The sequence below is a fragment of the Acinetobacter sp. CFCC 11171 genome, from assembly GCF_003268405.1.
In the GTDB taxonomy this organism is placed as follows: domain Bacteria; phylum Pseudomonadota; class Gammaproteobacteria; order Pseudomonadales; family Moraxellaceae; genus Acinetobacter; species Acinetobacter amyesii.
Genome location: NZ_LQXP01000023.1, coordinates 1 through 57,671, shown reverse-complemented (window position 1 = coordinate 57,671; position 57,671 = coordinate 1). Strand labels below are relative to the sequence as shown.

At 38.5% G+C, this 57,671-nt stretch carries 51 protein-coding genes and 3 pseudogenes (1 of these 54 running past the window's edge); 37 read left to right on the top strand and 17 right to left on the bottom strand.

What is annotated here, in order from left to right:
• From AVJ20_RS11815 to AVJ20_RS11805, 3 genes are all read right to left on the bottom strand, one after another.
• Positions 1 to 190, bottom strand: the 5' portion of a protein-coding gene (locus AVJ20_RS11815) for a YfhL family 4Fe-4S dicluster ferredoxin (RefSeq protein ID WP_078194533.1). 65 nt of this gene lie to the left of the window's left edge; 190 of the gene's 255 nt are visible here — the first part of the coding sequence; the start codon lies at positions 188 to 190; its stop codon lies off the left edge, out of view.
• Positions 191 to 199: 9 nt separating this feature from the next.
• On the bottom strand, positions 200 to 1,594 hold the full coding sequence (gene yegQ, locus AVJ20_RS11810; RefSeq protein ID WP_111885358.1) for a tRNA 5-hydroxyuridine modification protein YegQ: 1,395 nt from the start codon (positions 1,592 to 1,594) through the stop codon (positions 200 to 202).
• Positions 1,595 to 1,674: 80 nt separating this feature from the next.
• A complete protein-coding gene (locus AVJ20_RS11805) occupies positions 1,675 to 2,091 on the bottom strand; it encodes a Cd(II)/Pb(II)-responsive transcriptional regulator (protein WP_111885357.1) in 417 nt (138 codons plus the stop codon).
• Positions 2,092 to 2,167: 76 nt separating this feature from the next.
• Between AVJ20_RS11805 and AVJ20_RS11800 the strand changes: the two genes are divergently transcribed.
• From AVJ20_RS11800 to AVJ20_RS11770, 7 genes are all read left to right on the top strand, one after another.
• Complete coding sequence (locus AVJ20_RS11800; RefSeq protein ID WP_111885356.1) at positions 2,168 to 2,803, top strand: cation transporter; 636 nt, start codon at positions 2,168 to 2,170, stop codon at positions 2,801 to 2,803.
• A gap of 301 nt (positions 2,804 to 3,104) precedes the next feature.
• A complete protein-coding gene (locus AVJ20_RS11795) occupies positions 3,105 to 3,668 on the top strand; it encodes a TetR/AcrR family transcriptional regulator (protein ID WP_111885355.1) in 564 nt (187 codons plus the stop codon).
• Positions 3,669 to 4,357: 689 nt separating this feature from the next.
• The gene (locus tag AVJ20_RS11790; protein WP_111885354.1) at positions 4,358 to 6,979 is read left to right on the top strand and encodes a type VI secretion system Vgr family protein; all 2,622 of its coding nucleotides are present in this window, start codon (positions 4,358 to 4,360) and stop codon (positions 6,977 to 6,979) included.
• A 1-nt stretch (position 6,980) separates the two neighbouring features.
• On the top strand, positions 6,981 to 7,487 hold the full coding sequence (locus tag AVJ20_RS11785; RefSeq protein ID WP_111885353.1) for a DUF4123 domain-containing protein: 507 nt from the start codon (positions 6,981 to 6,983) through the stop codon (positions 7,485 to 7,487).
• 1 nt (position 7,488) lies between these two features.
• The gene (locus AVJ20_RS11780) at positions 7,489 to 7,914 is read left to right on the top strand and encodes a hypothetical protein (protein WP_111885352.1); all 426 of its coding nucleotides are present in this window, start codon (positions 7,489 to 7,491) and stop codon (positions 7,912 to 7,914) included.
• Complete coding sequence (locus tag AVJ20_RS11775; protein WP_111885351.1) at positions 7,905 to 8,627, top strand: hypothetical protein; 723 nt, start codon at positions 7,905 to 7,907, stop codon at positions 8,625 to 8,627. The genes AVJ20_RS11780 and AVJ20_RS11775 overlap by 10 nt, the downstream gene beginning before the upstream one ends.
• 3 nt (positions 8,628 to 8,630) lie before the next feature.
• Entirely contained in the window at positions 8,631 to 9,137 is a 507-nt protein-coding gene (locus tag AVJ20_RS11770) for a hypothetical protein (protein ID WP_111885350.1), read from the top strand.
• Positions 9,138 to 9,268: 131 nt separating this feature from the next.
• Here the strand turns inward: AVJ20_RS11770 and AVJ20_RS11765 are convergent.
• Positions 9,269 to 10,435: pseudogene (locus AVJ20_RS11765) on the bottom strand (IS3 family transposase).
• Positions 10,436 to 10,590: 155 nt separating this feature from the next.
• Between AVJ20_RS11765 and AVJ20_RS11760 the strand changes: the two are divergent.
• The 9 genes and pseudogenes from AVJ20_RS11760 to AVJ20_RS11725 all read left to right on the top strand — a co-directional run bounded on the left by AVJ20_RS11760 (position 10,591) and on the right by AVJ20_RS11725 (position 18,755).
• Entirely contained in the window at positions 10,591 to 11,571 is a 981-nt protein-coding gene (locus tag AVJ20_RS11760; protein WP_111885349.1) for a PoNe immunity protein domain-containing protein, read from the top strand.
• A gap of 36 nt (positions 11,572 to 11,607) precedes the next feature.
• Positions 11,608 to 12,588, top strand: coding sequence for a PoNe immunity protein domain-containing protein (locus AVJ20_RS11755; RefSeq protein WP_111885348.1), 981 nt, complete (start codon positions 11,608 to 11,610; stop codon positions 12,586 to 12,588).
• 67 nt (positions 12,589 to 12,655) lie between these two features.
• The gene (locus AVJ20_RS11750) at positions 12,656 to 13,924 is read left to right on the top strand and encodes a type VI immunity family protein (RefSeq protein WP_111885347.1); all 1,269 of its coding nucleotides are present in this window, start codon (positions 12,656 to 12,658) and stop codon (positions 13,922 to 13,924) included.
• A gap of 158 nt (positions 13,925 to 14,082) precedes the next feature.
• Entirely contained in the window at positions 14,083 to 14,925 is an 843-nt protein-coding gene (locus tag AVJ20_RS11745; protein WP_111885346.1) for a PoNe immunity protein domain-containing protein, read from the top strand.
• Between the two features lie 107 nt (positions 14,926 to 15,032).
• Positions 15,033 to 16,016 carry a PoNe immunity protein domain-containing protein gene (locus AVJ20_RS11740; RefSeq protein ID WP_111885345.1) on the top strand — a complete coding sequence of 328 codons (984 nt, stop codon included), beginning with the start codon at positions 15,033 to 15,035 and terminating at the stop codon, positions 16,014 to 16,016.
• A gap of 39 nt (positions 16,017 to 16,055) precedes the next feature.
• Positions 16,056 to 17,042 (top strand): PoNe immunity protein domain-containing protein, encoded by a 987-nt coding sequence (locus AVJ20_RS11735; RefSeq protein WP_111885344.1) that lies wholly within the window; start codon positions 16,056 to 16,058, stop codon positions 17,040 to 17,042.
• Between the two features lie 39 nt (positions 17,043 to 17,081).
• Complete coding sequence (locus AVJ20_RS11730; protein ID WP_111885343.1) at positions 17,082 to 17,843, top strand: hypothetical protein; 762 nt, start codon at positions 17,082 to 17,084, stop codon at positions 17,841 to 17,843.
• Positions 17,844 to 17,901: 58 nt separating this feature from the next.
• Positions 17,902 to 18,131 (top strand): annotated as a pseudogene (locus AVJ20_RS18725) (hypothetical protein); the annotation flags it as partial.
• 183 nt (positions 18,132 to 18,314) lie between these two features.
• Positions 18,315 to 18,755, top strand: coding sequence for a hypothetical protein (locus AVJ20_RS11725; protein ID WP_111885342.1), 441 nt, complete (start codon positions 18,315 to 18,317; stop codon positions 18,753 to 18,755).
• Between the two features lie 72 nt (positions 18,756 to 18,827).
• Here AVJ20_RS11725 and AVJ20_RS11720 read toward each other — a convergent pair whose 3' ends face one another.
• A complete protein-coding gene (locus AVJ20_RS11720; RefSeq protein ID WP_111885341.1) occupies positions 18,828 to 19,607 on the bottom strand; it encodes a ferredoxin--NADP reductase in 780 nt (259 codons plus the stop codon).
• A 106-nt stretch (positions 19,608 to 19,713) separates the two neighbouring features.
• Between AVJ20_RS11720 and tsaA the strand changes: the two genes are divergently transcribed.
• Positions 19,714 to 20,424 (top strand): tRNA (N6-threonylcarbamoyladenosine(37)-N6)-methyltransferase TrmO, encoded by a 711-nt coding sequence (gene tsaA, locus AVJ20_RS11715; protein WP_111885340.1) that lies wholly within the window; start codon positions 19,714 to 19,716, stop codon positions 20,422 to 20,424.
• Between the two features lie 40 nt (positions 20,425 to 20,464).
• Here the strand turns inward: tsaA and AVJ20_RS11710 are convergent, their stop codons facing one another.
• A complete protein-coding gene (locus AVJ20_RS11710; protein ID WP_162689764.1) occupies positions 20,465 to 21,436 on the bottom strand; it encodes a hypothetical protein in 972 nt (323 codons plus the stop codon).
• A 186-nt stretch (positions 21,437 to 21,622) separates the two neighbouring features.
• Here AVJ20_RS11710 and AVJ20_RS11705 point away from each other — a divergent pair, with 186 nt between their 5' ends.
• The 4 genes from AVJ20_RS11705 (at position 21,623) to AVJ20_RS11690 (ending at position 25,971) form a co-directional block, all read left to right on the top strand.
• The gene (locus AVJ20_RS11705; protein WP_111885338.1) at positions 21,623 to 23,380 is read left to right on the top strand and encodes a GspE/PulE family protein; all 1,758 of its coding nucleotides are present in this window, start codon (positions 21,623 to 21,625) and stop codon (positions 23,378 to 23,380) included.
• Positions 23,381 to 23,484: 104 nt separating this feature from the next.
• Complete coding sequence (locus AVJ20_RS11700) at positions 23,485 to 23,847, top strand: NirD/YgiW/YdeI family stress tolerance protein (protein ID WP_111885337.1); 363 nt, start codon at positions 23,485 to 23,487, stop codon at positions 23,845 to 23,847.
• Between the two features lie 131 nt (positions 23,848 to 23,978).
• The gene (locus tag AVJ20_RS11695; protein ID WP_111885336.1) at positions 23,979 to 24,647 is read left to right on the top strand and encodes a response regulator transcription factor; all 669 of its coding nucleotides are present in this window, start codon (positions 23,979 to 23,981) and stop codon (positions 24,645 to 24,647) included.
• A gap of 4 nt (positions 24,648 to 24,651) precedes the next feature.
• Positions 24,652 to 25,971: a sensor histidine kinase gene (locus AVJ20_RS11690; RefSeq protein WP_111885335.1), complete on the top strand. Its 1,320-nt coding sequence runs from the start codon at positions 24,652 to 24,654 to the stop codon at positions 25,969 to 25,971.
• Positions 25,972 to 26,167: 196 nt separating this feature from the next.
• On the opposite strand, the gene hemP is transcribed toward AVJ20_RS11690, so the two are convergent.
• On the bottom strand, positions 26,168 to 26,338 hold the full coding sequence (gene hemP, locus AVJ20_RS11685; RefSeq protein WP_078189103.1) for a hemin uptake protein HemP: 171 nt from the start codon (positions 26,336 to 26,338) through the stop codon (positions 26,168 to 26,170).
• Positions 26,339 to 26,485: 147 nt separating this feature from the next.
• Between hemP and AVJ20_RS11680 the strand changes: the two genes are divergently transcribed.
• Entirely contained in the window at positions 26,486 to 27,385 is a 900-nt protein-coding gene (locus AVJ20_RS11680; RefSeq protein ID WP_111885334.1) for an NUDIX domain-containing protein, read from the top strand.
• A gap of 546 nt (positions 27,386 to 27,931) precedes the next feature.
• On the opposite strand, the gene AVJ20_RS11675 is transcribed toward AVJ20_RS11680, so the two are convergent.
• Both AVJ20_RS11675 and mrcB read right to left on the bottom strand, forming a co-directional pair.
• Positions 27,932 to 28,450 (bottom strand): tetratricopeptide repeat protein, encoded by a 519-nt coding sequence (locus AVJ20_RS11675; protein WP_111885359.1) that lies wholly within the window; start codon positions 28,448 to 28,450, stop codon positions 27,932 to 27,934.
• Between the two features lie 76 nt (positions 28,451 to 28,526).
• Entirely contained in the window at positions 28,527 to 30,920 is a 2,394-nt protein-coding gene (gene mrcB / locus AVJ20_RS11670; RefSeq protein ID WP_111885333.1) for a penicillin-binding protein 1B, read from the bottom strand.
• A 152-nt stretch (positions 30,921 to 31,072) separates the two neighbouring features.
• Here mrcB and AVJ20_RS11665 point away from each other — a divergent pair.
• Both AVJ20_RS11665 and AVJ20_RS11660 read left to right on the top strand, forming a co-directional pair.
• Positions 31,073 to 32,010 (top strand): annotated as a pseudogene (locus AVJ20_RS11665) (NAD(+) kinase).
• 2 nt (positions 32,011 to 32,012) lie between these two features.
• Positions 32,013 to 32,279 carry a YeaC family protein gene (locus AVJ20_RS11660; protein WP_078189099.1) on the top strand — a complete coding sequence of 89 codons (267 nt, stop codon included), beginning with the start codon at positions 32,013 to 32,015 and terminating at the stop codon, positions 32,277 to 32,279.
• Between the two features lie 92 nt (positions 32,280 to 32,371).
• Here the strand turns inward: AVJ20_RS11660 and AVJ20_RS11655 are convergent, their stop codons facing one another.
• The gene (locus AVJ20_RS11655) at positions 32,372 to 33,370 is read right to left on the bottom strand and encodes a glycosyl transferase family protein (protein WP_111885332.1); all 999 of its coding nucleotides are present in this window, start codon (positions 33,368 to 33,370) and stop codon (positions 32,372 to 32,374) included.
• A gap of 408 nt (positions 33,371 to 33,778) precedes the next feature.
• On the opposite strand from AVJ20_RS11655, the gene AVJ20_RS11650 reads away from it, so the two are divergent.
• Complete coding sequence (locus AVJ20_RS11650) at positions 33,779 to 35,125, top strand: dicarboxylate/amino acid:cation symporter (RefSeq protein ID WP_078194416.1); 1,347 nt, start codon at positions 33,779 to 33,781, stop codon at positions 35,123 to 35,125.
• A 171-nt stretch (positions 35,126 to 35,296) separates the two neighbouring features.
• Positions 35,297 to 36,439, top strand: coding sequence for an acyl-CoA dehydrogenase family protein (locus tag AVJ20_RS11645; RefSeq protein ID WP_111885331.1), 1,143 nt, complete (start codon positions 35,297 to 35,299; stop codon positions 36,437 to 36,439).
• Between the two features lie 146 nt (positions 36,440 to 36,585).
• Here the strand turns inward: AVJ20_RS11645 and AVJ20_RS11640 are convergent, their stop codons facing one another.
• The gene (locus tag AVJ20_RS11640) at positions 36,586 to 37,116 is read right to left on the bottom strand and encodes a DJ-1/PfpI family protein (RefSeq protein WP_111885330.1); all 531 of its coding nucleotides are present in this window, start codon (positions 37,114 to 37,116) and stop codon (positions 36,586 to 36,588) included.
• A 573-nt stretch (positions 37,117 to 37,689) separates the two neighbouring features.
• On the opposite strand from AVJ20_RS11640, the gene pheA reads away from it, so the two are divergent.
• From pheA to AVJ20_RS11620, 4 genes are all read left to right on the top strand, one after another.
• Positions 37,690 to 38,799: a prephenate dehydratase gene (gene pheA, locus AVJ20_RS11635; protein ID WP_111885329.1), complete on the top strand. Its 1,110-nt coding sequence runs from the start codon at positions 37,690 to 37,692 to the stop codon at positions 38,797 to 38,799.
• A 69-nt stretch (positions 38,800 to 38,868) separates the two neighbouring features.
• Positions 38,869 to 39,960, top strand: a complete 1,092-nt coding sequence (gene hisC, locus AVJ20_RS11630; protein ID WP_078189092.1) for a histidinol-phosphate transaminase — start codon at positions 38,869 to 38,871, stop codon at positions 39,958 to 39,960.
• 3 nt (positions 39,961 to 39,963) lie between these two features.
• The gene (locus AVJ20_RS11625; RefSeq protein WP_111885328.1) at positions 39,964 to 42,213 is read left to right on the top strand and encodes a bifunctional prephenate dehydrogenase/3-phosphoshikimate 1-carboxyvinyltransferase; all 2,250 of its coding nucleotides are present in this window, start codon (positions 39,964 to 39,966) and stop codon (positions 42,211 to 42,213) included.
• Positions 42,214 to 42,325: 112 nt separating this feature from the next.
• Positions 42,326 to 42,697, top strand: a complete 372-nt coding sequence (locus AVJ20_RS11620) for a hypothetical protein (RefSeq protein WP_111885327.1) — start codon at positions 42,326 to 42,328, stop codon at positions 42,695 to 42,697.
• Between the two features lie 84 nt (positions 42,698 to 42,781).
• On the opposite strand, the gene AVJ20_RS11615 is transcribed toward AVJ20_RS11620, so the two are convergent.
• Together AVJ20_RS11615 and AVJ20_RS11610 are read right to left on the bottom strand one after the other, a co-directional pair.
• Positions 42,782 to 43,306, bottom strand: a complete 525-nt coding sequence (locus AVJ20_RS11615; RefSeq protein WP_111885326.1) for a hypothetical protein — start codon at positions 43,304 to 43,306, stop codon at positions 42,782 to 42,784.
• A gap of 280 nt (positions 43,307 to 43,586) precedes the next feature.
• Positions 43,587 to 44,213: an alpha/beta hydrolase gene (locus tag AVJ20_RS11610; protein ID WP_111885325.1), complete on the bottom strand. Its 627-nt coding sequence runs from the start codon at positions 44,211 to 44,213 to the stop codon at positions 43,587 to 43,589.
• 125 nt (positions 44,214 to 44,338) lie between these two features.
• Here AVJ20_RS11610 and yaaA point away from each other — a divergent pair, with 125 nt between their 5' ends.
• The 4 genes from yaaA to AVJ20_RS11590 all read left to right on the top strand — a co-directional run bounded on the left by yaaA (position 44,339) and on the right by AVJ20_RS11590 (position 48,898).
• A complete protein-coding gene (yaaA, locus tag AVJ20_RS11605; protein WP_111885324.1) occupies positions 44,339 to 45,121 on the top strand; it encodes a peroxide stress protein YaaA in 783 nt (260 codons plus the stop codon).
• A gap of 955 nt (positions 45,122 to 46,076) precedes the next feature.
• Entirely contained in the window at positions 46,077 to 47,399 is a 1,323-nt protein-coding gene (locus AVJ20_RS11600) for an NCS2 family permease (RefSeq protein ID WP_111885323.1), read from the top strand.
• Between the two features lie 66 nt (positions 47,400 to 47,465).
• Entirely contained in the window at positions 47,466 to 48,467 is a 1,002-nt protein-coding gene (locus AVJ20_RS11595; protein ID WP_111885322.1) for an adenosine deaminase, read from the top strand.
• A 56-nt stretch (positions 48,468 to 48,523) separates the two neighbouring features.
• The gene (locus AVJ20_RS11590; RefSeq protein WP_111885321.1) at positions 48,524 to 48,898 is read left to right on the top strand and encodes a hypothetical protein; all 375 of its coding nucleotides are present in this window, start codon (positions 48,524 to 48,526) and stop codon (positions 48,896 to 48,898) included.
• 52 nt (positions 48,899 to 48,950) lie between these two features.
• Here the strand turns inward: AVJ20_RS11590 and AVJ20_RS11585 are convergent, their stop codons facing one another.
• Positions 48,951 to 49,508 carry a cytochrome b gene (locus AVJ20_RS11585; protein WP_078189083.1) on the bottom strand — a complete coding sequence of 186 codons (558 nt, stop codon included), beginning with the start codon at positions 49,506 to 49,508 and terminating at the stop codon, positions 48,951 to 48,953.
• A 212-nt stretch (positions 49,509 to 49,720) separates the two neighbouring features.
• Between AVJ20_RS11585 and AVJ20_RS11580 the strand changes: the two genes are divergently transcribed.
• Together AVJ20_RS11580 and rnhB are read left to right on the top strand one after the other, a co-directional pair.
• Positions 49,721 to 50,110 (top strand): hypothetical protein, encoded by a 390-nt coding sequence (locus tag AVJ20_RS11580; protein ID WP_078189082.1) that lies wholly within the window; start codon positions 49,721 to 49,723, stop codon positions 50,108 to 50,110.
• Between the two features lie 93 nt (positions 50,111 to 50,203).
• Positions 50,204 to 50,773, top strand: coding sequence for a ribonuclease HII (rnhB, locus tag AVJ20_RS11575; RefSeq protein WP_111885320.1), 570 nt, complete (start codon positions 50,204 to 50,206; stop codon positions 50,771 to 50,773).
• Between the two features lie 92 nt (positions 50,774 to 50,865).
• Here the strand turns inward: rnhB and csrA are convergent, their stop codons facing one another.
• The 3 genes from csrA to alaS form a co-directional block, all read right to left on the bottom strand.
• The gene (gene csrA / locus AVJ20_RS11570; RefSeq protein WP_078189080.1) at positions 50,866 to 51,120 is read right to left on the bottom strand and encodes a carbon storage regulator CsrA; all 255 of its coding nucleotides are present in this window, start codon (positions 51,118 to 51,120) and stop codon (positions 50,866 to 50,868) included.
• A gap of 248 nt (positions 51,121 to 51,368) precedes the next feature.
• Positions 51,369 to 52,649 carry an aspartate kinase gene (locus AVJ20_RS11565; RefSeq protein ID WP_078194395.1) on the bottom strand — a complete coding sequence of 427 codons (1,281 nt, stop codon included), beginning with the start codon at positions 52,647 to 52,649 and terminating at the stop codon, positions 51,369 to 51,371.
• 346 nt (positions 52,650 to 52,995) lie between these two features.
• Positions 52,996 to 55,689, bottom strand: a complete 2,694-nt coding sequence (gene alaS, locus AVJ20_RS11560) for an alanine--tRNA ligase (protein WP_171319267.1) — start codon at positions 55,687 to 55,689, stop codon at positions 52,996 to 52,998.
• Between the two features lie 933 nt (positions 55,690 to 56,622).
• Here alaS and AVJ20_RS11555 point away from each other — a divergent pair.
• Entirely contained in the window at positions 56,623 to 57,651 is a 1,029-nt protein-coding gene (locus tag AVJ20_RS11555) for a type I glyceraldehyde-3-phosphate dehydrogenase (protein WP_111885318.1), read from the top strand.
• Positions 57,652 to 57,671: the final 20 nt, after the last annotated feature.

Genomic DNA, 57,671 nt, shown 5'->3' with positions numbered 1-57,671 from the left:
CCGGATGCGGAATAATGCACTCAATCGGACAAACTGAAACGCAAGTTTGGTGCTCATAGAAACCGACACATTCAGTACAACGTGCGACATCAATTTCATAAATCTTTGAGCCTTCATAAATGGCATCATTGGGACATTCAGGTAGACACATGTCACAATTGATGCATTTATCTGTAATCAACAAAGCCATAAAGCGAACTCAAGCCTGATACGCTAAAGACGAAGCCGAAATATCTACGGTCGAATTGGGTAAATTACGAATCAGTAAGGCGTAGCGCATATCGACATCGGCAGGCACAGGAATATCCACGATATGACCTGAACCTTTGGCGTCGTTAATTAGATTACCTTTTTTATCTTTCATTTCCGTTAAAACGAAGGTGATGTTGCCTGAAGTGGTCATCAGTTCTAAAGAATCACCCACAACAAAACGGTTTTTCACTTCGATTTTAAGAGAGTCGCCATTGCGTTCTAAGACTTCACCTACAAACTGTTGATGATCAAAACGTGAAGAGCCGGTTTCATAGTTTTGATATTCACTATGTACATGGCGGCGTAAAAAACCTTCGGTATAACCACGATTCGCAAGGCCTTCAAGCTGAGACATGAGAGCAGGGTCAAACGGTTTGCCAGCAAGGGCATCATCGATGGCTTTACGATAAATTTGAGCGGTACGCGCACAGTAAAAGTAAGACTTGGTACGGCCTTCAATTTTTAAAGAATGAATGCCCATTTTGGTTAAACGGTCAACATGCTGTACAGCACGCAAGTCTTTCGAGTTCATGAAATAAGTGCCATGCTCATCTTCTTCGGCAGCAAACATGTCTTCTTCATTGCGTTGTAATAAAACCGGCTCGCCGAATTGGTGTTGTTCTAGGGCGTGTTGCTCATCGGCATTTTTATTATTGCAGCATGATGATTTTTCAATTTGTGTGACTGGAATAACATCACCAGTTTCATCTTCAACTGCATCGTGAATTTTATAATCCCAACGGCATGCATTGGTACATGCACCTTGGTTTGCATCACGTTTATTCATATAGCCAGAAAGTAAGCAACGACCGGAGTAAGCCATACATAATGCACCATGTACGAAAACTTCAATTTCCATATCAGGTACATTGTGTTTAATTTCTTCAATTTCTTCGATTGATAATTCACGTGACAAAATGACACGTGTCAGTCCCATATTTTTCCAAAATTTAACTGTTGCCCAGTTCACCGCATTGGCTTGTACAGACAAATGAATGGACACTTCTGGAAAATGTTCACGCACCATCATGATCAGACCAGGGTCAGACATGATTAGCGCATCAGGATTCATGGCAACCACAGGTTCAAGGTCACGGATGAAATTTTTCAGTTTTGAGTTATGCGGTTGGATGTTTACCACCACATAAAACTTTTTACCTAAGGCATGAGCTTCTTCAATGCCAATTTTTAAATTGTCATGGTCGAAAGCATTATTGCGCACACGTAAGCTATATCGCGGCTGACCTGCATACACGGCATCTGCGCCATAAGCAAAAGCGTAGCGCATATTTTTTAATGAGCCAGCAGGTGAGAGGAGTTCGGTTACGTGTTGAATCGTCATGTCAATAAAGGCATAAAAAATTTATGGCTTTATTGTAGTGATCTAAAAAAAGGATTCAACCAAGTATTTTAGTTGGGTTTTCAAGATATTCCGTTTTCCAAATGTTTTAAAATTTGGCAATCATTGATTTGGCTGGTTTCATTACAACTGGCACGGAGCGTACTTAACTGTATTTTAAAATTTTCTAATTCTTTAATTTTTTCAGAAACTTGACGAATGTGATTGTCAATTAATTCATTCACGGCATGACAGCTTTGTGTAGGTGATTGCTCAAGTTCAAGCAGGGTTTGAATCTCGGTGAGAGAAATATCGAGGTTTCGACAGCGCTTAATAAAAACCAAACGTTTGTACATTTCTTCATCATAATAGCGATAATTGTTGTCTGCGCGGAAGCTGGGTTGCAGCAGTTTTTTCTTTTCATAAAAGCGAATACTGTCAACGCTTACCCCAGATTTGGTGGACAATTCTTTAATCAAATAATGTTTTTGTACGTTCATGCTTGACCTTGGAGTTAGTCCATAGTTTTGAATAAGAGTAATACAAATCCATTGATTTTTAAATTGGAGCACATTTATGGCATGTACATGTAGTCATGAGCCAGCACCAAGCAAACCCAACAGTAAATTTCGTATTGCACTTTGGATTGCCTTAATCATTAATGCCATGATGTTTTTGGTAGAACTGATTGGTGGGGCTTATGCACATTCTTCTGCGCTTTGGGCGGACTCGTTAGATTTCTTTGGTGATGCTGTTAATTATGGAGTTTCATTAGCCGTGCTAGGCGCCAGTTTATATTGGCGTGCAACAGTTGCCTTGGTGAAAGGTTTTGTCATGGCAGCGTTTGGGATCGTGGTGATTGCCAAAGTGCTCTATGCCTATGCAAATGGGATCGCACCTGAACCGATCACCATGGGGGTGATTGGTATCTTGGCTTTAGCCGCTAATGTCATCTGTGCATATGTTTTATATGCTTTCCGTGAAGGTGACTCCAATATGCAATCGGTTTGGCTATGTAGCCGTAATGATGCGATTGGTAACGTCGCGGTGATCTTGGCGGCCGTCGGGGTATTTGGTACAGGAAGTCTATGGCCAGATTTGATTGTGGCTGTAATCATGGCGATCTTAGGTTTAACGGGTGGTTATCAGGTGATTCGAAAAGCACTGCAAGAGCGTAAGCAAAAAGATATTCTGAGTACCCCTTGCTCTTAAATTATTCCTCTTAAATTCACCGTTAATGGCATTCATTTCAGCAAGGTTTTAAACGCAGATAAGTGGTCGTTAAGTCGCTAGTTGAAATAAAATTAGCAGTCAGTTTTATACTAAAATTCCCTGACTGCTAATTTGATAAATCTTCTGAAATCAGACTGTATTTAATGGGGTGCTGAGGTTTTATCTACAGACTCCAATTAAGTTATGCTTTACAATAGCGCGCGAAAATCATGTTTAAAAATTAGGTTTTCTACCTTAAAAGCTTTATGTTTAGGCCCCATTGGTGCATCAGGTAAATTAAATGTCGAAAAAGCAAGACATCATTAACGTTGCGCTCCAACTCTTCAATTCTTATAGCTATAACTCGATTGGTATAGATCGAATTATTGGGGAATCGGGCGTTGCTAAAATGACGTTTTATAAATATTTCCCCTCTAAAGCCAAATTAATTGAAGAATGTCTCGTGATTCGAAATCTTAATTTACAGGAATCACTTGAAGCTGCTATTGCAGAATGTGATCCAGAAGACCATCTTTCGCATATTAAAACCATTTTTGCTTGGTACGATGCTTGGTTTCGTACTGCAGATTTCAATGGTTGTATGTTTCAAAAAGCAGTAGAAGAAATATCTAAAGTTTATCCGTCTTCATTGCAACCTGCGATCGACTATAAAGAGTGGCTTAAATCAAAACTAAGTACTGCCTTACAAAATCTGGGCATTCAGCAAACTGAACAACTTGCTGCATTTCTGAGTAGTATTTTGGATGGCATGACCATTCAAGCCCAAATTGACCCCAACCAAGTGCATTTAGCAGAGTATTGGAAGCGAGTTGAAATCTTAATTCGTTTGGAATTGGCCGCTTAAAATTTGCTTGTAGGCATCTGGGTTTTAAATCTAGAGACGACATATTTGTATTGATTAACCATCAATTTTTTTCACATAACTTAAGATTCTAAGAAAATAAAAAGCGCGATTATTTGGGGTAATCGCGCTTTGCTGACAATTGTGCGTTCAAATCATTCACTTTGTTAGCTTAAGTCAATGATTTGATTTTCGAACGTTTTATACGTTTTCTCTCATTTATATTTTTACCCTCTGAATGTTAAATTCATTCGGTTTTTGCAGCAAAATAGACAGACTTGTCTGTTTTTTTGAATTATAGGGGATCTTAGGTGAATTACAAGACAGGAAAGAAAGGGTTGTGTGTTTTTTAATCTAGCTTAAGTTTAAATTAATCCACTATTTTTAAAGATAATATTAAAAATTTGATCATTAAGCTCGATGTAAATTAGATGATAAAACTATTTTTACACTTGTGTGCATGACGCTGCTCGTTGGATGCAAGAGCATGGTCTAAGACCATTTTGTGAATATTTTATATGCAAAAAGTATTTAGTGAGTGGGTTCTCAGCTTTTTATTTTTAAGTGAATTTTTGAATCGTGGATTTTACATAACGAAACATCTTCTATGGTTTTAAGCATTAATTTTATTAAAGAATTTGACTAAACTAGCAGCAAAATTATTTCCATGATTACAATTTAGAATTTTTATTATGTTAGGCAAAATATTTGCTGTATTAGAACAATTGGGTCTATCCGCCCAAAAACGTGCCATTCATGTGCAATTTTCCAACCCTGCGTTGAATGAAGAGCTTTTTATTCAACGTATTGATGGGGAGCATGTCTTAAACCAAGGCCTGCAAGCGACTTTGATTTGCCTATCTACTAATGCACTTATTCCACTAAAACAATTTATTGGCGCACAAGTTGCCGTTGATCAAGTGACCGATCAGGGCGAACTCTTCCGTACCACGGGTATTATTACCGAAGCCACCCAAGGGCAGAGTGACGGTTCACTCACGCTATATAAACTCACTTTAGAAGATGCAACATCGCTGTGGCATAAGCGCCGCAACAGCCGCGTATTTATGAACAAATCGGTGCGCGATGTCAGTGAAACTCTCTTTAAAGAATGGCAAAGCAAAAGTCCGCTCTTTGCTGCCAGTCTAACGCTAGATCTAAGCGGTTTAGGCCAAAACTATGACGTTCGACCTTTCATCATGCAGTCGAATGAAAGCGATTATGACTTTTTAACGCGACTTTGGCGCAGTGAAGGCATTAACTGGCTCATCGATGAAGCACAGTTGAAAGTGCCGCATTCCTCAGCCCAAATTGAAAAACAAAAACTCCGCCTGATTGATGACAATAGCCAATATCAAGCACTCAGCCGTCGTAGTATCCGCTTTCATCGCTCTAGTGCCACAGAAAAACAAGACAGCATCACCAGCTTGATCGGTGAACGTAGCATTCAACCGACTGCGGTCCATGTGCAGCGCTGGCAAGCCGATGGACTGAGCCAAGAAGAAGGCGCAGGTTCAGTTCAAAGTAAACATCAGCATAGCCAAAGCCAAGACAATGCCAGCTTAAGTCTTGAACAAGCATGGCATGTCAGCCCTGCATGGATGCAAGACTTAAAAGGCGAAGACCAAGCTACCGCTTCATCCAATAGCCAAATTGAAAAATTGAATCAAAACCTAACGCGCTATCACGAGCTACAATCGAAAAAATTCAGTGCACAATCGACCGTGCGTGATACCCAAGTGGGTTATTGGTTTGAATTGAATGAACACCCAGAAATCGATCAACACAGTGGTGCAGACAAACAATTTTTAATCACAGAAAAAAAATTCTATAACCAAAATAACTTACCTAAAGACCTCTCTGAACAAGTCAATCAACTGATTGAACAAAGCCAGTGGAACATTAAACTGATCCATGAACAGGCCGAGCGTCAGGCCAATCAGCTCACATTACAACGCCGCAATATTGCGACGGTTCCTGAATATAACCCACTCGAACACCGTCCAAGTACCCATCCACAACGTGCTAAAGTCGTTGGTCCAAGCGGTGAAGAAATACATGTGGATGAATGGGGACGAATCAAAGTTCGCTTCTTATTTACCCGTAGTGATGACCACAGCCATGACGGTGGTGCAGGCAGCAATGACAATGACACGGACTCTGCATGGGGCGATGTACTGACTCCTTGGGCAGGCGAAGGCTATGGTGCACGTTTCTTACCACGTATTAATGAAATCGTGGTCATTGATTTCTTTGACGGCAATATCGACCGACCATTTGTGGTGGGGCGCATACATGAAGCACAGCGCAGTCCAACCCAATTTGATAGTAAAGGCAAACTACCTGACACCAAAAAATTGGCTGGAATAAAAAGTAAGGAAGTCCAAGGTGAGGGCTTTGGACAACTGTGCTTTGATGACACCACAGGACAAATTTCGACACAATTACAAAGTACCCATGGTGCTACCCAGCTCAACCTTGGTAACCTCAGTCACCCCAAAGAAACCGCAGAAAGTGAGGGAAGAGGCGAAGGCTTTGAACTGAGAACCGACCAATGGGGTGCTATTCGAGCTGGTAAGGGATTATTGATTAGTTCTGCGAGTCAAGAAAACGCCAAAGATATACAATTAAATATAAAAGAGTTGTTAACGCAATTAAATGAATCTATAGAAAAACTCAAAAGTTTAGAAAAAAATGCTCGAGTAAGTAAGGCTTTCCAAGATGAAAACTATCAAATTAGTAATGATTTGATTGCTCAAGTAGAAAATAGTCTAGAAAAGTTTGAGCATCCTAATATTCTGCTTAGTACTCCTCAGGATTTTGTTTCTGTAAGTCAAAAAAACCAAACTCATGTTGCTAAAGAAAATATAAAAATTATATCGGGTCAACAGTTAGATATAAATTCAAATGGTGAGTTTACTGCTCATGCTGCGAAGGGATTAAGCTTTTATACTCAAGAAAAAGGTATAAATATTGTAGCGGCTCAAGGTGAAATTAAAGTTCATGCGCAAAATGATCAAATTGATCTAGCATCTCTCAAGGATTTTAAGATCATGAGTACTGAGAATTCCATTACGATTGCAGCCAAAAAAGAAATTATGCTGACTTGTGGTGGGGGGTACATAAAAATAAAGACTGACGGTTCTATTGATATTAATAGTCCTGGGCTTGTTGAGGTTAGGTCTGCTCAAGCACAATTTGTCAAAGGTACACGTCATAATTTCAAGCTTCCTAATATTTCTACGAAAATATGTATTCCCTGTTTAATTGATGCCGCTCGAAAAGGTTTACCGTTTGTGTATAGGGAAATATAGGATGGACATATTACAGTTATCAAAGAAAATTAGTGGTGAAGAATCTAAATATAATTTCTTCCTGTTGATTGATGCAGCTAAAAATTATACTTATATGCGCCATTGGCTTACTTTAAACTATGATAGAAATATCAAATATATAGGTAATTTATTCGATGGAACTGTTGATGATTCTACACCATTAGAATTTTCCCCTTTATTGTTGAATTTAAATAAACTAAATAATCAAAAATTTATTAATGAACTTGTTATAGAAGAAAATTTAGGAATGTTTTCGATATTGAAAACAAATCTATCGAACCAAGAATTGATCAAACATTTTCAGCCATTCTTACAAGCAGAATTACCATCCGGCGAATTAGCATTGTTCAGATTTTATGATCCTTCAGTTATCAAATCATTAAATCGACTATTAGATAAAAAAAATTTAGATATTCTGTTAGAACCTATTGATGGTTGGTGGTATCAAGAAGTATCTGGTGATTTCAAGTTATTGGAGAGGATTTAGAATGGTTATCGAATTTACTAAAGAACAGCTTGAGGAATTTTCTGCAGATCGTGAAGAAAGTCTAGCCTTGTGGAACTGGAATCGGCTAAAAAACACTTATAGCGAACTGGCGATAAAGTATTTTAATAATAATGAAGATAGTGGACTAAAATTCCTGATTACTGCCCAAACAAAAATTCGAAAATATCTGGTAGGAATGGAAAATCATGCTGACTATGACAAATGGAGAGCGGCTTACGGAGAATTATGTTTTATTTTGAATAAAAATAATTTAGATGATGATCCATGGAATCGCAGTTTATTAATAAATAGATTATTTCCACCATTTCTTGCAATTGATATCTTAGCTGGAGTTTTACAAAGCTCTTTAAATTCTTCAGATAGTCAAAAATTCTATGAAGCATTGGAGAAAAAATCGTGGCAATAGCGGCTGATGCAGCAGATATTTTTGGTGGTTGGGGGACAACTGCTGAAAAAGCTGCTGAAAGAGCAGGAACTGCAGCTAAAGTAGGAGCAAGAGCAAATCCTATAGGCGTAATATTAACTGGAATATTCACTCCATCCCCATTAGGAGATGGAACAATTACAGGCATGCTCAATCAAAGAATTGATCTGGCTGAAGAGGATATCGATAATAGTCGTTCGGGTATAACTCAAGAGCAAAAAGATCAAGCATTGGCAGCAAGTAAAGCGAAATCTAAGGAACTTGAGAGATCTTGTAATAGTTCTAATAAGGAGTGTAAGAACGAACAGCATAGTGGTCGTATACAGGCGCAGAATGCAAATAGAATGATTGTGACTGCAACTGAAGCAGGTAGCGTTTGGTCAAATCACCCTTTTCCACCGCCTCTAGTACTATGTAAGCAATATGCACTTTCCATGCGTATTGCCATGCTAAAATTAGAAGGTCATAGCAAACCAGATACTAAAATAAAAAGTCCAGTTGATTATCACAAAGGTGCAACTCAAGCCTATAAAGCAATGATCGCTTGGATGGAAGCGAAGACACCATATGGAGTTTCTGTAGGTAAACATTCTTTTAGTTTTGCAGGTCGTCATTTTACTGGTGTTATTCCACCAGATTTTGATGCTAGAAGAATGGATATAGATATTTTGAAGGGCGAAATATTAAAAGGTTAAATAATGACGAATATAGAAAAGATAGTTAATTTTTTTAAGGATCACCCAAAATTTCCATTTTTACAGTGGGATAGAGAATATGACGATTATTGTAGTATGTATCTTTGTTTAAAGAATATTTTAGAAGCATACATACCAAAAGAGCAGATTACAGCTTGGTCTGCTGCAAATGAATACTCTGATTTCAGAAGAAATCCAGATGGAGAGGTATATTATCCTTTGACAATTATTAATGATGCCATCGAAATAGTAATTCACTTAGGAATTTTAAAAGAAAATAAAGATGGTTTAGTCGATGTGAATTCATCAATTCAAATTAGTAGAGATGACAGATGGGGGGATCGTTGGGAAAATAATGCACCTGAAGATGAATGGTATAATGAAGTGGCGATTATGCTTGATCTGAACAATGCTGAGTCATTAAGAAAGACAGATTTTATCTTAAAGACAATTGTTCAAAAAAAACAAACTTATCATGATTTATTAAAGTTGAAAGATGGAACTCTATAAAAAATTAAATTAATTTTTAGTTTTGAAATATATCTTTAAATTATCGATAAGTTTCTTTTTAATAATTAGGCTATCTAGATTCAAGAGTTTGATGTGTGCTGAAATAACAGGACACTTCCACTTGGGAGATTCTAGGCAGCCAACTCGTAAAAGTCCTCTGCCATTTGATTTGGTGTCTTAAAACTCAGTCCTTTCTGGATTCTCTTCTGATTATAAAATAGCTCTATGTATTTTGTAATATCTGCTTTGGCTTCTCCCCTTGTTTTGTAGTTGCGATGGTGAACCAACTCGTTTTTGAGTATTCCTCAAAAGCTCTCAATCGGGGCATTATCGTAACAGTCTCCTTTTTTGCTCATTGAACCTTGAAATCCATATTTTTCAAGCATGTTTCGATATTCATGACTGCAATATTGGCTTCCTCTGTCTGAGTGCACAATTAGCCCATGTGATGGTTTGTGATTGCGAATTGCCATACTCAGCGCATTGCAAACTAGTTGCGCTGTCATTCGCTCACTTAAGCTTATAACCAACGACCTGTCTAGTATAAAGGTCTTTTAAAGCAGCTAAGTACAACCAACCTTCAGCTGTCCATATGTACGTAATATCACTTGACCATGCAAGATTAGGTTTGGTCATTAAAAACTCTTGTTTGAGTAAATTGTCATAGATCGCTCGATTATGATCACTGTTCGTCGTTCTTTTAAAACGCCTATGGCGCTTACAATACAGCTGATTTAGCCTTTTTATACAACGGACTGCATACTCGCTAATTGGGATGCCTTGTGACTGTAAATACCTCGTTAAGCGAATATGACCATAACTTTCTTTAGTTTCTTGATGAGCTATTTTGACTAAGATCGTCTGCTGATTTCTTTGAACAACTCTTTTGCTCATGCCTCGTTTTAACCAGTCATAAAAACTTGAAATTGAAACTTTGAGCAGTCTAGCCATCATCGTTGTTGGATAGGTGTTTTTGTTCTCTTTCATGTAATCGTACCTTACTGATGGTCCTTGGCAAAGTACGCTGCTGCTTTTTTTAGAAATTCTCTTTCCATTTCCGTAGTTTTGAGTTGCTGTTTGAGTTTCTTATTTTCTTCGAGTAGCGCAACGAGATCAGGCGAATATTGTTGTGTGCCTACTAATGTTCCAGCTTTTGCTTTGTTGTACCAATTTGAAAGGGTCTGCATTGAAATACCAAGCTGTCGAGCAGTTTCAGAGACATTTCCTTTATTTGATTCAATAGCTTTAATTGCTTCAGCTTTGAATTCCACTATATAAATCTTTTGTTTTTTGCTCATGGTAAACTCCTAATGAGTATGTGTAGTTTACCAAGTTAAAGTCTCCGTTTTTATCAGCACTCATCAAAAGAACATTCTACTCATAAAGCTACAAGGGTTTGGACTGATAAAGACATTAGTATCGTTGTTAATAATAAATAATTGGAAATTTATTTATGTTGGAATTTAAGTTTAATCGTAGACAACAATTTTTAGATGAAAGTTACTATAAGTCTACGAGGAGTGAACTTGTCAGTGCTATAGAAAGTTTTCTAAGCGAATCAAATAATGATGAAGATATCGAAGCAGGATGGATAGACTCTTATTCGATAGCATCTAGGTATCAGTTTGATTTGTTTATTTTGGATTATACTGCTGGTAAACCAATTGAATATTTACGTTTAGAATTCGATAAAGTAATTGAATTATTCAAGGTACTTTCTATAAAACAAAGAACCTATTATAAAGATAATAATTTTAGTGTTTTTGATATTGAAATTTTAGATGACTATTGTGTATATGTATGGATTATCAGCCTTTGTTATTTATTAAAAAGAACTGACTTACTACCATTGGTAGCTAACCTTGTTGATGGGGATGATCAAGAAAATGGAGGAAAAGATTGGATTGTAGAGGAGTTTTTGGCTTTTAATGACGATAACCGTTTTGATTGTTCAGATGTTCTTTTTCCAAATCCTTATTTTGAGTTATCCAATGCATTTGTGACCCAAGATAATAAAGTTTCATTCAAGCACTTAAACAAATTTTTAAAAAAATGGTATAAAGATTTATCTGGAGCTCCATGGCATGATACCCATAAATCAGAGGGTGGATATTATGGATATTGGGCTTTTGAAGCAGCTTGCGCTGTTATTCTATTAGAAATAGAAAATGATAAAGAATTTCATGAATACCTCTATTATCCAAAAGACTTAATAGAGTTCTATCGTACATTTAAACCTAGTAGTGCTGAAATTGACCTCCTAACTAAATATCAAAAAGTATCAATTCAAGCAGGTGAAAAATGTCCTCAATCGGGATATTGGTTCACTGTAGCTAAGGAAAACACTCGTAAATACTTTAAACAAGGGGAAATTTTCCCTGATTTTGAAAGTGATTGGGGGGATGTATATTGGCAGTTTGACGGTGAAGAATAAGTGAAAATATACCTTCGGGGCAGTTTTGGGCATAAAATGGATTTAGTTAATATAAAAAGACAACAATTTCTTACACCTCAAATGTATGAAACATTAAAGGCGGAAACTCTGAACACTATTGAAACTTTTAAAGTAAATCCTACAGGTGTTGGTGATTCACTAGAAGAAAGATGGGTATACTCTTATGCTATCGTAGCAAAGAACTATTTAAATCTACTTTTATTGGAATATACAGCTGGCAATAGTTTACCTTTTATTAGAAGCCAACTTGAAATAGTTATTGACTATTATGAGCAATATGGAAGTAAATTAAGAAGTTATCATAAAAATATAAAATTACCAGTTTTTGAATTATTTACTATTGATGGCTATTGTCCATGTATTTGGTTAATCAGTTTGTGTTATTTACTCCACCGAAAGGATTTACTACCTAGAGTTGCGAAATTAATTGACGGAGAAATGAGAGAAAATGTTGCTCAAGATTGGCTAATTGAAGAGTATTTATCTTTTTCAGATGAAAATAGATATGATTGTTCAACAGTTTTAGTTCCAAAGCCTTACTTATTATTATGTGAAGCATTTTCGAATCAAGATAATGAAATTTCTTTAGTTTTTGTTCGTAAGTTTTTAAAGAATTGGTACAAAGATTTATCAGGTGCACCTTGGCATGATACTCATAAATCTGAAGGCGGTTATTATGGATATTGGGCTTTTGAAGCAGCTTGCGCTGTTATTCTGTTAGAGGTAGAGAATGATACTGTCTTACATGAATACTTATATTACCCTAAAGATTTGGTTGAATTTTATCACAAATTAAAGCTCAAAACTTCAGTAATAAATTTTCTTGAAAATCATAATAAATTTTCAATTAAAGCTGGGGAAAAATGTCCTCAACAGGGTTATTGGTTTACAGTTGCTAAAGTGAACTCACGTCAATACTTTAACTTGGGAGATGTTTTTCCTGATTTTGAAAGTGATTGGGGCGATGTGTATTGGCAGTTTGATGGTGAAGAGTAATTTATGCCTTCGGGGCTTGATAATCTTGGATCTCTAAAAAATAGAAGTATAAATTAACGAATATTTTATGAGTACAGTACAACTTTATTTAAATGAACAAGAAATAGCTGAATTGGCTCAAGATATTCCTCAGGATACTTCCATAATTTATGGAGAGGAAAAGAAAGAGTTTGGGGTTTGTCCTTATATCACCTTTTATCTTTTCCATTCGGCCGATAAAGTAGAAGAAATTATAAATAAAATAATTGATATTTATGAAGATTTTGAAAAAAATATTATAGATAAACCATTTAAATTACGTTATAGAGATGATATAGAGGTTTGGAAAAAATCGGAAAAATGGTCAAATAATAGATCTGAGCTTATAGAATTAATGCATAAAAACTATAAAAATCATTTAGTGTATTTTATAGGTGCAACATCAGGTGATAGCCGTGACCAAAGTGCTCGTTGGGCGCTAGAAAGTAAAATCTGTATTCATACAAAAGAATATTCAGTTTTAAAACTAAGTTTCGGTGATAAATGGTATAGATCGAATCAAATTGTTTGGCACTCCTTTGTTCAAAAATGTCTGGAACAACTTAATCCAATTCAAGCTTATAGTGGTTATGAAATAGGAAACACAGGACAATTTGCATTTGTATCTCCAGAGTTTGAAACAGTTGAACGGACTTTCACGGAGTATTTTTACGGGCTCGATATTGATCATCCTGGTATGGAGTTTTCTCATGAAAATATGTTTATTGCAGAAGATCGGGATGGGTTAGGTGGTGGAATTCGTACGCCTACATGGTGCTTTTTACTTTCTCCCTACTGGCTAGAGAAACTAGGTTTAAGTGAACAACAAATTCGCGAAAAACTAAATGATCCACGTATAGAAATTACCAAAATAGAAAATTCAGAAAATCTTAATCAATATAGTCTATGGATTCGTCTAGGCGAACTCTCACTTTATCCTGTTGAAGAAGGTTTTCCTGATTTATTGGTGATGGCAAATGAACTTATTAAACCGATACGTTGTGATAACTTAAAACTGACCACTTTAGATGCATGGTCAGATGATCCAAATCCACGTTTTGATGCCGTAAGTTCAAAGCAATGGATTGCACGATTTGATGAAGACAGCACTTGGCCTGAATTAAAACGAGTGAAAGTTGAAGTTCAAGAACCAGAAAGAATAGATATTGTTATTGCCGGTAGCCCATGTCCTCACGCAGGATATTGGTATACTTTTGCTAAAGAAAACTCACGTCAATATTTTAAACAAGGTGATATATTCCCTGATTTTGAAAGTGATTGGGGGGATGTGTACTGGCAGTTTGATGGTGAAGAATGATTTATGCCCTTCGGGGCATTATTTTTTGGAATAAATATGGAATTTAATAAGAAGATTAGGCAAGTTTTCTTAACAGAAAATATTTATGATCGTTTGTATGGGTATTTTTTTGAAATTTCTAAAAAATTGAAAATAAAAAACAAGAATATAGTGGTATTTTGGAAGATCAAAGTCGTCTTTCACTATTCTTGGCAAGCGAAACATATCAATTTTTTTCATTAGAATATACAGCAGGTCATGATATTTCTAAAATGAGGTATTTTCTAGAAATAATAATTGAGAGATATGAAGTATATACTTTTGCTTTAAGAGAGTATGAAAATGATTGGGCACCATTTTACTTTACAGCTATAGATGAGTACGAAAGATGTATGCAGTTGATAGGACTGTGTTATCTATTACATAGAAGAGACTTATTACCACGTATTGCAGCGATGCAGGACAAAATTTACCATGAGCAAACAGAACAATTAGATACGCTGTATGAGGACTTTTTATCATTTGAGTTGATGGATAGATATGATGTAGATCAATGGTTTTTTGATAATCCATATCGCCCATTAATTTTTAGTAAATATAGAGATACTAAAAAAGAGAGTATTCAAGATATACAGGAATATTTGAAATTATGGTATCCCGCATTTGAAAGTGCTCCATGGCATGATATTCATAAATTGGATGAAAGTTTTTATTTTGGCTATTGGGCTATAGAAGCTGCTGCTTACGTTTATCTGTTAGATTTAGATGATAGCGAAATAACACATATGATTTATCCAAAAGATTTGGTTAAATTTGCCCGAGAGTTTGTACCTTGCGAGAAGGATATAAGTAATCCTAGTACAAAAACTCTAAGATGCGAAGCAGGCCAAATTTGCCCTAAAACAGGTGAATGGTATAGTCCTGCGAATAACATGGAAAAACGTCATTTTAGACAGGGTGATGTTATGCCTGAGATTAAAGATAACCCTTGGGGATTAACGATTTGGTATCTGACTGAATAAGTAGATGCCATTCGGGGCATTTTGGAATGGGTGGGGATGTGTACTGGCAGTTTGATGGTGAAGAATAAATAAAACATGCCCTTCGTGGCATTAATTTTAGGATTAATATGAGTTTCGATAAATATAAAAGACAGATTTTTTTAACTGAAGACTATTATAAAAGTGCCTATGATTTTTATATAGAAGACGTTGATTTTTGGAAAGAAAGTGATGCATTTGAGGATGATGAGTATAATTGCGGCGAAAATAGAAGATGGAATTTAATAACACATGATTATTCTTTTCTACTTTACCTTGTATACACAGCAGGAAAATCTATAGGGGAAGTTATCCCCTTATTTGAAAAAGTTATAGAAGGCTTTGAAAAACAATCTGAAGCCTTAGCTATCTTCCATAAGTCAAAAAAACCTTCTGTCATTCCAACTCAAAATGAAACGTTAAATATACTTGGTCTGGCTTTTTTATTAAATCGAAATGATTTGTTTGATCGTATACATTCATTAGTCAATGGTGAGGGTGAAAGTCATATGTGTGAAGATGAGGTTATTAATAAATTTTTTAAACTTAATGATCCTTCACATCCAACATTTAACGAAGGAAATTTATTTGCATTAGGTTATTCAAAATTATGTGATGTGATTGATAATGTGCTAGTTAAAAATAATAAAGAAACTGCTGTTAAATATTTAGATGAATACTTAGCTGATTGGTATCAAATGAATAAAAATGCACTTTGGTTTAATAGTCATCTAGAGCCTGCAGAAGAACTAAAATATTGTGGTTATTGGTCTTTTGAAGCAGCTACTTTGGTTTATTTACTAGATTTGGATGACACTCCTCTACACAAGCATTTATTCTATCCTAAAGATATAGTTGCATGGGCTCGTAAAAATAATACTCAATCTGAAGTAACCCAAGACAATTTAACTGTAATAAAAGTCAAAGCTGGCGAAAAATCCCCAAAAACGGGCTATTGGACAACCCCTGCACAAGTGGATTCACGCGTTCATGTGTTAAGAGGTGAAATGTTACCAACACTTTCTGAAACAGATTGGGGTGAAGTGTACTGGTATTTTAATGGTGAGGAATAAATAAAACATGCCCTTCGGGGCATTAATTTTAGGATTAATATGAATTTCGATAAATATAAAAGACAGATTTTTTTAACTGAAGAGTATTATTTAAAGACCAAAGAATACAATGAAGAAGGAATACCCTTATATCTAGAAAGTGATGCATTTGAAGATGATCAATATAATTGTGGAGAAGCTTCAAGATGGCAATCTATTACATGGATCTATCATTCTTTATTATATCTTCATTATACTGCAGGAAAGCCAATAGAAGAAATATCTCCATTATTTGAAAAAGTAATAGAAGGTTATGAAAAACAAGCAGAAGCATCAGGAGTTTTTAAAGCAAGTAAAAAGCCAGTTGTTATTGGTGGTGAAGGTGGTTTTATTACATTAAGTACAATTAGCTTAGCAGTATTGCTAAATAAAAATAATTTATTATCTACAATTAAACAATTAATCAATGGCGAGGATGGAGGAACTTTTAGTGAAGATGAAGTGATTAATAAGTTTTTAAAACTAACGGATTCTAATCATCCAGATACTGAAAGAGATGGGATATATAGTTATAATTTTTCAATATTATGCGATGTGATTGATAATGTAATAATTAAAAATAACAAAAATCATGCGATTGAACTGTTGGATGAATATTTGGCTGATTGGTATCAAATGCATAAAAATACACTTTGGTACAATAGTCATTTAAATTTAGATAATTATTCATATGTTGGTTACTGGGCTTTTGAAGCAGCAGCTCTTGTTTATTTACTAGATTTGGATGAAAGTTCTTTACATAAACATTTGTTTTATCCTAAAGATATAGTTGCATGGGCTCGTAAAAATAATACTCAATCTGAAGTAACCCAGGAGAATCTAACTGTAATAAAAGTCAAAGCTGGCGAAAAATCCCCAAAAACGGGCTATTGGACAACCCCTGCACAAGTGGATTCACGCGTTCATGTGTTAAGAGGTGAAATGTTACTAACACTTTCTGAAACAGATTGGGGTGAAGTGTACTGGTATTTTAATGGTGAGGAATAAATAAAACATGCCCTTCGGGGCATTAATTTTAAGCTGAATATGAATTTTAAAATCGATCCTAAATTTTTATATTTATTAGAACATTTTAGTTCTAAAGAATTTTTTTATAGCATGAGAAATAACTATCAATCTTTTTTAGATCGTTTGGAATTGCTGTTTGTCGTTTATATGAGAAATCTACCCTATAATTATCTGGATTTTCCAATGCCAGAGCAAGTTGACATCAATTGGGGAGGGACGGTTTTACCGCTTTTAAGAAAAACCATGGATACTTTAGATTTTGCTTATATAAGAATAAAAGAAGGCGATCTAACATATTTAGATTGCGCATCAGAGATTCGATCGAATGACAAAGGTATGAGTGAGTTTTCAAAAAAATGGATGGATGAACTACCTCATGAAAATGTGAAAGAATGTTGGGATTTTTATACAAAGGCTAAGGCCGAGGCATTCATTATTGAAAATACCTATCCAACGTATTGGAATCAAGAAAGTATTGTTGATGAAATATTTGATATTTCAAAAATTAATATTCCTGTGTCATATCCCATTTACCGTATAAATCAAAGTATTAAAGTAAAATCGAATGAAAAAGTTGCGATAACAGGTCTATATATTTCCGAATTTGTGCCGAACCGAATAGAATTTATGGCTCATAGTAATGAAGATGATAGAGGTTTTGGTAGTGTAATTCCCACTACAATAGATCCAGAAACTTATGAAACATATTATGAGAAAACAGATTGGTACTTGATTGAAAGAGTCGCAAATGAAGGGGGCAAGTTTACCGATCGAAGCTGAAATGATTTGTGTTGTCTGATGTGTGTTGATAAATGATAGCGAAATAACACATATGATTTATCCAAAAGATTTGGTTAAATTTGCCCGAGAATTTGTACCTTGCGAGAAGGATATAAGTAACCCATGTGCAAAAACGCTAAGAAGCGAAGCAGGACAAATTTGCCCTAAAACAGGTGAATGGTATAGTCCTGCGAATAACATGGAAAACGTCATTTTAATCAAGGAGAAGGTATGCCTGAGATTAAAGATAATCCTTGGGGTCTAACGATTTGGTATCTGACTGAATAAGTAGATGCCATTCGGGGGGGGGCATTTTGAAATGGATGCGAATGTATATTGGCAGTTTGCTGGTGATAAATAGGATAAATTTTCCTTTTGATATTCGTTTCTAATGGATAATATTTTTAATTTTCATTGATTATTAATTTTTAATTAAATAAATTAAAACCCAATATTTTTAAAAGGATAATGATGAAAGTTTTAAAAACGAATTTAATGCTTATTATGCTTTCAGCAATGAGTTTAATAGGGTGTAATACACATTCAACAAAAACTTATGTGTTGACGACAACATCTTATGGTTATGATGCAAGTTATATTCCATATATTGTTGAATTAAATGGAGAGGAGTTAGGTGGAGGGCTAGGTAGTGGAACGAAAAGATCAGCAGTGATAACAGGAGCTCAATATATTAAATGGGGAGAAGGTAATAGCTCTAAAAAGCATATTGCAACCAATGTCCCCACATTGACGAATGAAAATTTAAAAGATAAAAAATATTTAGCTGTACATATATATCCAGATGACAGTGTGGAAATTAATTTATCGAATGAATTACCTGATGCTACTGAGAAAGGTTTAGAGTGGAGAGCAAAAATTATTGATGAATTGAAGGTAAAAGAAGAAAAATAACTGTATCAGTCATTAGTGGTGTATAGATAAAAAAAAGCGCATGATGACATGCGCTTTTTAATTTACAGCTAATTATTTTTCAACGAATGCACGTTCAATCACGTAGTCGCCTAGAACGCCCATCTTAGGAGATTCTTTCAGACCGTGCTGGTCAAGTAGTGCAGCAACGTCGTCTAGGAATGCAGGTGAACCACAAAGCATTGCGCGGTCAGTTTCAGGGTTGAAACGTGGAAGACCAATTTTTTCGAAAAGTTGACCAGTTTCAATGGCAGTAGTTACACGGCCTTGAGTATGGAATTCTTCACGAGTTACAGTAGGGTAATAAACCAATTTTTCTTTCGCGCCTAATTCACCAAAGAATTCGTGGTTAGGAATTTCATCTAAGATTAAATCTTGATAAGCCAATTCCGAAATGAAACGAGTACCATGTACAACGATGATTTTTTCAAAACGTTCGTAAGTTTCAGGGTCACGAATTACAGAAAGGAACGGTGCAAGACCTGTACCTGAAGAAAGTAGGTATAAGTTTTTACCAGGGTTTAAGTCATCTAGAACTAAAGTACCTGTAGGTTTTTTAGACACTAAAATTTCATCGCCAACTTTTACTTTTTGTAAAATAGACGTTAAAGGACCATCTGGAACTTTAATAGAGAAAAACTCTAATTCTTCTTCATAGTTTGCGCTTGCAATAGAATAAGCGCGCATTAAAGGCTTACCATTTACTTCAAGGCCGATCATCACAAATTGACCGTTTTTAAAACGTAACGCAGTATCGCGAGTGGTTTTAAAAGAGAATAAAGTGTCATTCCAATGGTGGACGTGAGTAATCTTTTCGACGTTAAAAGCAGCCATTAAAGGTCTCAATAAAATTATCAAATTAGAACAGCTTACTATTCTAATCTAAAATCATTCTCGATAAACTGAATATATTTAATTGAACTTATCAGAAAAAGTGATTATGTCTGAGCTTAAAATGCCAATTATCGGGTATATGAAATCTCCCTACCGAGAAAAATTTGGTATTCCACGTCAGCCGAATTTGGTGCAAGTCGAATCTTATATTGAAATGGTGGAACCTTATAACGATTTATTGGCTTTCGAAGGGATTAATGATTTTAGTCATCTTTGGCTGATTTGGCAGTTTCATGAAAATAAAAATGCAGATTCGACAAAATTTCGTCCGCAAGTTCGTCCTCCGCGTTTAGGTGGTAATCAAAAAATCGGGGTATTTGCGACACGAAGTATGTACCGGCCGTCACCTATGGGCTTGTCGGTTGTGCAGCTCAAAGCGGTGAAAAAAGTCGGTAAATCGGTACGTGTCTATGTGGTCGGCAGTGATTTGTTGGATGGAACACCAATTTTAGATATCAAACCGTATATTCAATATTCAGATGCAGTGATGGATGCGCAAAGCGGTTATGCGCAGGATGAGCCAGAAAGAAAATCTGTGATTTGGTCAGAGCACGCTGAGCAACAAAAACAGGTATTTTTGAATAATGGCAATTTAACCGAACAATTAACAGCAGAACTGGAACAAGTATTGAGTTTAGATCCACGTCCTGCTTATCAGCATAATGATGAACGTGTGTATGGCATGTTATTTGGTGGATTGAATGTAAAATTTCAGGTCTGTAAACAATATGTTTTGATAGTTGAAATATCTCAATAAAAAAAGGAGCTTTCAGCTCCTTTTTTATTAAATGTGTAAATTATTTATTTGCTGCAAAACTTTGTTTGATTGCGTTAAGAGCAACATCGTTATACATGCTGCAAGAGTTCTCAGCTAATTGTTTAAACTCTAAAAATTGAGTTTTTTGAGTAGGATTTGTTGAAGTATTTATCCAATTATCAATAATCTTAATTAAATCCTGCATATTGTATTCCACTCCTTTAGGAAATAGGTAAGCGTCATAGAAACGATTTTTATATTGAGCTACACCATATTCACTCTCATCATCAGCTAAGGTATAGGCTACAGTATCTTTCATGATGTATTTTTTCGCAGTAATATCTGTACTAAGATCAGTCCACCAGTCAGCTAAAAAATTTTGACTGTAACTATCTGAGGAATCTGTTAAATCTAAATACTGTTCGCTATTTGATACTTTATTTAATTGTAAACAACGAGAACCAGCGGGAAACTTAACATTTGAAATAGCTGTTAAGTATTTGAGAGCATCGTTAGAAATATAGTTGCTTGAATCAGTAATATTATTTTTTATGATCCAATAATTATAGGCATCAACCTGAGATGCTAGGATTTCACCTTCAAGATTGAAAGATTTCATTGTTGTCGTAATTTTTAGACCTGATGAATTAATAGAGGAATGAGGACTTAGAGTCCACACATTATTTGCAATGGATATATTGCCATTCAGATAGCCATACGAACTGTGTAGAGATCCTTCATCATACAAGCCATTCGCTGTGACCATAAATGAATCGCTACTTTCTGAAGTATATAGTTTACCATTATCGATAGTTGCAGTATCACTTTCGTATGACAGCACATCACTTTCACTGTCGAGTTCAAAAGTTGACCACTGTTGGAAAGCAGCATTTGGTATCGTTGGATTTTCGCTGGAGTCATTATTAGAGGTTGAGTTTCCACCGCCACCGCCGCAGGCAGTTAAGCTAAGAATAGTCATGGTACAAATTGCTAATATTTTTATTTTCATCATAAATCTTCTTATATCGTAATTATAAAGCCCTGATAGGCAACTTTATTATAGCTTAAATTTATGAATGTTTTCATTAATAACAAAAATAGTATGCTTTCAGAAAACCTATGTGCAAAACACAAATGACACAAGCGTGCCTTTAGAATTTTTTGCTATAGTGGTTTTATGTTTGGGGAACATAGAACAATGACTTTTAATTTTGAAATTGACACTTCTTGGTGTTTAGACCAATTACAAAAAGATGGACGTATTACTGAACGGGACAAAATACTGATACAAACCACGCACCGTCAGCGTGAGCAGTTGAAATGGCATCCTCTACAATGGATTGCCAATTTTAATTTAGTCGATCAGAGTCATCCGCAGTCTACCTTAACATTGAATAGACTTTGCCAATGGTTGGCAGAAAAGTCTGGAGTACCGTTTTATATTATCGATCCTCTAAAAGCTGATGTGCCTGCTTTGACAGCCATTATGTCTCAGGAATTTGCAGTACGAAATCGCATTTTAGCGGTGGAATTGCAAAATGAGCATGTACTGATTGCAACGGATCAACCTTATAAAAATGAATGGATTGCCAACTTAGAAAGAACGGTATTACCACGCAAGATTCAACGTGTATTACTCAGTCCAGATCAACTACAGCGCTACTTGGTTGAATATTACCAAGTGAGTCGCGCAGTCAGTAATTCGCAAAAATCATCGAGTTATGACCGTGAAAATAAAGGCGTTGAAGCACTATTACAATTAGGTGATACACAAAATCCAGATGCCAATGATCAGCATATTGTGAAGCTTGTGGATTGGGTCTTACAGTTTGCCTTCGAACAAGGTGCAAGTGATATTCACCTCGAACCGCGTAAAGATACAGGAAAGGTGCGTTTTCGTATCGATGGGGTATTGCATACCATCTACAACATGCCAGCAAATACGCTGACAGCGGTGGTTTCACGAATTAAGATCTTAGGTCGGATGAATGTGGCTGAAAAACGTAAGCCGCAAGATGGACGTTTAAAAACCCGTACACCCAAAGGCCAAGAAACAGAGCTACGTTTATCGACGTTGCCAACAGCCTTTGGTGAAAAGTTGGTTATGCGTATTTTTGACCCTGAAGTCTTGGTACGTAGTTTCCAACAACTCGGTTTTGAAGGGCGTCTGTTAGATGATTGGAAGGCCTTAACCAGTCATAGTCACGGTATTATTTTAGTGACCGGTCCGACGGGTTCGGGTAAAACCACCACGCTTTATTCATCACTCAAACAATTGGCAACCGAAGAAGTGAATGTCTGCACCATTGAAGACCCGATTGAGATGTTAGAGCCCAGTTTTAACCAAATGCAGGTGAATACAGGGATTGATCTGGGCTTTGCCGATGGTGTACGGGCTTTAATGCGTCAAGACCCTGACATTATCATGGTCGGGGAGATCCGAGATCATGATACGGCAAATATGGCAATCCAAGCTGCATTAACAGGTCATTTGGTGCTTTCAACTTTACATACCAATGATGCACCATCGAGTTTGACGCGATTACATGATTTGGGTATTCAGTCTTTTTTAACGGCAGCGACTATTTTAGGGGTTTTGGCACAACGTCTAGTTCGTCAACTGTGTCCACATTGTAAGCGTGAGACTTTTATCAATGAACAAGAGTGGAAACATCTGACCTTTGATTACACGATTCAAATGCCTGATTTCGTCTACGAGGCGGTGGGCTGTGATGAATGCCGTCAAACGGGTTATAAAGGCCGTGTGGGAATTTATGAATTTATGCCACTCAGTATTGAAACCAAGCAATTGATTGGTGCTAATGCAGATCTAACCCAACTACGTACACAGGCACGTAAAGAGCATGTCGAGCCATTACGAATTGCAGGTGCGCGTAAAGTACTTGCAGGGGTGACGACTTTAGAGGAAGTCCTGCGTGTCGTACCGCTCAACTAATGGTTTGATCAAATAAATAAAAACGTCTTTGCAGCTTAAGATTCGACTCATCTTGCTTTGTTTAAATAGCGCTATCGAAATAGACAAAGTAAGAGAGACCGAAGATGACAACATTCACTCAATTGGTATGTGGTTTAGCATTTGCAGGTGTGGCATCAGTGGCAGTTGCGAATACAGCAGTCAATCAAACAGCAGTTGCGCCGATGAAAACCACATCAGTGAAACATGCCTTAGGCTTAAAAGATGATAGTAAAGTTCAATTGAAAGGTTATGTTGTGAAATCGATGGGCGATGAAAAATATCAGTTCCGCGATAGCACAGGCAGCATTACAGTGGATATTGATGATGAACTTTGGCAAGGCAAAGCGATTTCAGCTAAAACACCAGTAACGCTCATTGGTGAAATCGACATTGATTACAAACCGACGAAACGCGTTGAAGTTGATGTCGATCAAGTAAAATTTTAATTTAGCCTGTCATTCAATACAGTGCTGCACTATAAAAAACCACGGCTTGCTGTGGTTTTTTTATGTTATGAGTAGATATGAGCAAAAGTTCGATACACTGAAGTCGGAACCATAGAAATAGGGTAGGTAAGATGCGAATTTTATTGGCAGAAGATGATACATCCCAAGCAGACAGTATAAAAACATGGCTTGAAATGGATGGCTATAGTGTCGATTGGGTTGAGCGAGGCGATCACGCTATTTTGGCTTTAGAACAACATCAATATGAATGCATACTTTTAGATCGTGGCTTACCAAAAGTAACTGGTGATGAAATTTTAAAACGTATCGTACAGTTGCATCCGCTTACACCAGTTTTATTCATTACTGCTCGGGACAGTATTGCAGATCGTGTTGAAGGTTTAGATCTGGGAGCCCATGATTATTTGGTGAAACCCTTTAGCTTGGAAGAGTTGTCAGCAAGGGTGCGTGCCCAATTACGCTTGCATCATCAACAGCGTGATAATTGTTTGACTTTTGGTGATTTATGTTTAGATGTACATGCCAAAACGCTGCGTAAAAATGCGGAATTGATTACGCTGACATCGCGTGAATATCAAGTCTTGCATAAGATGTTGTTAAATCCTGAGCATATTATGACGCGTAGCCAACTCGAAGAATCACTCTATGCTTGGGGCGATGAAGTTGAAAGTAATGCGATCGAAGTTTTTATTTACCAATTGCGTAAGAAGATTGGCAGTGATTACATTAAAACCTTAAGGGGCTTGGGTTATCGCATGAATCTTCCTCAACAAAGTTAAGTTTATGAGTGATAAAAAAAGTATTTCCTTACAGTCGCAACTGATTAAAACCTCACTGCTCAGTGCAATTTGGGCGGGAGCAATCTCTCTGTGTCTGATGTTGGGATTTGGTTTGTATCACATCATGAATGTACACGATGCCCTGATGGACGAAGTGGCAGATATGCTTACTGCTACTGATCTAACGCTGAAGCAAGACGAACAAATAGATGAACTAAGTGAAGAGTTTGATATGCAATATCAACTCATGCAAGGGTCGCAAGTCTTAACCACATCGGAACAACACACAGCATTTGAACATCAGCCCAATTTAAAACAAGGGTTGCATTATCAATGGAGAGAAGGCGCGCTTTGGCGTAGCTATGCACTTCAGGACGATGGATTAAGCGTACAAATCATTCAACCGATGAAAACACGGCTGAGGGAAACGCTGCAAAGCGTACTAGGCTATGCAGGGATTCTATTGATTGTCTGGTTGATCCAATGGCTATTACTGCATATTTTGATTAAACGTCAATTGAAAGTTTTACAGCTTTTTTCAAAACAAATCGCTGAAAAAAATGTAGATGACTTACAAGCCATTGTTTTACCTGAACCTGTATTGCAAGAACTAGAGCCGATCCAAACACAGCTGAATTTTTTATTAAACCGATTAGATCAAGCCTTGGAGGCGGAACAACGCTTTACCTCCGATGCCTCACATGAATTACGCTCACCGCTGTCTGCGATTCAAATGCGACTTCAGGTATTAAAACGAAAATATCCCGACATTCAGCAGGATTTATTGAGCATACAGCACGATGTTAATCGAGGAACACGCGTGTTGGAAAATCTACTAATTTTGGCACGGCTCGACCCGACGCAATCGGAGCAATTAGATAAAAAACAAGACGACTTAGAACAGCTGAGTTTACAAGTCCTTGACGCTTTACAGCCTTTTATTGAAGAAAAGCAGATCGAATTGAAGCTACAGACCCAGTCTGTACAGTTTGAGATGAACGCAGAGTTGATGTTTAGCTGTCTACGCAATTTAGTCGATAACGCTATTCGCTATAGTCCTACGCAAGGACAGGTCAAGATTGATTTAACGGTAACAGCACAGCAGGCGGTTTGGACGATTGAAAATCAAGGTGCGGGACTGACAGTCGCAGAATTGCAACGCATTGGCGAGCGATTTTACCGTGTATTGGGAACGAAGACGCAAGGTTCAGGTTTAGGTATTTCAATTGCCCAAAAAATTGTACAGTTACATCAAGGCCATTTAAATGTGGATGCATCTGAACTGGGTGGCTTAAAGGTACAACTCACTTTTCCAATCCGTTAAAAACACGATTTGCTCTAAGGAATTTAGCGAAAGAGTGTTGTGAGAGGAAGATGAGTGTTGCGATTTAAATTAAATTTGAGTAGCTATAAAGCTTAATTTAACTAAGTACAAAACTTAAAAAGCAGTAAGCGAATGGCTTACTGCTTGTGTCCACGATTATTTTTATTGCGCTGATAATTATTATTTTTATCAGAAATTATTTGGTCAAAATAAGGCGATTATTTCGTGTTAAACGTAGTCGATATTCTTCACCTGCATGCATAATGCGAATTTCACGTCCTAAAGCAAAAAGGTTGTTTGAATGTAGCATTGGCAGTGAGTGGTGTGCTTCATTGCTACGAGTAAAAAGGCTAAATGGTGCGTTCATTCCGTCGACTCCGTGGTGTATTTCTGAATGGTTTAAATGATAATCATTATCGAATAGGCCTGTCAACGGTAATTTTAGGATTTTATAAAAAAGATAAATTTGCTTACACTTGGATATCAATTGGAACAGAGTAGAGAGCAGGGAACTATGTCGAAACCGCAAATCGATGTCGCCATTGCGATTTTATTGCATCAAGACAAAGTACTGGTGGGTTGGCGTGAAGCAAAACAACATCAGGGCAATAAACATGAGTTTCCGGGCGGTAAAGTCGAGCAGGGTGAAAGTCCTGAACAGGCTTGTCGTCGTGAAATTTTTGAAGAGGTTGGAATTGGTTTACATGACTGGCATGCTTTTGATTTTATTCAACATGAATACGATGATGTTATTGTGAAATTACATTTATTTCATGCCACCGTCCCGCATGCGTTGCTGAATGAAATCCAAAAGCCATGGGCCTGGTATTCGCGTCAACAACTCATGAGTTTGAATTTTCCAAAGGCCAATCAAGCTATTTTGCAACGTTTATATTGGCAGCAACAGATCAAAATCACCGCCGATCTACCAACATTTGAAACGCTTCAAGAGACGCTGTTGTATTATTGGCGAGTCGATGCCAGCGCAGAAAATGCAGAGGCATTAAATCAATTACCTACCGTGATTTTAAAGCAATTGATAATTAATGAAGATCTATGGTCATTACTCTCTACAGAGGTGCAAGCACTTATTTCGGCTTTACATCTTAAGCAGCACCAATTGCTGAAAAAAAATAAAGGTGATTTACAGCTTGGGAAGCGCTATATCGCCGCTTGTCATGATCAAGTTTCTGCGCTGCATGCGCAAAAAATTGGCTGTGAGGCTATTTTTATGAGCCCAGTTCTGGCGACACAAAGTCATCCAGAGGCGCAAGGTATGGGATGGGCGCATTTTTCTGAGATTGCACGAGGCATAGAAATCCCTGTTTTTGCTTTAGGTGGCATGCGTCCTGAATTGCTACCTATTGCACAGCAGCATCATGCTTATGGGGTGGCAGGTATTCGCAGTTTTTAGAAACTAGAATGTGTATATTGAATTAAAGTCGTATTTGAAAGTCGTTATGTAAAATTCAGTGAAGGTTGGTTAGAAATAGACTTACTATTTGTAAGCTATTTACTGATGTTACGCCCGTAAAAATAATTACGCATTTTTTAAATGATTTTTAAACCGATACGACGGAGTCTTAAATCTAGAGATTGAGTAAAGGGATTAGCCTTAGGCTGGAGGTACTCTTACGAAACGATGCTTCTCATTAGGCAAAATGAGAAGCGTGCTTCACAAGGAAACCATCTTGCGGTGCAATGCACCTCACTGACAAAACTCGTTCACTAGCGTCAATTTATCCAAAGTATCGCAAAAACATTTTTAAATAGATGTAGTCTTGTCTCAAACGCTTGCAGATGACGTTACCGTGTATCGTACTTTTATTTAGATCAAATTATCCTTCTGATGTTACTGCGTAACATTATTTAATAATAACTATGAGAAATAAACTTACTTTTAGTATGTTTTAAATGAAAAAGCCTGATCTCAATTAAGAACAGGCTTTTTTATGGGTGCTTAAAGAGCTTTGATGGCTTGTTGGGCTTGTTGGGCTTGTTGGGCTTGTTGGGCTTGTTGGGCTTTTTGAATGGTGCTGCTTTTCTTTTGCATTTGACCAGCTTTTAAAACAACATTCCAAAGCTGTTGTTTCATCGGCTTGGTTTGAGCATAGCTTAATCCACGCAGTGCCAACGATTCTGCATTCGCAGGTTGATTTTTTCGATTGGCGATCATTGCCAAATATAAAAAAGTTTCCGCAGATTGCGGTGCCAAACGCTGTGCTTGAGTTGCCGCACTTTCAGCTTCATTCCATTTTCCATTGGCATAAGCGGTTTGCGTAGTTTGCATCAATTTTTTGAATGCAGGTAAGTCGCGACCATCATCAAACTTTTGAATTTGGGTTTTCTGCTCAGGAATAACGATACGTTGACGTTTAATTTCTGGATGGTCATATGGCGTAATAATGACCCCAGAAGGGTCATGGATGTCTGCCTTTTTTTCAGGTGCGGCAGGCGGCTTTTGCTCAGGTTCGATCATGGTTTGGCAACCTGCCAAAATGATCGTCAAAACGCTCAGAATACTGAACGTTTTTAAAACTTTAATGTTGTGCAGTTTAATTTGAATACTCTCCACTTGAGATGATGCGAGGTTGATCAGGTGAACCCTGATCATTATCGGCATCACTTTCACGAATGTAGTCACCTAAACTATCATTTTGCTCCTGAGTTGGCTGCGTCTCTTCAGTATCAACTGTGTAAGGTTCTACTTCATATTGTGTCGAACCACATGCCGTAGCTTGATTTGGAATGGAGTTGCGCGAAAGAGGAATATACATCGCACCTGTACAATGCTGCGCAGATAAATTACCTGAATAACGGTCTAACCAATGCCACTGTACGCTGTCTGGTTGACGTAAATTAACTGGTTTTTGACGTAACTGCTTCATGACATTGGTCCAAACCGGAAGTGCTCCTGACGAGCCAGTTAAGCCTGTAACTTTGTTGTTGTCTAAACCTAACCAAACCACACTTAAGTAATTACCTGAATAACCTGCAAACCATGAGTCACGCGTATCATTGGTTGTCCCTGATTTACCTGCAAGTTTAAGTGAAGCTGGTAATGATGCATAAGCAGAACGGCCTGTCCCTGAACTCATGACTTGTTGTAAACCATAGTTCAAGATAAAGGCTGCATCAGGTGCAATAGTCGGTTGTACCGTTAAGCTATAACGATCTAATAAACGACCATTGGCATCGACTACTGAACGAATAGCTTTCACTGGATATTTGAAGCCACCGGTTGCAAAGTTGCCATAGACACTCATCACTTCCATCGGTGACATATCGATAGCACCGAGATAAATCGAAGGGTAGTTTGGAATATTAGAAGTCACACCAAACTTTTTCAGATGGTTAATAAAAGTCGACATACCGAACTCTTGACCTAAGCGTACCGCAGAGAGGTTATAAGAGTTTGATAGGGCATCGACCATTGGTACGACACCATGTGCACCACCACTATAGTTTTTCGGTGTCCAAGCTTTGCCATCACTTTGAATGCTGATAGGGCTGTCTTCGATTTGACTCGCCCAGTTATAGCGGTTGGATTCTATCGCACTGAGGTAAATCACAGGTTTTAGCAATGAACCAACTTGACGTTTAGCATCCATCGTACGGTTAAAGCCAGTAAAGTCCTGCGTTGAACCGACTGCTGAAACCAATTCACCATTTTCAGGATGAGACACCAGTACCGCGCCTTGTAATTCTTTCAAGCGTGCTGGATTGGCATTACTTAAACGTGCCACAGATTCTTTAAATGCAGTTTGTACACGAGTTTGAGCAATCGGGTCCATCGCAGTGAAAATACGCAGACCTTGATTGGTCAAATCGCTTTCTTGGTATTCAGTACGCAGTTGACGACGCACAATATCCATATAGTCTGGGAACCGAGAAGGGCCCAATGTTGGTTTTGTAATGACATTTAATGGACGTGCTGACTCAGTTTCATATTGTTCCTGAGTTAAATAGCCCATCACCACCATATTGTTTAACACAATATTACGGCGTTTAATCGCACCTTCAGGATTTTTCCACGGATTAAATAGGGTTGGACCTTGAACCAAACCAACTAAATAAGCCTGCTGAGCAATATTTAGTTCACGTAGGGGTAAACCAAAATAGAATTGTGAGGCTAAACCATAACCATTGATTGAATAATTACCATTTTGCCCTAAGTTCACTTCATTTAAATAAGCTTCAAGAATTTCATCTTTGTCATAGTGAAGTTCAATCAGCATCGCCATTAAGGCTTCATTGGCCTTACGCTTAATGGTTTTTTCAGGCGATAAATAGAAATTTTTCACCAATTGCTGAGTGAGGGTCGAACCACCTTGACGTTTACCACCAGTGACATTACTTACGATGGCACGTGCTGTACCACGAATGGAAATACCATGATGCTGATAGAAATTACGGTCTTCTGTAGCAATTAAAGCTTGGATTAAAGGCTTAGGTACTTTATCAAGTTTAATTAGCACACGGTCTTCATTGTGCTGAGGATAAATACCACCAATTAACATCGGCTCTAAGCGGGCAATACCACTGCTTGAAGGCTTGGTTGCACTCACTTCAGTGATTTGATCTTCACCAAAGGTCACTTTAAGGACTTGTTCAGGGTCGACACTATCACCAAAGTCAAAACCACGCGTATGGATATAGGTCACATTGCCAGAAGTAACGTAACTTCCCGTTTTCGCATAGCTGTCTTGAGCGTTATAGCCCAAAAGTTTCAGTTCTTGGTTGAGGTCTGCTTGGCTTACAGGCGCATTGGTATAAATTTCTAAAGGACGAGCAAATACCTTGGCAGGAATGTCCCAACGTTGACCTTCGAATTTGTCTCGTACAATATTATCTAGACGAATAAGATAAATGCTGAACACGAGAAATCCGCCGATAATCAACAGCGAAAAAATCAGTGCAATTATGCCTATGCCACGTTCAGACTTCATAAATAGTGATAAGACCCTGAGAAATTTTGCTAATCATGCGAAGCTTTTCAGTATTTTGCAATATTTAAACTGTTATATGTATGCAAAATATTGGAAGCTACTTCACTAAAGTCGAAACTTTAAAGTTTTTTTAAATCATTTCTGTTAGTGATATGATACCAATGAGGCGAAGCGGAGCAAAAGCGCAGGTGCAAATTTCACATAAATCATTTCGAAACATTGGGTTGATTGGTCGTCCAGACAAATCATCAGTGATCGAAACCCTATGTTTGATCCACGATCATATTTTAAGTTTGGGATTACATCCTGTATTTGATACGCAAACAGCGCAGCTGGTACCCTATAACAATACTCAGACGGTCAGCCGTAACTTATTGGGTGAAGTCGTCGATCTGGTGATCGTAGTCGGCGGTGATGGTTCATTACTTCATGCTGCACGTGCCTTGGTGAAATACAACACTCCTGTGATTGGGGTGAACCGTGGTCGTTTGGGCTTCCTGACCGATATCAAACCGACAGAAGTGATTTTCAAGTTAGATCAAGTGCTTAAAGGTGAGTTTCAGCTAGACCGACGTTTCTTGTTGGAAATGGAAATTCGCTCGAAAGGTGAGTCGATTTATGATGCTGTGGCTTTAAATGATATTGTGCTGCATTCAGGTAAATCGGTACATATGATCGACTTTGAACTGAATATCGATGGCCAATATGTGTACCGCCAACACAGTGATGGTTTAATTGTTTCGACACCAACTGGCTCTACAGCTTATGCATTATCTGGTGGTGGTCCGATTGTCCACCCAAGTATGGATGCGATTGCCTTAGTGCCAATGCATCCACATACTTTGTCTTCACGTCCGATTGTCGTGGGCGGACAAAGTGAAATTAAAATTTTGATTCGTGAAACCGTGTATTGCCAATGGTCAGTGCCGATGGTCAACACAGTGTATCATTGGGTGTAGGCGATAGTTTACATATCCGCAAACATCCATTTAAGCTCAACTTATTACATCCACCTGGTTATGACTTCTATATGGCATGTCGTACCAAGCTAGGCTGGAACCAAGATTTTGACTCATTAAAGCAGGATTAATTATGAATATTGAACAGATGCTTGCCGTACTCGATCCTGAAATTGTTGGTCGATTAAAAACGGCAATTGAAATTGGTAAATGGCCAAATGGTGTAGCGCTGACTCAAGAACAACGTCAAATTTGTATGCAAGCGGTGTATGCATGGGAAATTAAACATTTGCCAGAAGATGAGCGTAGCGGTTATATCGACCGAGGGACCAAAGAAGAAGATGAGCATTGCGACTCACATGTGGAAGAACCTGAGTTCAAGCCGATTCGTTTTGTTTAATCCGTTTTCTTTCTGATTGAAAAAGCCAGCTTAATGCTGGCTTTTTTATTGGCATGATGCATGCCTAGATTTATTTCTTCATATCTGCTTATTTAAGCGTGACGATTTGCCCACATGGTTTTGGCAGTTTGCATCGCTTCATCAAAACTTGCGACAGCGCCCATGGTATATAGTGCGATTCCCATGGTTTCGGTGACCGCGATTTCACCATATTCATGTACCTGTTGACCGTCCCACACGGCTTTAAAAACGGCCAAATCAAGTTCTTCTTCGACTGGACTGCGGTTGTCCGTCAGTTTAGGCAATTCATGTTCATACATTTCACCATCCTTGATACCACAAATTAAGGTTTTTGCATCAGGGTTACGTTCGAATTCACCACCTTCACCCTTAATGACAGCACTATTTTGATAACCCAATTGAAATGCCGCACGTTGGTGTGATCCACGATAGGCTGGATGGAAAATAGCTTGCATGGTGGCTTTGGCATTAAATGGGTTAATCAGACGCGCAAGGGTGTGAATTGGGGAACGTAAACCCATCACATTGCGCAGTGAAATTAAATCACTAAGTATTGGTGAAATGACGTCGAGCGGAATATAAGCAAAATGACGTTGTATTAGTTGCTGTTCCACATCTGTATCATTTTGGCAAATAGGAAAACCCAAATACTCTAATACTTGTTCTGTATAAAGGCGGTTAATGGTATGACCTGAAGCGCCATGCATCACGACATTGTAACCGTGTTTTGCCAGCGTTAATGCTGCTAATAAAAACCATGGATAATGTTTGCGTTTACCTGCATAAGATGACCAATCTAAATCGACATCTAGCTTTTTAAACTTGAGTTGATCACGTGTAGCTTGGACGAAGCCTGTAAGTTCATCGACTGACTCTTCTTTTACACGCAATAACATCAAGAAAGCGCCCAATTGAACGTCCAAAACCTCATCTTTTAAGATCATGCTGAACGCTTGGTAGGCTTCATCATAAGTGAGCGAACGTGCGCCATTTTTACCTTTACCCACGATACGGACAAATTGCGCAAAAGGATGTTCAAAATCTTTGTAAATATTTCGTTTATTGTTCATGCAAATACTGGGCTTAAAATTAGGACTTAAGGATAGTTTACTTCTATAGTTGGTATTTTTCAGCCTGATAATGAGCGTAAAAAATGCAGTCTTTAGACTATAGTCTAATGATCTCGGTCTATTATTTAACCGAAATTAACATTTGTGGCAGAACAAGCCATTAAAAAACAGGTAAAATTTAACCTACTTTAGTATGCGTTTCATCTCCTGATCAATGTGCTGATTCTATATCAGGTCCTGATGTGATTATTTAATCACCATACATATTTCGTTTTTCTGTATTTGGCTAAGTCAAATACCTTTGGTGCTCTTTTGTCGAAGACAAAGGGGCTTTGGGCTGTTTATTTTTTGAAAATAGACAAAAACTGAATATTTCTTTGAAGCAGAAATATATCGTGAAGTAATGTCATGGCTAAAAAACCAATTTATAAGTCACTATATTTTCAAGTGATCGTTGCCATTATTGCGGGTGTATTGGTGGGTCATTTCTCACCAAGTGGTACGCAAATCATCAATGGTACCGAGCAATACGTAAAAGGCTGGGGTGAATTGTTCTATCCACTAGGACAAGGTTTCATTAAGCTAATTAAAATGATTATTGCACCTGTGATTTTCTGTACCGTGGTAAGTGGTATTGCAGGTATGGAAAGCATGAAATCTGTGGGTAAAACAGGTGGGGTCGCTTTACTATACTTCGAAATCGTTTCGACCATCGCACTCATTATCGGTCTTGCAGTGATTAATATTGCAAAACCTGGTGTAGGCATGAACGTCGATCCAGCATCTTTAGATACTGCAGGTATTTCTAAATATGTTGAATCTGGTGCAGCACAATCTACCCAAGAATTTTTTATGAATATCATCCCAAACACCGTTGTTGGTGCGTTTGCTGAGGGTGAAATTCTTCAAGTTCTATTATTTGCCTTATTATTTGGTTTTGCTTTGCATAAACTTGGTGATGCAGGTAAGCCTGTATTGAAGTTTATTGATCAAATTGCACATGTATTCTTTAACATTGTAAACATGATCATGAAGCTTGCACCAATTGGTGCTTTCGGTGCGATGGCTTATACCATTGGTAAATATGGTATTGGTAGTTTGGCACAATTGGGTCAATTGATCATCTGCTTCTATATCACATGTTTGCTGTTTATTTTCATTATACTTGGCTCAATTGCACGTATTTGCGGTTTCAGTATTTTGAAAATGATTCGCATGATTCGCGAAGAGTTACTGATCGTACTGGGTACGTCATCTTCAGAGTCTGTACTGCCACGTATGTTGAAAAAACTTGAACTTGCTGGCGCAGAAAAATCTGTAGTGGGTCTTGTTATTCCAACAGGTTATTCATTTAACCTAGATGGTACGTCTATTTACCTAACCATGGCAGCAATCTTTATTGCACAAGCGACCAATACACCGCTTGATATTTCGCATCAGATCACATTGTTATTGGTTCTACTCATTTCATCTAAGGGTGCTGCGGGTGTGACGGGTTCAGGCTTTATTGTGATGGCTGCAACATTGTCTGCTGTGGGGCATATTCCTGTTGCAGGATTGGCATTAATTCTTGGTATTGACCGCTTCATGTCAGAAGCACGTGCATTAACCAACCTTGTAGGTAACTCATTGGCAACGATTGTGGTTGCGAAATGGGTGGGTCAATTAGACAAAGAAAAACTAGATTTTGCTTTAGCAAATCCTGAAGAAATTGACCGTCAGATGCAAGAAGAAGGCAATGCACATCATGCTTAACGCTGATGCTGTGATGTAAAAGATGTAATTAAAAAGGAAGCTTCGGCTTCCTTTTTTTTATGTAAGCCCAAAGCCAAATTTGAACGCTTTAGTTTTTAGGCATGACGGCTGTTCTAAACTGCAATAGGATGGAGCTCAACAAAATAACAAACTCAACCAAGGAAGAAACACATGCTAGCTTATGATGCAGACTTAGAATTATTTCGAGATAACTTTCGCCGTTTTATGGCAGAGCATGTCGCACCACATTATGAGCAATGGGAACGTGAAGGCATTATGCCGCGTTCAGTATGGAATGCTTTGGGTGAAAATGGCTTTTTATGTGTGGATGTGCCTGAAGAATATGGCGGCTATGGCGTTCCAACGCATTATTCACTGATGCTAGTCGAAGAATCTGCGCGAGCAGGTTTTAGTGCATTATCGACAGGTATTTCATGCCATTCTGAAATTGCAGCGCCTTATATTTTGCACATTGGTTCAGAAGAACAAAAACAATATTGGTTACCGAAAATGGTCACGGGTGAAGTGGTCGGTGCTATTGGTATGACAGAGCCGGGAGCAGGTTCGGACTTGCAGTCTATGCGTAGTAGTGCAATTTTGCAGGGTGATTATTATCTTCTCAATGGTTCGAAAACCTTTATCTCAAATGGTCAACATGCAGACTTAGTGGTATTGGCTGCAAAAACTGATCCACAAGCACGTGCCAAAGGTGTGTCATTACTTTTAGTCGATACACATTTGGATGGATTTAAGAAAGGTACCAACCTCGACAAAATTGGTCTGCATGCGCAAGACACTTCAGAGTTGTTTTATGACAACGTCAAAGTGCCAAAAGAGCAACTTTTGGGTCAAGCTGGACAAGGCTTTGCTTACTTGATGCAAGAGTTACCGCGTGAACGTACCGCAATTGCCTCGACTGCAATTGGTGCGATTCGCGGTTCCATTGATGTGGCAACGCAGTATGTTAAAGAGCGACAAGCGTTCGGACAGGCGATCGGACAGTTCCAAAATACTCGTTTTGTCTTGGCACAGGCTAAGATTGACGAATTGGCTACAGCGGCATTTTATAATCAAAATGTTGAACTTTATATGCAAGGCAAACTTGATGTTGAAACTGCAGCAGCACTCAAGAGCTTTTCTACCGATATGCAAATGAAAGTGGCCCATAATCTACTTCAATTATTTGGTGGCTATGGTTATATGACCGAATATCCAATTTCACGTTTCTTTGTCGATGCACGTATTCAGCAAATCTACGGTGGCACCAATGAAATTATGAAAGAAATCGTGGCACGAAGTATTTTAGGTCGATAAACAATTTATCAGGCTGAAATTAAAATAGCGAAGTGAAGACTTCGCTATTTTTTTTTAGGATGTATTTCTATAGAGACGATGTATTTCTACAGATTTGCGTGTTTGAATTAGATTATGCGGTTGAGTTTGAGTGAATATATTGAAACCTATGATAATGACGGTTGCCCCAAAACTTGCAAACAGACTTCAATAAATTCAGGGGTATCTAAAGTACTGCGAGACGATATATATAGGTTATTATCATTCACGACCGATTGATCCGACACCACCACACCTGCGTTTAACAAAGCAGATTTCAGCGTTTCAGATTGGGCGAAATGACGACCTTGTATGACACCAGCTTCTAATAACAACTGTGGACCATGGCAACTGCTCAAGATCGGCTTTTGGCTATCTGCAAAATTACGTACAAAATAGATAAAACGGTCATCTAAAGAGAGTTTCTCAGGGGAATAACCGCCGGGAATAAACAAGGCATCAAAATCATGCACAGAGGCGTCGTCGATACTCTGGTCAATGGTGATCTGGGAACGGCGTTTCATGCCGTGAACGATTTTTCCAACCTGATCTTCGATATTGATAATGCTGTGCCGAGCGGCTCGAAATGCCTCCACAGGCTCAAGATACTCAATATCTTCAAAATCGTAGGTCACTAACACTGCAATTTTCTTGTGCATACTTGTACCTATGGGTCTGTTATTTTTTTTCTGATATTTAGACTACAAAGCAATGATAAAAATTACCTGTGTCTTTTGTAATAAATGCGTCAATGACTGTAAACACTAGATGAAAGTGCCTATTAAGTCACTGAAAAAACGATCAATGACCAAGTGTTTATATAGATCATCTTTAAGTTTCAAATAATTTCTATGCCATGTAAGCCAAGTTTTGAAATTTTTTATTTTGCTTCAGGTGTTGAGAGCAAAATTTAAAACTGAAATGACCAATGAAACAAATTGATTGATGGGCTTATACAAGGGGATGGATCTGATGCAAATTTGGAGGAAAAGAGAAGGTCTATTTATTGTGCTGCTCAAGATGAATGATCAATAAAACCGTCAAAAGGTAAGATTTGCCTCAATTAAGGCTTTAGCTATCAGTTTGGCTGTTTTAGCTCTTAAGTTAAGCTGATGAAGCTTTAATCAACTGTATGTTTTTAAGGCTGAAACCATCAAAGTCGTATTGCGCAACATTTGAAAGCTAACTATTGTTATACTGTTTGCAAAATTTTTTTGAAGGGCGACATAACAATGATCAACGATGATCAAAACACTCCGACTTCTCTGGACTTAGCTCAAATTCGTGAAGATATCGACTCTGTTGATATGCAGATTCAACAACTTATCAACCGTCGTGCGAAACTAGCTGAGGCAGTTGCAAAAGCAAAATTTGCTGCTGAAGAGAATCCATTGTTTTATCGTCCTGAACGTGAGGCGCAAGTTTTACGTAAAGTTATGGATCGTAACGAAGGCCCATTGTCTGATGTGACAATGGCACGTTTATTCCGTGAGATCATGTCGGCTTGTTTAGCCCTGGAAGCGCCGCAAAGTATTGCGTTTTTAGGTCCAGTCGGAACTTATACGCATTCGGCTGTTTTAAAACATTTCGGTCAAGACGCTGTTGTTCGCCCTCTTCCAACGATTGATGAAGTATTCCGCGAAGTAGAAGCAGGCAGTGCGCACTATGGTTTAGTGCCTGTTGAAAACTCATCTGAAGGGGTAGTGAACCATACTTTAGATTGCTTTAAATCTTCACATCTCAATGTTATTGGTGAAGTGGAACTGCGTATTCATCACCAATTCCTTGTGTCTGAAAATACACGAAAAGACAGCATTAAACAGATTTATGCACATCAACAAACTTTGGCGCAATGCCGTGGTTGGTTAGATGCACATTATCCGGGTGTAGAACGTGTTGCACTCAGTTCAAATGCAGAAGCTGCACGCCGTATTCGTAATGAATGGCACTCTGCAGCAATTGCCTCTGAAGTTGCTGCGAACATCTATAACCTTGAAATTTTGCATAGCAATATTGAAGACAATCCTGAAAACACCACACGTTTCTTGGTGATTGGTCGTGAGAAAGTGCCACCATCTGGCAATGATAAAACATCATTGTTGATTTCAGCGCATGACCGTGCAGGGGCGTTGCTTGAAATTCTTGCACCATTTGCAAAACACAATATCAGTTTGACCAGTATTGAAACACGTCCTGCCTTGCCTGAAAAATGGGCCTATGTCTTCTTCGTTGACTTAGAGGGTCATGTGGAACAAGACAATGTCAAAGCAGCGATTGAAGAAATTCGTCCATTGGTTAAAGAAATTCGTGTATTGGGTTCATATCCGATTGCTGTTCTTTAAGATCACAACTGTGATCAATTCCGTCAGGAGTTGATCACCTTCATCATTTGAAAAAACTGGAAGTGTAAAATGACGTTTGTCCCAGCCAATGAAGGCATTGCAAAGCTAAAGCCTTACCAACCAGGTAAACCAATTAGTGAACTTGAGCGTGAGTTGGGTATTACAGATATCGTAAAACTCGCATCAAATGAAAACCCATTGGGTTGTTCTGACAAAGTGAAAGAAGCGGTTGCTGCTGAACTTGCAGAAATTGGTCGATATCCGGATGGTGGCGGTTTTATTTTGAAAGACCAAGTTGAAAAACAATTTGGTATTGCACATGACCGTATTACATTGGGTAATGGTTCAAACGATCTTCTAGAAATTTTTGCTCGTGCTTTTGTCTCAGAGCAAGACTCTGTGGTGTATAGCCAACACGCATTTGCTGTGTATGGTCTGGTGACACAAGCGATTAATGCTGAAGCGATTGAAGTTCCTGCAAAAGGTTTTTCACATGACCTAGATGCAATGGCTGCGGCAATCAAAGACAATACTAAATTGATTTTTATTGCGAACCCAAATAATCCAACAGGCACATGGTTTGAAGAAGCTGAATTTGAAGCGTTCATGCAAAAAGTACCTGCAAATGTGATCGTGGTTTTAGATGAAGCCTATGTGGAATATTTTCCAGAAAACTTCAACAGCTTAAAATTCTTAGATCAATACGCAAACTTAATCGTTAGCCGTACCATGTCAAAATGCTATGGCTTGGCTGCGCTACGTGTTGGTTTTGCTTTGGCTTCAGTTGAAGTGACGGATTTCCTTAATCGTATTCGTCAACCATTTAACGTCAACCATTTAGCAATGGTTGCTGCAGTTGCTGCACTTAAAGATGAAGCGTTTATTGAAAAATCACGCGTAGTGAACAAAGCGGGTATGGCTCAACTTGAGTCAGGCTTTGATGCTTTAGGTTTAGCGTATGTGCCTTCACGTGCCAACTTCATTTTAGTAAATGTAAAAGCAGATCCTGCACAGACTTTCAATGCTTTATTAAAAGAAGGTGTGATTGTTCGTCCAGTTGGTATCCCTGAGCATTTACGTGTATCAATTGGGACTGAAGCTGAAAATGCTAAATTCTTAGCTGCATTGGCTAAAGTTTTGGGCTTAGAGGCTAAAGCTTAAGTCATGTCTGTACCACTATTTGAAAAAGTTGCTTTTATTGGGCTTGGGCTAATTGGCTCAAGCCTAGCTCGTGTCATGATTGCTGAAGATTTGGCTAAAGAAATTGTGGCATCTACGCGTTCACAAAAAACTTTAGAAGATGCAAAAGCTTTAGGACTTATTCAGCAGGGTTATAGCGATCCTGCTGAAGCGGTCAAAGGTGCAGATCTCGTTGTCTTGGCTTTGCCTGTACGTGCGACACAAAAAGTCCTTGAAGCGATCAAGCCTTATCTATCCGAACAGACGATTATTACCGATGTTGGGAGTACCAAAGGCAATGTCGTTGATGCAGCGAAAGCAGTCTATGGTGAGCAATTACCTGCTGGTTTTGTACCGGGGCATCCGATTGCTGGGGCTGAACTAACAGGTGTGCATGCAGGTAAGGTAGATTTATTTGCTAATCACAAAGTGATTTTGACACCATTACCTAGCAGTGCAGATTGGGCTGTAGAGAAACTGATTCAATTGTGGCAAGCTGCCAAAGCGGAAGTGATTTGCATGGATGTGGAAAAACACGATGAAGTGTTGGCCCATACCAGTCATCTTCCGCATTTGATGGCATTTAACTTGGTTGAGCAACTTGCGAACCGAGAAGACAATTTAGATATTTTCCGTTATGCCGCTGGCGGTTTTCGTGATTTCTCACGCATTGCTGCAAGCGACCCACATATGTGGCATGACATCTTTTTTGCCAATAAAAAGGCAATTTTAAATGCGGTAGATGGCTTTGAAAAACAATTGGCTATTCTTCGCAAACTGATTGAAGATGAAAACTCACAAGCGTTGATGGGACTGTTGGGGCATGCACAAGCGGCTCGCCAACATTTCAATCACATGCTCGCAAAGAAACCACTGATGGAGAAAAATAAAGTGACGACACAGCAATTCAAAATTTTACCGGGTCCAAAGCAATTCCAAGGTAAATTTACTGTGCCAGGTGATAAATCTGTGTCACATCGCTCTATCATGTTTGGTGCTATTGCAGAAGGCACAACGCATGTCACTGGTTTCCTTGAAGGTGAAGATGCCTTGGCAACCCTTCAAGCATTCCGCGATATGGGTGTAAGTATTGAAGGCCCTAAAAACGGCGAAGTCACTATTCATGGTGTAGGTATGCATGGTTTAAAAGCACCTGCAGGCGCTTTGTATATGGGCAATTCAGGTACTTCAATGCGTTTGCTTTCAGGCATGTTGTCGGCACAGAAGTTTGATTCAGTGATGACGGGTGATGCGTCATTATCAAAACGTCCAATGGAACGTATTGCCAAACCATTACGTGAAATGGGTGCGCAAATTCAAACTACAGGTGAGCGTGGTACGCCGCCCGTGTCTATTTCCGGAAGTCAAAACCTGAAAGGTATTCACTACGACTTACCAATGGCATCTGCACAAGTAAAATCTGGTATTTTGTTGGCAGGTCTTTGGGCGGAAGGTGAAACTGTTGTCACTGAGCCAGAACCGACACGTGACCATTCTGAACGTATGCTTCGTGCATTTGGTTATGACGTGAAAACAGAAGGCAACCGCATTTCACTTCGAGGTGGCGGCAAGTTAGTCGGTACGGATATCCAAGTACCCTCTGACATTTCATCTGCAGCATTCTTTATGGTGGGTGCAGCGATTACTGAAGGTTCAGATGTCACACTTGAAGCGGTCGGCATTAATCCAACACGTACAGGTGTGATCGAAATTTTAAAACAGATGGGTGCTGACCTGACTGTTGAAAATGAACGTATCGCTGGCGGTGAGCCAATTGCAGATATTCGTATTCGTGGTTCACGTACACTCAAAGGCATTCATATGCCAGAAGATCAAGTACCATTGGCGATTGATGAATTTCCAGCGCTGTTTATCGCAGCAGCTTGTGCAGAGGGTCAAACCATTTTGACTGGTGCAGCTGAACTTCGAGTGAAAGAATCAGACCGTATTCAAGTGATGGCAGATGGCCTAAAAATTATGGGTATCGATTGTACGCCAACCGAGGACGGTATCATCATTGAAGGTCAAGGCAAAGCGGGTGAGTGGGGAGCAATCTTCACAGGTGGTCAAATCGAATCACATCATGACCACCGTATTGCAATGAGCTTCTCAATGGCAGGTTTACGTACTTCGGGTGAAATTAATATCGTGGGTACAGAAACTGTTGCAACAAGTTTCCCAACATTTACAGAGCTAGCGACTCAAGCCGGTTTAACGATTGCGGTAAGTGAATAAATAATTCACTAAATTTGTATATTTATTCAACAACAGCCAAGCAAATGCTTGGCTGTTTGGTTTTAATTGCTTATGCTAAAACTATACAACAAGAATGTCTTTGGATAGATACATGAGAAAACTACAATTCACCGCCCATAGCGATTCAAATCGAGCTGAAAGCAGTACTGATACTCAAACTCAAGTGGCTGAGTTTTTAGCAAGTAAGCTTGAGAAATATGGCTTTCAAACGTTATCGCAAAGTGGTGATCAGATTGCAGTCAGTGTCGATCAGCATGAATTGCCGCTTTCAGTGACATGTCAGGGGCAGGATGAATCAGGTCGTCTAGTCTGTGAAATTACCTCTTATCCAGATGAAGACCAAGATTGGTTAGATCGTATTACTGAGCAAAGTTTATTGAATCAATTGGCTCAAGCGGTCGAAAACAGTTTAAAAGAAGAAGACTCGTATAGTGAGTTTCAATGGAAACAAATGACGAAATGAACTGAAAAATTGAATTAAAAATCATCTATAAAAAAGCAGCATAGTGCTGCTTTTTTATTTTTTAACGGAATGTATCGAACAACGTTATAGACATTCAATATTGATAGGATTAATAGTTCGATTGCTCTTTTTCACATAGTCACACATTTTTTCTGACTCTTGTTCATTGAGTCCCCAAAACACGATCACACCACGTTGATCAGTCAATTTGCTATCGCTTAAATAAATATAATGGGTGTCATGATAGTTTTTATCGAGCATATCTTTATATTTTTGATCGGTAAAAGATGAACAAGACGAAATTTCAGCTTCTTTACACACCGAGTCACTCGAACAGCGTTGCTTAAAGGTTGAGATCATATTCATGGTGTCAGTGCTGTTGAGTTGGGCTTCACACACTTGGCTGTTGGGAAAGTCGTAGACCATTTTTAAGCTAAAATCACGACCATCGACATTCATCTTGTATGACGCAGTCAAATAGGCTTTGGGACTATGGTTCGCAGCAACCGTAGACGCTGGCAAATTTGTCGTTGTGGATGGGGTTGAATTAAAATAATAAACCAAAGCTGCAATGCTTAGACTTAAAATCACAGCAACAATAAATTTCATTTTTCCCTCTAAATTTTATCTTAATTTTTCTGGGTATTATTTCTGTAGTTGATTATTTAAACAAGTAAATAATTGGTTTTTAGATAAAAAATTGAGGCTTAATCAAAATTAAACGAGCATAGGCTTAAGTCATTACATGTTGAACGAATTGTGATCACTAATGCAAAAAAATGGATAACTTGACAAGCGAGTAGTTCAGTTTATCTGGAATATTGGGGGAATAGAGCGTTCGCTAGGCAAGAAAAATGAGCCAGTTAAGCTGACTCATTTTTGGTATTGTTTATACTAAAAAGCGTGAGATCGCGATACGAAGCTGTTTGAGATAACCTGTAAAGAAGTGGTTTGCACCTGGTAAAACCGTGATTAAATGGCGCTGTGGTTTGGCCCACTGAATCAAGTCAGATAACAGTGTGACATTATCTTCTTCACCATGAATAAATAAAATATCACCCTTAATATGCGGTGTCACATAGTGACGTACACCTGCAACTGTTGTGGTTGGTAAGCCGCATAAAATAGTCTGTACAGGCTGTAATTCTACAGGCAAAAGGGCATAGCATTTAGTCATGACATTTGCACCGAAACTAAAACCGCCTGCATAAAATGGCAGGTTCGGATGTTGGTTGCGAGCAAATTCAATGACTTGCATAGTGTCTTTAGTTTCACCATTGCCTTCGTCATGTATTCCTGCACTTTGGCCAGAGCCGCGGAAACTTGGGCGATAGACAACATAGCCACGTTCTAAGAACATTTGCGCTAAAAGCACAGGTACTTTGTGCTGTGGTGTGCCACCTTGCAATGGGTGAGGGTGTGTAACTACCGCGAATCCTTTCACTTCACCCTGTGGATAATCAACAAAAATTTCAAGCTGACCAACAGGCCCTTGAATGAACAGTTGTTCTGACATAATGACTAAAATGTGAAAGCGGGAGAGTCGCATAGTTTACAGATTATGTTTATCAAAAACACAGATTGGATTTGAAAATACTCTACTGTTATAGTTTGTTTAATTAAAAATTAATCAGGATGTTTATGCTCGCTTTAATTTCTCCAGCAAAAACTTTAGATTACGAAACCGCTTTACCGACTGAAAAATTCACTCAACCACGGCTATTAGATCATTCTGAAGAATTAATCTCAGTCGCACGTAAATTGTCGGTAAGTGAAATTTCAAGCTTGATGAGTGTCAGTGAGAAAATTGCGACTTTAAATGTTGAGCGCTTCCGAGATTGGCAGCCTGATTTTGATTTTGCCAATGCACGCCAAGCAATCTTTGCCTTTAAAGGTGATGTATATACCGGTTTAGATGCTTATAAACTTACAAACTCAGACCTTGAATATGCACAAACCCATTTGCGTATGCTCTCGGGTCTCTATGGTTTATTGCGTCCGCTTGATTTAATGATGCCATATCGTTTAGAGATGGGGACCAAGTTACAAAACCCACGTGGACATAACCTATACGAGTTTTGGGATAATACAATCACCAATCTCATCAATGACGATTTGGAAAAAGCCGGCTCTGAACTTTTGGTCAACATCGCTTCAGATGAATATTATAAGTCGGTCAAAGAATCAAAAATCAAAGCCGAAATCATCAAGCCTGTTTTTCTCGATCAAAAGAACGGCAAATATAAAGTCATCAGCTTCTATGCCAAAAAAGCACGTGGCCTAATGGCGCGTTATTTATTGGAAAATAAAATTGAACGTGTTGAAGATATCAAGTCGTTCAATACAGATGGTTATTATTACGATGCCGACAGTAGCTTTAAGGGCGAGTTGGTCTTTAAGCGAGATGAGCAACAAGTCGCTTAAGTTCAAGATTGAAATTTTGAATCTGTAAAAAATATGAATAGCCGCTGCTTAGAAGTCAGCGGCTTTTTTCATCTTCTTCATTCGAGACTTAATAGTGGGTCTGTGAAATTGATCGTGCTTTAAATTTCATATGTGAAATGATCTATGATTTGAAGCTTTGAGGGGAAAAGGATTCGAAAAATCATTCAGCGATTATCTTGTCTATCAGTCTAAAATATATTACAAAGTTAACATTGATCGAACAAATAGCTTATTAAATGACTTAATAAGATATAAAATTGTGAAATACGTCACTTTTTTGTTTAAGTTTTTTGTTATTATAGCCAAATATTTAAACATGAATAAAATTTTGTTATGAAAAAAATACTGATACCAATTTTTATACTCAGCATTGTGTTCTTAGGGTTTAGTGTTTATAAAAATGCAGAGTTAAAGCGACAGCAAGAAATTAATCAGGTGTTCAATGATGATTTGAACGCATCACCTTATATGCGCTAAAAAATCAATCTTGCTGCTTTTGAATTGAGCTCAAGCATGATCTTGAAGAGTTCGTCTAAATATTGATATTTTATTTTTATATATAATAATTTGAAACTTTTTAAAGAAAACAATGTCTTAAATTTACTAAATTGAAAAGCGATGAAAATGTGGAAACATTAAAAAATCAATGTGTTATAATTTGCCGAAATTAATTTGATCAGTATTTATTGATATTAAATACGAATTAAATGACATAAATAGAGGAGCTGCATAAGTTTATGCAGCTTTTTTGTTTGCAAATTTCAACATTTGTACTGTGTTGTATGCTGTTGAAAATAGGATTTTTTAAAGCCTACAATCTGCCGAATTGGCATATTCGTTGCTTAGGCATACACAAAATTAATGATGAATACATGACATGATTAATTTTGTGGAATGCTTATATGCATAAAGTTTACTTCATAGGGGCTAGGTCATGACGACTCCTAATCCATCTTCCGAGAACATGCTTGAACGTCTGTTTAAACTGAGCGAAAACAAAACCAGTTTCAAAACAGAAGTCATTGCAGGTGTAACTACTTTTTTGACAATGTGTTACATCATTATTGTCAATCCAATGATTTTGTCCGAAACGGGTATGGATCATGGCGCTGTTTTTGTCGCAACCTGTCTAGCAGCAGCCATTGGCTGTTTGGTGATGGGTCTTGTTGCTAACTATCCAATTGCCTTAGCACCCGGTATGGGCTTAAACGCTTACTTTACCTATTCTGTATGTTTGGGTATGGGCGTGGAATGGCAAACTGCTTTAGCAGCTGTTTTTGTCTCTGGCCTTGTTTTTATCGCTATCAGCATGTTCAAAATCCGTGAAGCGATTGTCAATGCGATTCCAATGTCGCTTAAACTGGCGATCGGAGGCGGTATTGGTTTATTCCTTGCACTGGTTTCTTTGAAAAATGCCGGCATTATTGTTGATAACCCTGCAACATTGGTCAGTCTGGGTGATTTAAAACAGCCGTCTGTCTTGTTAGCTTTACTTGGCTTCTTGATGGTTGTGGTTATGCATCACTTCAAAGTACGTGGTGCAATCATCATCAGTATTTTGGTGATTACTGCAATTTCAACCCTGCTGGGCTTCAACGAATTTAAAGGTGTTGTAGGTGCTATTCCTTCAATTGCTCCAACATTCATGCAAATGAACTTTGAAGGTCTATTCACCGCAAGTTTGATTGGCGTGATCTTTGTATTCTTCTTGGTCGATTTATTTGACTCTACAGGTACATTGGTCGGTGTATCACACCGTGCTGGCTTATTAAAAGATGGTAAATTACCACGTTTGAAGAAAGCATTATTTGCAGACTCATCTGCAATTGTTGCGGGTGCGGCATTGGGTACGTCTTCGACTACGCCTTATATTGAATCATCAGCAGGTGTTGCTGCCGGTGGTCGTACAGGTTTAACTGCAGTTGTAGTTGCTGTATTGTTTATTTTGGCATTGTTCTTAGCACCACTTGCTCAGTCTGTACCAGGTTTTGCAACTGCGCCAGCATTATTGTTTGTTGGCGTATTGATGATTCAAGGTATCGTTCATATTGAGTGGGATGATATTACTGAAGCAGTCCCTGCATTCTTAACAATTGTATTTATGCCGTTTACTTATTCAATTGCAGACGGTATTGCAATGGGCTTCATCAGCTATGCATTAGTTAAATTGCTTACAGGTAAAGCGAAAACTGTACCGTATATGGTATGGATTATTGCTGCACTTTGGGCATTAAAATTTGCTGCATTTGGCGGTTAATACTGTCAAATAGCGAAAGGGTGTAAACTCAGTTTGCACCCTTTTTTATTTTTATGAGGATAAAAGATGGATCAACTTGAGCTGATTCGCGCTTTGCCAAAAGCAGAGCTACATGTGCATATTGAAGGGACATTTGAGCCTGAACTCATGTTTGCAATTGCCCAACGCAACAATATTGCAATTCCTTATCAGTCAGTCGAAGAATTAAAAGAAGCGTATAACTTCCATAATTTACAGTCTTTTTTAGACATTTATTATGCAGGTGCAAATGTACTGATTCATGAGCAAGATTTTTATGATTTGGCATGGGCATACTTTGAAAAATGTGCAGAAGATCATGTGGTTCATACCGAAATCTTCTTCGACCCACAAACTCATACAGATCGTGGCGTTGCTTTTGAAACGGTTTTGAATGGCTTAAAACGCGCTTGTGATGATGCCAAAGTAAAACTGGGCATTAGCTCACATCTGATTATGTGTTTCTTACGTCATTTATCTGAAGACGCAGCATTTGCAACTCTAGATCAAGCTTTGCCATATAAAGATCAAATTATTGGTGTCGGTTTAGATTCGAGTGAAGTGGGTCATCCACCATCAAAATTCGAACGTGTTTTTGCAAAAGCACGTGAATCAGGTTTTCTTATCGTTGCGCATGCAGGGGAAGAAGGTCCAGCAGAATACGTATGGGAAGCCTTGGATCTACTGAAAGTAAATCGTGTTGACCATGGTGTACGTTCAGAAGAAGATCCAGCCTTAATGCAGCGTTTAATTGCAGAGAAAATGCCATTAACCGTTTGCCCGCTGAGTAATTTAAAACTTTGTGTTGTGAATAATATGGCTGATCATAATATTCGCCGACTATTGCAACAAGGTGTGCATGTGACCGTCAATTCAGATGATCCATCTTATTTTGGTGGCTATATGAATGATAACTTTATTGCGATCACCAAAGCACTTGATTTAAGCAATGCAGAGTTAAAGCAACTGGCAATTAACTCTTTTGAAGCATCATTTATTTCAGATGCGGAAAAACAAACTTGGATTAAAAAGATTGAAGCGTTGAATTAATAATCAGCGTATAATCTCAGGCAGTGAATATTCACTGCCTTTTTTATGTTTAAATCATGCTTTTCTCTCATTCAAATCGCTCTATATTTGCCTCATCGATTACATTTTTAGCCGCAGTATTGATTTCATCCGCTGCTAGTGCAGATAAATCAAGTTTAAGTCAGCGTATGCTAAAGCCTGTGATTGAATATCAATGCTCGCAAGAGTTAAATAGTTCTAAAATTTGGAAAGGTGCTGCGTTGTTTATGAGTGCTCAACAGAAAAAAGACAATCAAGCTGCGATTTGTCAGTGCGTGAGTGAGCATGCTATGGATGATATCGGTGCAAAAGATCTGATGACTGCTGCAGTGAATGAAACTGAAAAGAATAAACTGATATCTAAAGCGGTTTTGAATAGTATGCGCGGCTGTGCTCAGCAAGTGCTGAATTAAAAGATGATGCTCAAAATAAAAGCCACATGATGTGGCTTTTATTTTGTCTTTATTAGGGTTTTGGTTGTCGTGTCATGCTTTTGAGCACATGGTCTTTATCAATAAAATGATGTTTCAGTGCTGCCAAAATATGACCGACTAAGAGCAAGCCTGCTGCCCAAGAAATCCAAATATGTAGCGGTTTCACGATGGCAAGTAATTCAGGATTATCTTGGACCAAGCGTGGTATTTCAAACAAATACAGGACAGGGGCCGGGTGACCTGCGCTCCAACTAAATAAGCAACCTGTAATAGGTAAAGCCAGTAGTACAAAATAAAGTGCTAAATGACCCAAATGTGCCAAGGTTTTCATGCCGGAGGACATGTTGTCAGGTAAATCTGGAGCGGGGTGGGTATAGCGCCAAAAGATTCGTATCACCACCAGAAAAATAATCGTAGTCGCAATATTTTTATGGAGGGTAATGACTTGCCCTTTAAAGCTGCCATCGACGTCATAACTCAGAAAATTACCACTATAAAAGCCAATTAACCATGCCACGATGAATATGATCGCCATCAGCCAATGTAAGACCTGAGCTGTTCGAGTGTAGTATTGTGTGTTATTGCTCATGTTGATTATTTAAGCGTCCAATCTTATGCAGATTCTAATACAGACCACAAAAATATGCGTCGTTTAAAATCGGGACACTGTGTTGTGAATATGCAACACAGGCTTTGATGATTAACTACACAACTACCGAATTTATTTTAAATAGTCATATCAGATGGTGTGTGATTTGGGGCACAATATGCGCGTTAATTAACAGAACAAAGGAAATATTCGTGAAAAAATTAGTTGCTGTTCTAGCGCCATTAGCGCTTGTACTTTCTGCATGTGCTGCGACTGGTACAACAGGTACAAGTACATCTACAGGTACAACTTCAGCAAACAGCTTGGCAATGATGGCTGTTAAAGTGGGTGTTCAAGCGAAATGCGTGACTGAGCTAAATAACAACAGCTACTGGAAAACAGGTTCAAAACTATTAACAGAAACTCAAAAATCTGAACTACAAACTGAAGTGTGTTCATGTGTAGGCGAGAAAGCGACAACTAGCGTGACTGCAACGGATTTGGTTGTAGCAGCAATGGATAAAACTTCACAAGCAAATCTTGCGGCTAAAATTGTGACAAATACTTTAAATGCTTGCGTGATCGAAACATTTAAAAACTGAGATTTAGAACAATTTATACGACCCAGACATTGGTATTGCTGAGTATTAGCAAATCCAAATTAAGGGTCGTATTTTATTTTGAGTGAGAGATATATGAAAATTGCTGGTGCAGATGAAGCGGGTCGCGGTCCATTGGTGGGTTCGGTTGTTGCGGCAGCTGTCATTTTAGATCCAAATAACCCGATTGAAGGTTTAAACGATTCTAAGAAACTAACTGAAAAAAAACGTGAAAAGTTATTTATTGAGATTCAAGAAAAAGCCTTGGCTTGGGCGATTGCTGAAAGTTCTGCACAAGAAATTGATGAGATCAATATTTTGCAAGCATCATTACTTGCAATGCGTCGTGCAGTCGAAAAACTCAGTGTGCAGCCAGAACACGTGTTGGTCGATGGTAATAAAGTCCCAACCGGTTTAGCGATGAGCTGTGATGCTGTCGTAGGTGGTGATGCGATTCATCCAGAGATTTCGGCTGCGAGTATTTTGGCAAAAGTGACTCGAGACCACGAAATGGTTGAGCTAGATGCAAAATATCCACAGTATGGTTTTGCAAAACACAAGGGCTATCCAACCAAAGCACACTTTGAAGCAATTGCGCAGTATGGGGTGATTGATGAACATCGCCGCAGTTTTGGTCCCGTACGTAAAGTTCTAGAAGGGCAGTAATAAAGCTTAGTTGAACGTCTATAGTAAAAGCATGTTCTAGATAAATTTAAAGCGGCCTAATGAGCCGCTTTATCATTTAAACAACTTAAATCTTAGCGATTATAGTTATTTTGGGAATAATCAGTTTCTTCAAAAGATGGCTGATATTCTTGATCAATGTTTTGGAGATGTTCGTGCATTGCGCGTTCATGTTGAATTCGTTGGTAAATTTCTTCACGATGAACAGATACTTCTTTTGGAGCATTCACGCCAATACGAACCTGATTACCTTTAACACCAAGTACAGTCACGCTAACTTGGTCTCCAATCATTAATGTTTCTCCGACACGACGAGTCAGAATCAGCATGTTTCTCTCCTTGCAAAATGCAAAACCTGCAAATGATCTGTTATGTAAAATTCATAACTTGTAAAAGCAAAAAATTTAGCAGTGCATCTGAAACAATCATTGTGACAGTCGCAAACTGAGTAAATTTTAAAATCCTCAGGTTTAATATAACAGAGCCACTATAAAAAAAACTATAGTGGCTCTGAATTTTTACGATGTTTTTCAAAATCTGTCTAACAATGACAAATTTTGACACACAGCAAGGTTAATTAAGCACGTGCGCTTGATTCACCTGTTTCACGGTCTAGACCGAATGCAGTGTGTAGAGCACGTACAGCAAGCTCTAAGTATTTCTCATCAATAATCACTGAAATTTTGATTTCAGAAGTCGAAATCATCAAAATATTAATGCCTTCTTTTGCAAGAGCAGTAAACATTTTGCTTGCAACACCTGCGTGTGAGCGCATACCAACACCAACAATCGATACTTTTACGATGTCTGCGCGAGTTGCAACTTCACGTGCACCAATTTCTTGTGCAGTCGCTTCAAGAATGGCTTTCGCTTTTGATAATTCACTACGGTTAACTGTAAATGTGAAATCAGTTGTGCCGTCTTCTTCAACGTTTTGGATAATCATATCCACTTCAACATTGGCATCACCAATTGGTGAAAGGATGTTTGAAGCGATACCTGGTTTATCCGGTACACCAAGAATAGTTAATTTAGCTTCATCACGGTTGAACGCGATACCTGAGATGATTGGTTGTTCCATGTTGTCTTCCGCTTCAGTGGTGATTAGTGTCCCGACGTTTTGTTTAAAGTTTTCGTCGAATGCGCCATCATCGTCATTATCAAAACTTGATAATACGCGTAAAGGCACTTGGTATTTACCGGCAAATTCTACAGAACGAATTTGAAGGACTTTAGAACCAAGTGATGCCATTTCAAGCATTTCTTCAAAAGAAATACGATCAACTTTTTTCGCTTTTGGAGCGACACGAGGGTCAGTGGTGTAAACACCATCAACGTCTGTGTAAATCTGACATTCATCAGCTTTAAGTGCGGCGGCCAATGCAACACCCGAAGTGTCAGAACCACCACGACCTAGAGTCGTAGTGTTACCTTCGGCATCAAAGCCTTGGAAACCTGCCACTACAATGACACGTCCAGCGTCAAGGTTTGAAGTTAATACATCCGTATCAATCGCTTCAATACGCGCCTTGGTAAATGCGCTGTCGGTTTTAATACCGACTTGACGGCCTGTAAGTGATTTAGCTTCAACACCAATAGAGTTAAGTGCCATTGCTAACATAGAAATCGTTACCTGTTCACCCGTAGACACCATTTGGTCTAATTCGCGTGGATCAGGGGTTTCGGTAATGGCTTTCGCTAAAGCAAGTAGACGATTGGTTTCGCCACTCATTGCAGATACAACAACCACAACTTTGTGACCGTGATCATGCCAACGCTTTACACGACGAGCAACATTTAAAATGCGCTCTGGAGTACCCATTGAGGTACCGCCATATTTTTGAACGATTAATGCCATAACTATCCTTACCAAGTAAATAAGTCTAAAGACTTAAAGCACTTACACATATTTTAAGACCGCACTTCGGCGCGATTTTAATATACCACGTAGCTTATGAACTCCAAGGTAGGAGGAGTTCAAATAGATACTTTGTGTCTGCAGGGGATTCACATGAACCCAGCCTTTTAGACTCCATTTTCATCATTTAGCCAGAGGTTGAATATTGGTTTCAACATGATGATTGAGTTTGCGCTTTCACGCATCAACAGTGTTTAAGCAGGATCCAGCATTAAAAAACACACTGCTTAAACCTGTTGATTTGCTCAAAGGAGGTGAGTCACTTTGAGCTATAGGACTTTTGGTCTTATTTTTCAGCTAACCATGCAACGAGGTCAGTCATTACCGCTTCAAGTTTGTCGCTATAAGGAGCACCACCTTGAGCCATATCAGGTTTACCACCACCTTTACCGCCAAGTTCTTGACCAAGGTGTTTGATGATGTCACCTGCTTTTACAGCAGCAGTGTATTCTTTAGCAACCGAAGCAATGAGGCTCACTTTGTCGGCATCAACCGCTGCGATCACGATCACAGCATTGTCTAACTTAGATTTCACACCGTCGTGCAAGTTGCGAAGTGATTTCGCATCTACACCTTGAACCGTGGTGATTAATGTTTTACGGCCACCAATCTCTTGAACTTGACTCAATAACTCAGCGGCTTGGAAGCTTGCCAATTTTTGGTTCAATTGTTCAATTTGTTTTTGCAAGCTAGATGCTGTGTGAGACAAAGCTTCAACTTTTTCTAAAGTTTGATCTTTTTGCGCTTTCAGCAAGTCGTTAATTGCATGAATGTCACGATCTGCTTTTTGCGCAGCTTCAATAGCTTTAGTACCCGTAACGGCTTCAATACGACGTACGCCTGCAGCAACACCGCCTTCAGAAGTGATTTTGAATAGACCAATATCACCGGTGCGTTTTACATGAATACCGCCACAAAGTTCGATAGAGAAGTTTTTCTCATCTTTGGTTGTACCCATTGAAAGTACACGTACTTCGTCACCGTATTTCTCACCGAACAACATCATTGCGCCTTTTTCTTTGGCCGCCTCGATGTCTAAAAGTTCAGTTGAAACAGCAGTATTGGCAATCACTTCGGCATTGACAATGCGTTCAATTTCTTGAAGCTGTTCAAATGAAACAGGTTGGTCATTGGCAAAGTCAAAACGTAAAAGTTCGCTTGCAACCAATGAACCTTTTTGCTGTACGTGCGTACCTAAAACTTGGCGAAGTGCTGCATGTAATAGGTGAGTTGCAGAGTGGTTGCGTGAAGTTGCTGCACGGATATCCGCTTTAACAATAGCCTCAACTGCTTGAGCTGCTTTTAAGTTACCCATGGTCACGATGCCTTGGTGTACAAAAGCGCCGCCTGATTTTTTGGTGTCTTGAACTTCAAAAATACCAGTTTCGTTTTTGAAGATACCTGTATCGCCAACTTGACCGCCGCTTTCTGCATAGAACGGAGTTTGGTTTAGAACGATCAGTGCTTCATCGCCCTCAAAAACTTCATCAACTTGTTCGCCATCTTTGTAGATTGCAACAATTTGACCTTGGCCTTGAGTTGCGTCATAGCCGTCAAATTGAGTCTCGCCTTCAACTTTGACAATTGAGTTGTAGTCGACAGCAAATTTACCAGCATCACGCGCACGTTGACGTTGAGCCGCCATTTCGACTTCGAAACCAGCTTCATCAATGGTTAAATCACGTTCACGTGCAATGTCTGCTGTTAAGTCAGTCGGGAAGCCGTAAGTATCGTAAAGTTTAAATACAGTTTCGCCCGGAATTACTGAACCTTTAAGTTGAGCCAATTCGCCTTCAAGCAATTTCAAACCTTGCTCTAAAGTTTTTGCGAATTGTTCTTCTTCTTTCAAAAGCTGTGCTTCGATACGTGCTTGCTGTGCAGCAAGCTCCGGATAAGCAGCGCCCATCACGTCGATCAGCGGCTGCAACATTTTATGGAAGAATGAACCTGTTGCACCCAATTTGTTACCATGACGTACTGCACGACGGATAATACGGCGAAGTACATAGCCACGGCCTTCGTTAGACGGGTTAACACCGTCTGCAATCAAGAAGCAGCAAGAACGTGCATGGTCAGCCACAACTTTAAGTGAAGCAGGGTATTCAACTGGTTTGTTTTCTGCTTGTGCTTTTGCTTCAAGTTCAGTGGTATCTAAACCAATGATTTCAGCAGCAGCTTTAAGTAGGTTTTGGAATAGGTCAATTTCGTAGTTTGAGTTTACATGCTGTAAAACTGCAGAAATACGCTCAAGGCCCATACCTGTATCTACAGAAGGTGCAGGAAGGGCATGCAGAACACCATCAGCAGTACGGTTGAACTGCATGAATACGTTGTTCCAAATTTCGATGAAACGATCGCCATCTTCTTCAGGAGTGCCCGGTAAGCCGCCCCAAATGTGGTCACCATGGTCAAAGAAGATTTCAGAACATGGACCGCAAGGACCTGTATCGCCCATTGCCCAGAAGTTATCTGAAGCGTATTTTTCGCCTTTGTTGTCACCAATACGGATAATGCGTGAAGCGTCTAGACCAATTTCTTTGTTCCAGATATCAAATGCTTCGTCATCTGTATGGTAAACAGTGGCATAAAGTTTATCTTTTGGCAGACCTAACCATTTTTCGTTGGTTAAGAAATCCCAAGCAAATGTGATGGCATCACGTTTGAAGTAGTCACCAAATGAGAAGTTACCCAACATTTCAAAGAACGTGTGGTGACGTGCTGTATAACCAACGTTGTCTAGGTCGTTGTGTTTACCGCCGGCACGGACACATTTTTGTGAAGATGTAGCACGAACGTAGTCACGTTTTTCAAGACCAAGGAAGCAGTCTTTAAACTGGTTCATACCAGCATTTGTGAACAATAGTGTTGGGTCGTTGGCAGGTACCAGAGAACTCGACGCGACACGTGTATGCCCTTGCGATTCAAAGTAGCTTAAAAAAGCTTCGCGAATTTCAGCTGATGTCATAAAACGAGTACTCACAACCAAGTCTCTCCTAATTTCGATTTGGTAATAGCCTATCAAGCAAGTCTTACAAAATTTTCAAGCTGGCTTGAGATGCTGACATAAAATTTAAAAACGCTAAATTATAACGGAAAAAGGTGTAGTGACCAATGATTTTCGGCTATCTCTATGACTTTTTATATGTTTTAAATTTGGCACCTATATTTTTAGATTTTTAAACCTTTGGAACGCTGAAAGTATTTATTGATTAATCTTGTGAGCGCACTGTTGCTGCGTTTTATTTACTGATGTTGCGCAGTAACATCAGAAGCGCAATTTGATTCAAATAAAAGAACGATACGCGGTAACGTCATGCGCAAGTATTTGAGATAGGACTACTTTTAATCAAAAATGTTTTTACGATATTTTCAATAATTTGACGCTAGTGAAAGAGTTTTGTCGGTGAGGTGCATTGCACGGCAAGTTGATTTCCTTGCGAAGCACGCTTCTCATCTTGCCGAATGAGAAACAATGTTTCGTAAGAGTACCTCCAGCCGAAGGCTAATCCCTTTATCAATTCAAAAATGTAAGACTCCGTCGAATAAAGTTAAAAAGTATTTTAAAAATGCTTAATTACTTTTTCGTGCATAACATGAGTTATTTATATGTCTTGAAAAGCTTTGAAATTTCAAATTCAACATGTTAATGAATGCTCTACATGAAGGTGGGTTGCTTTTATATTTTTCAGTTCATTTGGATAATTGCATGTTTATACCCAATTTAATAATAGTGTTTGGACTTGATCTTAGCGCTGTACATTTCTAGTGAAGCTAATATTTGGATCTATACAGGTGCTAAAGTTTTATAAAAATAAAGCCCAATAAGCATTAAACGAATAAATGATAACGTTTTCATGTTGAAATCCATTAACATATAGATGCTTTATTTTTGTTTCAAAACGAAGGATTGGTCATGCAGCGAGTGGCAATTAATGGATTTGGTCGAATCGGACGCAATGTATTACGCGCTTGGTTTGAAAATCCAAAAGAATTTCATTATGAAATTGTTGCCATAAATGATGTCGCTGATGTGGAAACCATGGTGCATTTGTTTAAATATGACACCACGCATGGTCGTTTTGCAGGCCAAGTCGAAATTCTTGAACAAGATAGCGCTATTTTTCTAGATATCTCTTGTGCTCAAGCGCATCTCAAAGTGCAAGTTTTAAATGAAGCACAGCCGAGTCTTTTGCCTTGGCAGCAACTGAATGTCGATGTGGTACTCGAATGCACAGGTTTATTTAGATCGCGAGAGGCAGCCACACAACATATTGGTGCAGGTGCCAAACGTGTGATAATTGGTGCGGCGCCGTTTGACAGTGTTGATGCTGCGATTGTCTATGGTGTTAATCATCATGAAGTCAAAGCGACGGATCAAATTATTTCGAGTGTGTCTTGTACCACGCAGGCTTTGGTACCTTTAGTCAAAATTATTGATGATGCCTTTGGTATAGACACCGCACTTATGACAGAAATTCATGCTGTGACTGCGGATCAATCTGTATTGGATCATGCACATCGTGACTTACGTCGGGCGCGAGCTTCGGGTCAAAATATTATTCCAACGACGTCTTCTGCTCTAGGGGCATTGAAACGGGTCATGCCGAAAATGGAAGATCGAATCGATGGCTATTCGATTCGTGTACCGACGATCAATGTTGCTGCAATCGATTTAAGTTTTGTGTCCCAATCGCTTATCACCAAGCACGAGTTAAATGCAGTGTTAAGCAACGCTGCACGTTTTGATTATCATGAAATTATGTCAGTAACCGATGAACCTTTGGTATCAAGTGATTTTAATCATTCACCTTATTCATTGATTGTCGATTTGAATCAAACCATGGTGGTAGGAAAACAAGCAAAAGTTTTCGCATGGTATGACAATGAATGGGGTTATGCGAATCGCTTGCTCGATTTATGTGAAAGTTTTCATTCTCTATAAACATTCAAATTTATCCAATA

What these genes read in the sequence shown, in the direction of transcription:
- yegQ (WP_111885358.1), bottom strand. Translation starts at nt 1,594, where the DNA reads ATGACGATTCAACACGTAACCGAACTCCTCTCACCTGCTGGCTCATTA.
- AVJ20_RS11805 (WP_111885357.1), bottom strand. Translation starts at nt 2,091, where the DNA reads ATGAACGTACAAAAACATTATTTGATTAAAGAATTGTCCACCAAATCT.
- AVJ20_RS11800 (WP_111885356.1), top strand. Translation starts at nt 2,168, where the DNA reads ATGGCATGTACATGTAGTCATGAGCCAGCACCAAGCAAACCCAACAGT.
- AVJ20_RS11795 (WP_111885355.1), top strand. Translation starts at nt 3,105, where the DNA reads ATGTCGAAAAAGCAAGACATCATTAACGTTGCGCTCCAACTCTTCAAT.
- AVJ20_RS11790 (WP_111885354.1), top strand. Translation starts at nt 4,358, where the DNA reads ATGTTAGGCAAAATATTTGCTGTATTAGAACAATTGGGTCTATCCGCC.
- AVJ20_RS11785 (WP_111885353.1), top strand. Translation starts at nt 6,981, where the DNA reads ATGGACATATTACAGTTATCAAAGAAAATTAGTGGTGAAGAATCTAAA.
- AVJ20_RS11780 (WP_111885352.1), top strand. Translation starts at nt 7,489, where the DNA reads ATGGTTATCGAATTTACTAAAGAACAGCTTGAGGAATTTTCTGCAGAT.
- AVJ20_RS11770 (WP_111885350.1), top strand. Translation starts at nt 8,631, where the DNA reads ATGACGAATATAGAAAAGATAGTTAATTTTTTTAAGGATCACCCAAAA.
- AVJ20_RS11760 (WP_111885349.1), top strand. Translation starts at nt 10,591, where the DNA reads ATGTTGGAATTTAAGTTTAATCGTAGACAACAATTTTTAGATGAAAGT.
- AVJ20_RS11755 (WP_111885348.1), top strand. Translation starts at nt 11,608, where the DNA reads ATGGATTTAGTTAATATAAAAAGACAACAATTTCTTACACCTCAAATG.
- AVJ20_RS11750 (WP_111885347.1), top strand. Translation starts at nt 12,656, where the DNA reads ATGAGTACAGTACAACTTTATTTAAATGAACAAGAAATAGCTGAATTG.
- AVJ20_RS11740 (WP_111885345.1), top strand. Translation starts at nt 15,033, where the DNA reads ATGAGTTTCGATAAATATAAAAGACAGATTTTTTTAACTGAAGACTAT.
- AVJ20_RS11735 (WP_111885344.1), top strand. Translation starts at nt 16,056, where the DNA reads ATGAATTTCGATAAATATAAAAGACAGATTTTTTTAACTGAAGAGTAT.
- AVJ20_RS11730 (WP_111885343.1), top strand. Translation starts at nt 17,082, where the DNA reads ATGAATTTTAAAATCGATCCTAAATTTTTATATTTATTAGAACATTTT.
- AVJ20_RS11725 (WP_111885342.1), top strand. Translation starts at nt 18,315, where the DNA reads ATGAAAGTTTTAAAAACGAATTTAATGCTTATTATGCTTTCAGCAATG.
- AVJ20_RS11720 (WP_111885341.1), bottom strand. Translation starts at nt 19,607, where the DNA reads ATGGCTGCTTTTAACGTCGAAAAGATTACTCACGTCCACCATTGGAAT.
- tsaA (WP_111885340.1), top strand. Translation starts at nt 19,714, where the DNA reads ATGTCTGAGCTTAAAATGCCAATTATCGGGTATATGAAATCTCCCTAC.
- AVJ20_RS11710 (WP_162689764.1), bottom strand. Translation starts at nt 21,436, where the DNA reads ATGATGAAAATAAAAATATTAGCAATTTGTACCATGACTATTCTTAGC.
- AVJ20_RS11705 (WP_111885338.1), top strand. Translation starts at nt 21,623, where the DNA reads ATGACTTTTAATTTTGAAATTGACACTTCTTGGTGTTTAGACCAATTA.
- AVJ20_RS11700 (WP_111885337.1), top strand. Translation starts at nt 23,485, where the DNA reads ATGACAACATTCACTCAATTGGTATGTGGTTTAGCATTTGCAGGTGTG.
- AVJ20_RS11695 (WP_111885336.1), top strand. Translation starts at nt 23,979, where the DNA reads ATGCGAATTTTATTGGCAGAAGATGATACATCCCAAGCAGACAGTATA.
- AVJ20_RS11690 (WP_111885335.1), top strand. Translation starts at nt 24,652, where the DNA reads ATGAGTGATAAAAAAAGTATTTCCTTACAGTCGCAACTGATTAAAACC.
- hemP (WP_078189103.1), bottom strand. Translation starts at nt 26,338, where the DNA reads ATGAACGCACCATTTAGCCTTTTTACTCGTAGCAATGAAGCACACCAC.
- AVJ20_RS11680 (WP_111885334.1), top strand. Translation starts at nt 26,486, where the DNA reads ATGTCGAAACCGCAAATCGATGTCGCCATTGCGATTTTATTGCATCAA.
- AVJ20_RS11675 (WP_111885359.1), bottom strand. Translation starts at nt 28,450, where the DNA reads ATGATCGAACCTGAGCAAAAGCCGCCTGCCGCACCTGAAAAAAAGGCA.
- mrcB (WP_111885333.1), bottom strand. Translation starts at nt 30,920, where the DNA reads ATGAAGTCTGAACGTGGCATAGGCATAATTGCACTGATTTTTTCGCTG.
- AVJ20_RS11660 (WP_078189099.1), top strand. Translation starts at nt 32,013, where the DNA reads ATGAATATTGAACAGATGCTTGCCGTACTCGATCCTGAAATTGTTGGT.
- AVJ20_RS11655 (WP_111885332.1), bottom strand. Translation starts at nt 33,370, where the DNA reads ATGAACAATAAACGAAATATTTACAAAGATTTTGAACATCCTTTTGCG.
- AVJ20_RS11650 (WP_078194416.1), top strand. Translation starts at nt 33,779, where the DNA reads ATGGCTAAAAAACCAATTTATAAGTCACTATATTTTCAAGTGATCGTT.
- AVJ20_RS11645 (WP_111885331.1), top strand. Translation starts at nt 35,297, where the DNA reads ATGCTAGCTTATGATGCAGACTTAGAATTATTTCGAGATAACTTTCGC.
- AVJ20_RS11640 (WP_111885330.1), bottom strand. Translation starts at nt 37,116, where the DNA reads ATGCACAAGAAAATTGCAGTGTTAGTGACCTACGATTTTGAAGATATT.
- pheA (WP_111885329.1), top strand. Translation starts at nt 37,690, where the DNA reads ATGATCAACGATGATCAAAACACTCCGACTTCTCTGGACTTAGCTCAA.
- hisC (WP_078189092.1), top strand. Translation starts at nt 38,869, where the DNA reads ATGACGTTTGTCCCAGCCAATGAAGGCATTGCAAAGCTAAAGCCTTAC.
- AVJ20_RS11625 (WP_111885328.1), top strand. Translation starts at nt 39,964, where the DNA reads ATGTCTGTACCACTATTTGAAAAAGTTGCTTTTATTGGGCTTGGGCTA.
- AVJ20_RS11620 (WP_111885327.1), top strand. Translation starts at nt 42,326, where the DNA reads ATGAGAAAACTACAATTCACCGCCCATAGCGATTCAAATCGAGCTGAA.
- AVJ20_RS11615 (WP_111885326.1), bottom strand. Translation starts at nt 43,306, where the DNA reads ATGAAATTTATTGTTGCTGTGATTTTAAGTCTAAGCATTGCAGCTTTG.
- AVJ20_RS11610 (WP_111885325.1), bottom strand. Translation starts at nt 44,213, where the DNA reads ATGTCAGAACAACTGTTCATTCAAGGGCCTGTTGGTCAGCTTGAAATT.
- yaaA (WP_111885324.1), top strand. Translation starts at nt 44,339, where the DNA reads ATGCTCGCTTTAATTTCTCCAGCAAAAACTTTAGATTACGAAACCGCT.
- AVJ20_RS11600 (WP_111885323.1), top strand. Translation starts at nt 46,077, where the DNA reads ATGACGACTCCTAATCCATCTTCCGAGAACATGCTTGAACGTCTGTTT.
- AVJ20_RS11595 (WP_111885322.1), top strand. Translation starts at nt 47,466, where the DNA reads ATGGATCAACTTGAGCTGATTCGCGCTTTGCCAAAAGCAGAGCTACAT.
- AVJ20_RS11590 (WP_111885321.1), top strand. Translation starts at nt 48,524, where the DNA reads ATGCTTTTCTCTCATTCAAATCGCTCTATATTTGCCTCATCGATTACA.
- AVJ20_RS11585 (WP_078189083.1), bottom strand. Translation starts at nt 49,508, where the DNA reads ATGAGCAATAACACACAATACTACACTCGAACAGCTCAGGTCTTACAT.
- rnhB (WP_111885320.1), top strand. Translation starts at nt 50,204, where the DNA reads ATGAAAATTGCTGGTGCAGATGAAGCGGGTCGCGGTCCATTGGTGGGT.
- csrA (WP_078189080.1), bottom strand. Translation starts at nt 51,120, where the DNA reads ATGCTGATTCTGACTCGTCGTGTCGGAGAAACATTAATGATTGGAGAC.
- AVJ20_RS11565 (WP_078194395.1), bottom strand. Translation starts at nt 52,649, where the DNA reads ATGGCATTAATCGTTCAAAAATATGGCGGTACCTCAATGGGTACTCCA.
- AVJ20_RS11555 (WP_111885318.1), top strand. Translation starts at nt 56,623, where the DNA reads ATGCAGCGAGTGGCAATTAATGGATTTGGTCGAATCGGACGCAATGTA.